At 65.0% G+C, this 57,671-nt stretch carries 47 protein-coding genes, 1 tRNA gene and 1 pseudogene (1 of these 49 running past the window's edge); 23 read left to right on the top strand and 26 right to left on the bottom strand.

Going from position 1 to position 57,671, the window contains the following annotated elements; all coding sequences use genetic code 11:
* The 11 genes from AC07VL_RS20450 to AC07VL_RS20400 all read left to right on the top strand — a co-directional run.
* Positions 1-4,627, top strand: the 3' portion of a protein-coding gene (locus tag AC07VL_RS20450; protein ID WP_494807459.1) for a phage tail length tape measure family protein. The gene continues 14 nt to the left of window position 1, outside the view; 4,627 of the gene's 4,641 nt are visible here — the last part of the coding sequence; its start codon lies beyond the left edge, outside the window; its stop codon occupies positions 4,625-4,627.
* The gene (locus AC07VL_RS20445) at positions 4,624-6,093 is read left to right on the top strand and encodes a hypothetical protein (RefSeq protein ID WP_494807458.1); all 1,470 of its coding nucleotides are present in this window, start codon (positions 4,624-4,626) and stop codon (positions 6,091-6,093) included. The genes AC07VL_RS20450 and AC07VL_RS20445 overlap by 4 nt, the downstream gene beginning before the upstream one ends.
* Positions 6,090-8,723 carry a phage tail tip fiber protein gene (locus AC07VL_RS20440; protein ID WP_494807457.1) on the top strand — a complete coding sequence of 878 codons (2,634 nt, stop codon included), beginning with the start codon at positions 6,090-6,092 and terminating at the stop codon, positions 8,721-8,723. The genes AC07VL_RS20445 and AC07VL_RS20440 overlap by 4 nt, the downstream gene beginning before the upstream one ends.
* A gap of 1 nt (position 8,724) precedes the next feature.
* A complete protein-coding gene (locus AC07VL_RS20435) occupies positions 8,725-9,579 on the top strand; it encodes a hypothetical protein (protein WP_494807456.1) in 855 nt (284 codons plus the stop codon).
* 2 nt (positions 9,580-9,581) lie between these two features.
* The gene (locus AC07VL_RS20430) at positions 9,582-10,877 is read left to right on the top strand and encodes a hypothetical protein (RefSeq protein WP_494807455.1); all 1,296 of its coding nucleotides are present in this window, start codon (positions 9,582-9,584) and stop codon (positions 10,875-10,877) included.
* A gap of 66 nt (positions 10,878-10,943) precedes the next feature.
* Positions 10,944-11,372, top strand: coding sequence for a hypothetical protein (locus tag AC07VL_RS20425; RefSeq protein WP_290605576.1), 429 nt, complete (start codon positions 10,944-10,946; stop codon positions 11,370-11,372).
* Between the two features lie 14 nt (positions 11,373-11,386).
* Positions 11,387-11,884, top strand: coding sequence for a glycoside hydrolase family 19 protein (locus AC07VL_RS20420; RefSeq protein WP_494807454.1), 498 nt, complete (start codon positions 11,387-11,389; stop codon positions 11,882-11,884).
* Entirely contained in the window at positions 11,881-12,231 is a 351-nt protein-coding gene (locus AC07VL_RS20415) for a hypothetical protein (protein ID WP_494807453.1), read from the top strand. Before AC07VL_RS20420 ends, AC07VL_RS20415 begins: the two co-directional genes overlap by 4 nt.
* The gene (locus AC07VL_RS20410; protein WP_494807452.1) at positions 12,228-12,533 is read left to right on the top strand and encodes a hypothetical protein; all 306 of its coding nucleotides are present in this window, start codon (positions 12,228-12,230) and stop codon (positions 12,531-12,533) included. Before AC07VL_RS20415 ends, AC07VL_RS20410 begins: the two co-directional genes overlap by 4 nt.
* A 631-nt stretch (positions 12,534-13,164) precedes the next feature.
* Complete coding sequence (locus tag AC07VL_RS20405) at positions 13,165-14,664, top strand: nucleobase:cation symporter-2 family protein (RefSeq protein WP_494807451.1); 1,500 nt, start codon at positions 13,165-13,167, stop codon at positions 14,662-14,664.
* A gap of 68 nt (positions 14,665-14,732) precedes the next feature.
* Positions 14,733-14,819, top strand: a tRNA-Leu gene (locus AC07VL_RS20400).
* Between the two features lie 306 nt (positions 14,820-15,125).
* On the opposite strand, the gene AC07VL_RS20395 is transcribed toward AC07VL_RS20400, so the two are convergent.
* From AC07VL_RS20395 to AC07VL_RS20370, 6 genes are all read right to left on the bottom strand, one after another.
* Positions 15,126-16,276, bottom strand: a protein-coding gene (locus AC07VL_RS20395; protein WP_494807450.1) for an IS3 family transposase whose coding sequence is annotated in 2 segments (ribosomal slippage) — positions 15,126-16,036 and positions 16,036-16,276 — 1,152 coding nt in all. Because the reading frame shifts where the segments join, the coding sequence is not laid out codon by codon here.
* Between the two features lie 222 nt (positions 16,277-16,498).
* A complete protein-coding gene (locus tag AC07VL_RS20390; protein WP_494807449.1) occupies positions 16,499-18,211 on the bottom strand; it encodes a methyl-accepting chemotaxis protein in 1,713 nt (570 codons plus the stop codon).
* A gap of 326 nt (positions 18,212-18,537) precedes the next feature.
* Entirely contained in the window at positions 18,538-18,927 is a 390-nt protein-coding gene (locus AC07VL_RS20385; protein WP_494807448.1) for a nuclear transport factor 2 family protein, read from the bottom strand.
* Complete coding sequence (locus tag AC07VL_RS20380) at positions 18,927-19,139, bottom strand: hypothetical protein (RefSeq protein WP_494807447.1); 213 nt, start codon at positions 19,137-19,139, stop codon at positions 18,927-18,929. Before AC07VL_RS20380 ends, AC07VL_RS20385 begins: the two co-directional genes overlap by 1 nt.
* 51 nt (positions 19,140-19,190) lie before the next feature.
* Positions 19,191-19,694 (bottom strand): DUF2939 domain-containing protein, encoded by a 504-nt coding sequence (locus AC07VL_RS20375; RefSeq protein WP_494807446.1) that lies wholly within the window; start codon positions 19,692-19,694, stop codon positions 19,191-19,193.
* 115 nt (positions 19,695-19,809) lie between these two features.
* Entirely contained in the window at positions 19,810-20,256 is a 447-nt protein-coding gene (locus AC07VL_RS20370) for a DUF2939 domain-containing protein (protein WP_494807445.1), read from the bottom strand.
* A 119-nt stretch (positions 20,257-20,375) separates the two neighbouring features.
* On the opposite strand from AC07VL_RS20370, the gene AC07VL_RS20365 reads away from it, so the two are divergent.
* Together AC07VL_RS20365 and AC07VL_RS20360 are read left to right on the top strand one after the other, a co-directional pair.
* Positions 20,376-21,212, top strand: a complete 837-nt coding sequence (locus tag AC07VL_RS20365) for a hypothetical protein (protein WP_494807444.1) — start codon at positions 20,376-20,378, stop codon at positions 21,210-21,212.
* A gap of 14 nt (positions 21,213-21,226) precedes the next feature.
* A complete protein-coding gene (locus tag AC07VL_RS20360; RefSeq protein ID WP_494807443.1) occupies positions 21,227-23,437 on the top strand; it encodes a penicillin acylase family protein in 2,211 nt (736 codons plus the stop codon).
* 12 nt (positions 23,438-23,449) lie between these two features.
* On the opposite strand, the gene AC07VL_RS20355 is transcribed toward AC07VL_RS20360, so the two are convergent.
* Positions 23,450-24,631, bottom strand: a complete 1,182-nt coding sequence (locus AC07VL_RS20355; protein ID WP_494807442.1) for a trans-sulfuration enzyme family protein — start codon at positions 24,629-24,631, stop codon at positions 23,450-23,452.
* The gene (locus tag AC07VL_RS20350; protein ID WP_494807441.1) at positions 24,628-26,019 is read right to left on the bottom strand and encodes a pyridoxal-phosphate dependent enzyme; all 1,392 of its coding nucleotides are present in this window, start codon (positions 26,017-26,019) and stop codon (positions 24,628-24,630) included. The genes AC07VL_RS20355 and AC07VL_RS20350 overlap by 4 nt, the downstream gene beginning before the upstream one ends.
* 291 nt (positions 26,020-26,310) lie before the next feature.
* Between AC07VL_RS20350 and AC07VL_RS20345 the strand changes: the two genes are divergently transcribed.
* Complete coding sequence (locus AC07VL_RS20345) at positions 26,311-26,859, top strand: thymidine kinase (RefSeq protein WP_034755172.1); 549 nt, start codon at positions 26,311-26,313, stop codon at positions 26,857-26,859.
* A 1-nt stretch (position 26,860) separates the two neighbouring features.
* Here AC07VL_RS20345 and AC07VL_RS20340 read toward each other — a convergent pair whose 3' ends face one another.
* Together AC07VL_RS20340 and AC07VL_RS20335 are read right to left on the bottom strand one after the other, a co-directional pair.
* Entirely contained in the window at positions 26,861-27,133 is a 273-nt protein-coding gene (locus AC07VL_RS20340; RefSeq protein ID WP_494807440.1) for a putative signal transducing protein, read from the bottom strand.
* 47 nt (positions 27,134-27,180) lie between these two features.
* Positions 27,181-27,327: pseudogene (locus tag AC07VL_RS20335) on the bottom strand (methyl-accepting chemotaxis protein); the annotation flags it as partial.
* Positions 27,328-27,961: 634 nt separating this feature from the next.
* Here AC07VL_RS20335 and AC07VL_RS20330 point away from each other — a divergent pair.
* Positions 27,962-30,235: a carboxy terminal-processing peptidase gene (locus AC07VL_RS20330; RefSeq protein WP_494807439.1), complete on the top strand. Its 2,274-nt coding sequence runs from the start codon at positions 27,962-27,964 to the stop codon at positions 30,233-30,235.
* 270 nt (positions 30,236-30,505) lie between these two features.
* Here the strand turns inward: AC07VL_RS20330 and AC07VL_RS20325 are convergent, their stop codons facing one another.
* Complete coding sequence (locus AC07VL_RS20325; RefSeq protein WP_494807438.1) at positions 30,506-31,432, bottom strand: LysR family transcriptional regulator; 927 nt, start codon at positions 31,430-31,432, stop codon at positions 30,506-30,508.
* A gap of 122 nt (positions 31,433-31,554) precedes the next feature.
* On the opposite strand from AC07VL_RS20325, the gene AC07VL_RS20320 reads away from it, so the two are divergent.
* Positions 31,555-32,781: an MFS transporter gene (locus tag AC07VL_RS20320; RefSeq protein ID WP_494807437.1), complete on the top strand. Its 1,227-nt coding sequence runs from the start codon at positions 31,555-31,557 to the stop codon at positions 32,779-32,781.
* 163 nt (positions 32,782-32,944) lie between these two features.
* On the opposite strand, the gene AC07VL_RS20315 is transcribed toward AC07VL_RS20320, so the two are convergent.
* Positions 32,945-33,628, bottom strand: coding sequence for a pentapeptide repeat-containing protein (locus tag AC07VL_RS20315; RefSeq protein WP_494807436.1), 684 nt, complete (start codon positions 33,626-33,628; stop codon positions 32,945-32,947).
* A gap of 309 nt (positions 33,629-33,937) precedes the next feature.
* Between AC07VL_RS20315 and alaC the strand changes: the two genes are divergently transcribed.
* The 7 genes from alaC (at position 33,938) to AC07VL_RS20280 (ending at position 41,249) form a co-directional block, all read left to right on the top strand.
* Positions 33,938-35,155, top strand: coding sequence for an alanine transaminase (alaC, locus tag AC07VL_RS20310; RefSeq protein WP_494807435.1), 1,218 nt, complete (start codon positions 33,938-33,940; stop codon positions 35,153-35,155).
* A gap of 284 nt (positions 35,156-35,439) precedes the next feature.
* A complete protein-coding gene (locus tag AC07VL_RS20305) occupies positions 35,440-35,934 on the top strand; it encodes a hypothetical protein (protein ID WP_494807557.1) in 495 nt (164 codons plus the stop codon).
* Between the two features lie 245 nt (positions 35,935-36,179).
* Positions 36,180-37,769 (top strand): aspartate:alanine exchanger family transporter, encoded by a 1,590-nt coding sequence (locus tag AC07VL_RS20300; RefSeq protein WP_494807434.1) that lies wholly within the window; start codon positions 36,180-36,182, stop codon positions 37,767-37,769.
* Between the two features lie 185 nt (positions 37,770-37,954).
* Positions 37,955-39,145 (top strand): acyl-CoA dehydrogenase family protein, encoded by a 1,191-nt coding sequence (locus AC07VL_RS20295; protein ID WP_494807433.1) that lies wholly within the window; start codon positions 37,955-37,957, stop codon positions 39,143-39,145.
* Between the two features lie 16 nt (positions 39,146-39,161).
* The gene (locus tag AC07VL_RS20290) at positions 39,162-40,307 is read left to right on the top strand and encodes an acyl-CoA dehydrogenase family protein (protein WP_494807432.1); all 1,146 of its coding nucleotides are present in this window, start codon (positions 39,162-39,164) and stop codon (positions 40,305-40,307) included.
* The gene (locus AC07VL_RS20285) at positions 40,304-40,801 is read left to right on the top strand and encodes a MaoC family dehydratase (protein ID WP_494807431.1); all 498 of its coding nucleotides are present in this window, start codon (positions 40,304-40,306) and stop codon (positions 40,799-40,801) included. The genes AC07VL_RS20290 and AC07VL_RS20285 overlap by 4 nt, the downstream gene beginning before the upstream one ends.
* Positions 40,794-41,249 carry a MaoC family dehydratase gene (locus AC07VL_RS20280; protein WP_494807430.1) on the top strand — a complete coding sequence of 152 codons (456 nt, stop codon included), beginning with the start codon at positions 40,794-40,796 and terminating at the stop codon, positions 41,247-41,249. Before AC07VL_RS20285 ends, AC07VL_RS20280 begins: the two co-directional genes overlap by 8 nt.
* A gap of 10 nt (positions 41,250-41,259) precedes the next feature.
* Here AC07VL_RS20280 and AC07VL_RS20275 read toward each other — a convergent pair whose 3' ends face one another.
* The 14 genes from AC07VL_RS20275 to AC07VL_RS20210 all read right to left on the bottom strand — a co-directional run.
* Entirely contained in the window at positions 41,260-42,183 is a 924-nt protein-coding gene (locus tag AC07VL_RS20275; protein ID WP_494807429.1) for a diguanylate cyclase domain-containing protein, read from the bottom strand.
* Positions 42,180-46,688 (bottom strand): PAS domain-containing protein, encoded by a 4,509-nt coding sequence (locus tag AC07VL_RS20270; protein WP_494807428.1) that lies wholly within the window; start codon positions 46,686-46,688, stop codon positions 42,180-42,182. Before AC07VL_RS20270 ends, AC07VL_RS20275 begins: the two co-directional genes overlap by 4 nt.
* 266 nt (positions 46,689-46,954) lie before the next feature.
* Entirely contained in the window at positions 46,955-47,320 is a 366-nt protein-coding gene (locus AC07VL_RS20265; protein WP_494807427.1) for a YgiW/YdeI family stress tolerance OB fold protein, read from the bottom strand.
* A gap of 27 nt (positions 47,321-47,347) precedes the next feature.
* Entirely contained in the window at positions 47,348-47,920 is a 573-nt protein-coding gene (locus AC07VL_RS20260; protein ID WP_092799977.1) for a prepilin-type N-terminal cleavage/methylation domain-containing protein, read from the bottom strand.
* Positions 47,921-47,971: 51 nt separating this feature from the next.
* Positions 47,972-48,763 (bottom strand): hypothetical protein, encoded by a 792-nt coding sequence (locus tag AC07VL_RS20255; RefSeq protein ID WP_494807426.1) that lies wholly within the window; start codon positions 48,761-48,763, stop codon positions 47,972-47,974.
* Complete coding sequence (locus AC07VL_RS20250; protein ID WP_494807425.1) at positions 48,763-49,536, bottom strand: ABC transporter permease subunit; 774 nt, start codon at positions 49,534-49,536, stop codon at positions 48,763-48,765. Before AC07VL_RS20250 ends, AC07VL_RS20255 begins: the two co-directional genes overlap by 1 nt.
* Positions 49,536-50,252, bottom strand: coding sequence for a prepilin-type N-terminal cleavage/methylation domain-containing protein (locus AC07VL_RS20245; RefSeq protein ID WP_494807424.1), 717 nt, complete (start codon positions 50,250-50,252; stop codon positions 49,536-49,538). The genes AC07VL_RS20250 and AC07VL_RS20245 overlap by 1 nt, the downstream gene beginning before the upstream one ends.
* Positions 50,249-50,977 (bottom strand): hypothetical protein, encoded by a 729-nt coding sequence (locus AC07VL_RS20240; RefSeq protein ID WP_494807423.1) that lies wholly within the window; start codon positions 50,975-50,977, stop codon positions 50,249-50,251. The genes AC07VL_RS20245 and AC07VL_RS20240 overlap by 4 nt, the downstream gene beginning before the upstream one ends.
* Entirely contained in the window at positions 50,974-51,390 is a 417-nt protein-coding gene (locus AC07VL_RS20235) for a hypothetical protein (RefSeq protein ID WP_494807422.1), read from the bottom strand. Before AC07VL_RS20235 ends, AC07VL_RS20240 begins: the two co-directional genes overlap by 4 nt.
* A complete protein-coding gene (locus AC07VL_RS20230; protein WP_494807421.1) occupies positions 51,387-52,058 on the bottom strand; it encodes a hypothetical protein in 672 nt (223 codons plus the stop codon). The genes AC07VL_RS20235 and AC07VL_RS20230 overlap by 4 nt, the downstream gene beginning before the upstream one ends.
* An 8-nt stretch (positions 52,059-52,066) precedes the next feature.
* On the bottom strand, positions 52,067-53,632 hold the full coding sequence (locus AC07VL_RS20225; protein WP_494807420.1) for a hypothetical protein: 1,566 nt from the start codon (positions 53,630-53,632) through the stop codon (positions 52,067-52,069).
* Between the two features lie 7 nt (positions 53,633-53,639).
* A complete protein-coding gene (locus AC07VL_RS20220) occupies positions 53,640-54,845 on the bottom strand; it encodes a type II secretion system F family protein (protein WP_494807419.1) in 1,206 nt (401 codons plus the stop codon).
* Positions 54,845-56,548: a GspE/PulE family protein gene (locus tag AC07VL_RS20215; RefSeq protein ID WP_494807418.1), complete on the bottom strand. Its 1,704-nt coding sequence runs from the start codon at positions 56,546-56,548 to the stop codon at positions 54,845-54,847. Before AC07VL_RS20215 ends, AC07VL_RS20220 begins: the two co-directional genes overlap by 1 nt.
* A 7-nt stretch (positions 56,549-56,555) precedes the next feature.
* Positions 56,556-57,671: tetratricopeptide repeat protein (locus AC07VL_RS20210; RefSeq protein ID WP_494807417.1), on the bottom strand; the 1,116-nt coding region annotated here is incomplete at its 5' end.

Below are 57,671 nucleotides of genomic sequence, written 5' to 3'. Positions count from 1 at the left end.
GGAAATACTAATTGTTGTGAATACGGCGGAGGTAAGGGCGGGTACGCAAGCCGTAAACGACCTTGCCGACGCCAGTGGCGAGGCTGGGCAGCAGGTCCAGGATGTTAACGCCAGGATGCGCGACTCCGAGCAAGTCATGCGCGCGCAGGCCGAAGCTGTACGCGCGGCGGCAGACGCGTCCAGAGTACTTGGTGACGAAAGCAGCGACGCTTCGGATGCCTTGTTCAAGGGTATGACCGCCGTTGAAGGCTTTGCCAGGGCATCGCTGAAGATCGGCGAAGGCGGCATGAACGCCGACGTCGGGAAAATCAAGGATGGCCTGGGAGAGCTGGCGAATGTATCCGGCCTGACGGAATTGGCTGTCACGCGCCTGGGCGCGGGGCCGGTGCTGGCGCTGCAAATGCTCGGGGAGGCTGCCGCATCTGCAGCGAAAGCCTATGTGAAGGGACAAAAGGAGTCGGATAATTTTGCTAGGGCGATGCAACTGACAGGCAACGCTGCCGGCATCAGCGAAGGGCAGTTCAATGCCATGGTCAAGTCGGTTACCGATCTTGACAATGCCGGCATGGGCGAGGCGCGCGCAGCTTTGCAAACGTTGCTGGAAACGGGAGAGTTTACGGGCGAAGCCATGTTGTCGGTAGGTGCAGCTGCCGTGACCACTGCACAGATTACTGGTAAGCCAGCAGGGGAAGTTGCCGCGGACTTTGCCAAGATGGCAGGCGGTGTTGTCAACTGGGTCGATACCCATGCCGAGGTGTATCGAACGCTGGATGCCAGCCAGTACCAGCATATCAAGACGCTGGTGGAGGAGGGCAAGACCCAGGAAGCGATGATTGCGACGGCGAAGAGTTACAACGAGGAGCTGAAAAAACGCGGCGAAAACCTGAGCATCGTTGGTGCGGCGATGCGGGCTATGAAGACCCTCTGGTCGAATGGCGAAGATAGTGTCAATGGCATCGGACGCAGGACCACAACGGAAGACGAGATCAGGCAACTCGACCTGGAGGTCAATTCAGCCAAAGTTACTGGTCATGCCAGCATGGGTACGCATGAAGGCATGGGCATGAGCGGCAAGGAACTGCAGCGCTATCTTGAGCAGAAAGCAAAGGAGCGGCAGGTGCTGGTGACTAGGCTAGCCCAAGAGAAAGAGGTTGCTGATGCGCAGCGCGGAGTTCAAGAAAAAAATTATGCTCAAAAACAAGCAAAAAAGGGCATTGACGCAATCACTGAGATTTATGCCCAAAAAATTAGCCAGGAATCCGCAGTACTTGAAAAATACAACAAACACGTTGCCACACTGAATGGAACGCCACTGGCGGTTCCCAAGGCAGAGCAGGAAAAGACGCGCGCTTCCATTCATGCTGCATACAAGGTTGCGCCGCCTCCGCCCGCATTTGGTTCCGATGACAGCGATGCGCGGCGTGCGGGGCAGTTGCAAGCCATTCAAGATGAATTGCGCTTGAAAACGGAGGCTTATGAGCAGAGCGCCAAACTTGATGAGTTGTACCGCAAGGGTGGCGTTTTAAGCGAAGAGCAATATTTTGAAAGTCGCAGAAACACCATTCGCGAGCGCGGCAAGGCAGAGGCGGATGCCTACCAGAAGCAGATCGATGTGTTGAGCGCCTTCAAGGCGAAAACGCCGTTGGCTGTTCAGGAAAACAGGAACAAGATCGCTGAAGCCAGCGCCGCCAAAGCGAGGGTGGAGCCGAAGATGCAGGCCGAGCTGGCACAGGTGAAAGAAATCGCACGCCAGCAGGCAGCAGACACGCGGAAAAAGCAGGAAGACGACGCGAAGGCAAAAACGGCCAAGGACCGCGCCGATGCCAAGGCAGCCGACGAGCAGCAATGGAAAGAGGCTGCCGATGGCGCCAAAGCCTTGGGCGATGCGCTGGAAAAGGCCTTCGGTAAGGTGGGCGGCACGATAGGCAAGGTTACCGCAGCGCTGGTTGATCACAAGAAGGCCCAGCAGGATATTCAACGGACCCTGGCTAATGCGAAGGAGGATGCCAAGGAGGACGAACCAGCGAAAATCGCCGCGAAATCGAAAGCGCAGCTTGATTCCACGCAAGCCCAGATGAAAGGTTACAGCGACATGGCCGGTGCCGCGGCCGGCTTCTTTGACGAGCAAAGTGCTGGCTACAAGGCGTTGACCACGGTTTCCCAGGTATTTCATGCGGCCGAAGTGGCCATGACCCTGGCCGAACTGGTGCCCAAGGGTATCAGCGCAGTACTGAGCCAAGGCTCGGGGGACCCTTATACGGCGTTTGGCCGCATGGCGGCCATGGCGGCGATCGTGGCTGGCCTGGGTGTGGCGATTGGCGGCGGAGGCGGGGGCAATGTCGATGTCGCCAAGGAGCGCCAGAAAGCAAACGGCACCGGCACGGTGCTGGGCGACTCATCCGCTAAAAGTGATTCGATCGCGCGCAGCCTGGCCATCATGGAAAAAAATTCCGGGCTGGGCCTGGCGCATACCATTTCGATGGATAACTCGCTGCGCAGGCTGGCTGCGGGCATCGGCAACCTGGCCAACCTGCTGGCACGCGAATCGGTAGCGACGGGAGCGGGTGGTGCTGCGGCAGGCGTGCAGACCGGAACCAAAGTACTGGGAGGCACGCTGGGCGTTGTTGCCGGTATGTCGGCTGGAGGCGTGGGTGGCGCCATGCTGGGGACCTATCTTGGCATGGGCATGGCGGCAATTGGCGGTCCCCTGGGATTGGTACTGGGAAGTGTGGTAGGCACGGTGCTGGGCAGTGTTGTTTCCAAACTTTTCAATACCTCCAAGACGGTAGTCGATCAGGGGATTACCGGCAAGGCCATGAGTCTGGGGCAGATCGAGGATATCGGTTTTACTGCCCAATCGTATGCCGATGTCAATACCAAGAAGAAAGCACTAGGCTTTACCTATAGTAATAAGAACAAGACCGAGACAGCAGCAATGTCTGATGACGTCAATAAACAGTTCACGATGATTATCGTCAGCATGGGCAATGCCATTCGTGGCGCCGCCAACGTCATGGGCGTGGCTGGGGGCGATTTCAATGCGCGGATGGACAGCTTCAAGGTCGATCTGGGCAAGATCAGTTTGAAAGGACTGTCGGCTGAGGAACAGCAGAAAGCGCTGGAAACGGCATTTTCGGCGCTGGGCGACAAGATGGCTGATGCTGGCGTCACCGGCTTGCGCGATTTCGCCAAGATAGGCGAAGGCGCGTTTGAGACACTGAACCGTATCGCCAATGATTTCCAGCAGGTCAGTGATGTCCTGTTTGTATTGGGAAAATCTTTCGGCGTCACGGGAATGGCAGCGGTAAAGCTGAGTGAAGACTTGATCGATACTGCCGGTGGCCTGGAAAAGCTGACCAGCGGTACCTCGTATTTTTACGAGAATTTCCTGTCTGAATCCGAAAAGATGGCACCGATCACCAAGTCGGTGAATGACGCCATGGGCAAGCTGAGTTTGGGTGGTGTGACGACGATGGATGGCTTCAAGGCTGCCGTACTGTCCGCTGCTGACGGTGTGGCCATCGGAAAAGAAGGGTCGGCTGAGTTGTATGTGGCCCTGTTGTCCTTGGCCGAGCCGTTCAAGAAGGCTGCTGACTATGCCGCTGACCTGGCCGCAGCCACGGGCGAACTGGCCGAAGTGAGCAAGACGGCAAGCGACATCGCCAGTGAACGGCGGGACTTACAACAGCAGCTGAATCAGCTGACGCAAAGCGAAGCGCAGCTGCTCGCAGCGCAGCGCGCCAGCATCGCCGAAGGCAATCGAGGCCTGTTCGACCAGATCCAGGCGCTCAAGGCGGTGACCACGGCCAAGGATGCGCTGTCCAAGGCGTATGAAACGGAATCGGCGGCGGCCAAGTCGGCGCTGGACAAGTCGAAATCGTGGGTGGCGACCTTGAACGGTCTCAATTCCAGCTTGGCCCTGGGCGCCCAGTCGACGCTCACGCCGGAGCAGAAATATGCCGAGGCACGGGCGCAGTTCGAGAAAACCCTGGCGGCCGCAAATGCGGGTGACGCGACGGCGCAATCGGGCTTGTCTGCCGCCGAACAGGCCTTCCTGACGGCGTCGCAGGTGGTCAATGCGTCCGACGCCCGCTATGCGGCCGATTATGCCCGCGTGGTCGAAGCGAACAAGGAAGCGTTGAAATGGGCAGCGGCGCAGGTCGACGTGCAGCAGGCCAGCCTCGATGCGCTCAATGCCCAGGTCTCGGGCCTGATCACCATCAACGACAGCGTGCTGACGGTGGCGCAGGCTATTGCCGGTCTGCGCGCGGCGATGGGCGGCGCGGCGGATCTGGGCGTGCAACTCGGTAATCCTCCCGTGGCCGCAGCACTGGCCGCGATGACTTCCCCTGTTGCAGCGGCAGTCTTCGACCCCGTGCGTTACTCCTCGGCGGCGAATGTCGGCTCCGACGTCCTGGTCGCTGAAATCCGCGGCCTGCGCGAGGACAACCAGGCCATGCGCGTGGAGCTGGAAGGCTTGCGTGCCGACCAGCGCGCGCAAACGGGCGCCACCATCCAAGCCACCTTTGAATCGAACGCCAACGCTGCCAGGACGGTGGTCGATGGCGTGGATAAATCGTCCAGGGCATCTGCCTGGGCCAGTGCAGTGAAAGGAGAATACGCATGACCGATGCGCAATTTCAGAAATGGCTGCAAAGCTCTTCGGCCATCCGCATGGTGCTGATCGAGGCGCAAGTGAATGTGGCCGGCAGCGAGGTGACGCGTTATATCGCTTCGCGGCCCTACGTGACCGGCCCGCAGGAGGTGCCGGCGAATACCGCGTACCAGCCGCTGGCCAAGGGCGGCCTGGCCTTCACGGAACAGGTCAGCCTGTCCGGCGAGGCGGGGCTGTCGGGCGGCGATATCGAACTCGATAACGCCGACGGCGCGCTCGATGGCTGGCTGGGCGACGTCTGGATGAACCGGCCGATCAAGGCCTGGGCCGGCGATCCTTCCTGGCCGCGAGCCGATTTCCAGCTGGTCTTCGACGGCATCATCGCCGACGTGGCCAGTGCGGGGCGCGAGTCGGTCAACCTGGTGCTGCGCGACAAGCTGCAGCGCCTGAATACGCCGATTTCCGAAGCCAAGCTGGGTGGCAGCACGCCGAACAAGGACGCCATCCTGCCGGTTCCCTTCGGCGAATGCCACAACGTGGCACCCTTGCTGACCGATCCCGCCACCCTGGAATACGGTTTTCTCGGCGCGGTGGAATCGACGTTCGAGGTGCGCACGAACGGCAAGCCGATCGCCGTGGCCTTGAATAACCAGGCGGGCCGCTTCAACCTGACGACCGATCCGTTTTCCACCACGATCACGGCCAGCGTGCAGGGCGACAAGGGCGGCGGCTATGCGCCGCGCATCGCGCCGCTGGTGCAGCGCATCGCCACTGCTTACGGCAAGGCCGCCGACCGTTTTACGCTGGCTGACCTGGATCTGGTCAATCTGGCGGCCTTCGACGCGGCGCACCCGCAGCCGGTGGGCCTGTACGTAGCGGACCGCACGAATCAGGCGCAGGCCATCCAGCAACTGGCGGCCAGCGTGGGCGCCCAGGCGATCATGTCGCGCACGGGGCGATTGCGCCTGGTGCAGATCGCGCTGCCGGCCGCTGGCGTGCCGGTGGCGATCGGCCCGGAGCAGATGCGCGAACGCTCGCTGCGTCCCGCGCAGCGCCTGCCGGTGACGGCTGCCGTGAAGATCGGTTTCGACAGGAACTGGACGTTGCAGGCTGGCCTGACGACCAGCATCCCGCCCGCGCACGCGGACTTGTACGCCACCGAGTGGCTGACGGAGACGGTGGTCGACGAGGCGGCGCGCGCGCGCTACCGCCTGTCCGATGATCCGGTGCAGATCGACACGTGCCTGAAAATGCGGGCCGACGCCCGCGCGGAAGCGCAGCGTCGCCTGGAATTGAACAAGGTGCCGCGCACCATTTACGAATTTGATGGAGAACCCGAGATGATGATGCTGGAACTGGGGCAGCCCGTAACGTTGCGCGCTGATCGCTTCGGCTTGCAGGACGGCGTGCCGGGTGTGGTGGTGATGCTGTCGCGCTTCTGGCTGACGGGCAGAGCGACGGTGGGGGTGCTGGCATGAGCGCGATTTTTGGGGAGCGCGACACGCTCATCATGAACACGGTACCGCGCTATGCGGCGCCCATCGACCGCGCCTTGCTGCTCACGCCCAGCGCCACGCTGTTCGAGGTGTCGGTGGCCGGCGCGCCGACGCCGGCCGCGATCACGTTCTCGGCCCTGATGCTGGGCGCCGTGGGCGAGATCACGTTTTCCAGCGATCCGGCCGTGCCGCTGACGGTAGCCAACGGCGACGCCGTGCTGAAGTTTGCCGACATGGCCGCCAGCATCGTGACGGTGACGGCCACCACGGTCATCGATGGGCTGACCTATGTTGCCCGCCAGACGGTGGCCAAGCAGCAGGCGCTGGACCTGCGCCCGCCGCCGGCACCGACCGGCCTGGTCGCCACCGGGCATCCGGCCACGATTACGCTGGCATGGGACGCGGCGCCGGCCAACTACAGTAATCTGTCGCACACGGAAGTGTGGCGCGCACCGGTCAATAATTTTGCCCAGGCGGCGCTGGTTGGCCGCGCCGATGGCCGCGAATACGTCGATCCGGTGGGGCCGGGCGTTACCCGGTATTACTGGATACGCTACGTCTCGCGCGCGGCCATCCCCGGGCCGTACAACGCCGGCAGCGGCACCATCGGCGCGTCCGATGCGGAAGTCGAGCACTTGCTGGGCGTGCTGACGGGCGAGATCACCGAATCGCAGCTGCATGCCGACCTGGGCGCCAAGATCGACCTGATCGACGTACTGGACGAGGCCTACGGCGACACGGCCAGCGCGGCGGTGTCGGCCGCCGCTGCCACGGAAGCGGCTGCTGCCGCTTTGCTGTCCAAGCAGCAGGCGGCTGCAGCTGCTGGCCAGGGCGGGCAGTACGCCAGCCAGGCCAGCCAGTCGGCCACGGCCGCCAACGCGGATGCGGGCCGTGCCAGCACCTCGGCGGGCCAGGCATCGCAGGCGGCTACCGGCGCCACCGGCTCGGCGTCGGCCGCCCAGGCATCCCAAGCAGCTGCCGCGCAGTCGGCGCAAGGCGCCGGCGCCAGCGCCGCTGCCGCCGCTGACAGCAAGCAGAACGCCGCCAGCTACGCGAACGCCGCCGAGACGGCATCGGCCGCATCGAGCGCTGCGAAGGTCAGCGCCGAGGCAGCGCGCGACGGCGCCGCCAACGCGGCACAGGCGGCGTCAGGTTCGGCCGGCACGGCCAGCGCCAAGGCCAACGAGGCAGGCCAGTCGGCCATCGCCGCAAATAATTCAGCCACGACGGCGACGACCCGGGCGGCGGATGCGGGCGCATACGCCGCGCAGGCGGCCAACTCGCAGACCAATGCCGACGGCAGCGCGCAGGCAGCGGCATCGTTCCTGCAGCAGGCGCAGGCAACCCTGCGCGACCCGGTGACGGGCCTGGTCGACAAGTACGCCGCTGTCAAGGTGCTGGCCGATGCCACCGCCGAGTCGTTGGGCGAGGCGCGGGCGAAATATGGCGTGCAGGTGGATGTGAATGGCGTTTCCGGCGGCTTTGAGCTGATCGGTGGCGGCGGCCGCGTCGACTTCGGCGTGCGCGCCAGCACCTTCTTCATCGCGGCGCCGGCCGGCAGCGGCATTCCGACTGCCGTGCCGTTCATCGTGCGCACCACGGAGACGGTGATAGGCGGCGTCACCATCCCCATCGGCGTGTATATCGCCGATGCGTTCATCCAGAACGCCTCGATTACGAATGCCAAAATTGGTGGGGATATCTGGTCATCGAACTATGCGGCGGGCCTGGCCGGCTGGCGTTTGAGCCGCGCCGGCAATATGGAGGTGAATAACCTCACAGCGCGCGGTGCGGTGATGGGGGGCAGTTTCACGGGGTGGGGGTGGCCGGAAAACAATGGCACGGGATTTTATCTTGGCCCTGAAGGTGCGTTGTGGGGGAGTTACGGCAACGGGCGATACATGCAAATTTCCAGCAATGGAGATATGTACGCGCCAGGGCTGAAAATTATTGGCGGCAAGGCGACGTTCGCTGGCAACGTGGTGTCGGGCGAGGGCACTGGGTTTCGCGTCGAAATGGGGCCGGATGATCCCGTGTATGCCATGTGGGCCGGCGCCGGCGCCAAAAATGACGTCAACGCGATTTTCTATCTCAAGCGCACTGGCGCAGGCTATTTCGGCGGGGCGTTGACCGCCGGGGCGCTGAGAACTGCGGTGACCAGCCCGGAGATAAACCCGAACGCGCAATTAATCAACGGCCCCTTCGGCTCGAATGGCGGTTTGATCACGGTGATCTGCAGCTTCGATTGGCGGCGAAGCCTGGGATCGACCCGCGCCAAGTACACGGCGGGAGCCGGAAGTACCCAAGCAGTGGTACGCCTGTACAGGGGGCTTGCAGGTGCGGCGGCGGATACGTTGCTGGCCACCTCCACTTTTACAGGGCCACCGGCTGCCATCGAAAATACGCTCAATTTTGATGAGCCGTCCACATGCAACCTCAGTGTAACGGGGGCGTTTACTTTTACTGATGATACGCATAGCGCTGCCGATCATACCTACCGCGTGACGGTGGCCATGGTGGAGCAGGCGGTGACGATAGGCACTCGTCCTGGCGCTGATCGCCCGCCTGTGAATGCGGTGTATCAACGCTTATCTAATACTACGGTGGAATAACATGCCAAATCTCCGCATCATTCACGACAACGCCGCCGACCGCGCCGTGCTGGCCGCATTGAGTCAGGCCGGCACGCTGGGCCCAGCCAACCTGCAGCGCGACAGTAAATCGGCCGTGCTGCGCGCCACCGGCACGGTGCAGACCATCACGGCCACCTGGCCGACGCAAGAGGCCATCGCTTGCGTGGCGCTGATCTTTACCAATCTGACCAGCAGCGCGCGCATGCGCGTGCGGGCCTTTGCCCAGCCGGGCGACGCGGTGCCGGTACTGGATTCCGCTTGGACCATGCCTTGCCCCGAGGCGCCGCTGGAATCCTATCCGTTCGGTGAACTGCCGCTGGGCTGGAACGCCTACCGTTGGGGCGGCGTGAACAGCTGGGCACGCGGCGGTGGCGCCGATGCGGTGACATGGTTCGCTCCAGTCTTCGTGCGCCGGATGGTGATCGACGTGTTGTGCCCCGATACGCCGGATGGCTACATCGAGCTGTCGCGCCTGGTAACGGGCAATTACTGGTCGCCCGAATGCAACGCAGATTACGGAGCCCAGCTGCAGCTGCAGGACACCAGCGAGGATTACCGTACGGCTGCGGGCGACATGAAAACCGTCATAGGCACGTCCAGTGACAAGCTGAGCATCCAGCTGGCGCACCTTACGCCGGAAGACCGCGCCAGGTTCATGCGCATTCTGCGCGAGAACGGCAAGGAGCGCGCAGTGCTGTTTAGCTTATATCCGGAAAACCCTGACCCGCTCCTCGAGCAGGACCACATGCTGTATGGCAAGGCAAGCAACCTCGATGCGGTGTCCACACCGTATTACGAGACCTATTCCGCACCACTACAAATCGAAGGGATTTAAAAATGGCATCAAAATTTTACGCAGGCATGAAAAACGTGGTCGAAGTGCTGAACCAGATGTGGGATGCATTTGCCGCTGGTCCCTACAATGCTGTTCCATTGACCGGCGGGACCATGACGGGGCCGCTGACGACGACCTCAACCGTCACCGCACTTCGCGTGGGAACGGCTGGCATCATTGAGCAACTTGCATTGCTCACCAATGCTGGTGGAGCCGGTATTGCAGGTACCGCAATCCGGTTCGGTTATCCTGGTGGTAGCGGCGGGTACGGCAGCCGGATTGTCGGCGCCGGAGATCCTACGCTGAACGCTGCCGGATACACTGCGTTTGAGGTGGGCGCAGGCGGTGCTAGCTTCCGGGAGATTGCGCGGTTTACAGAAAGCGGTAAACTGCTTATCGGAACGAATGTACCAATCGGTTCGGTTCAACCGCAAGAACTGTTACAGGTAGCAGGACAGATGCGGGTTACAACGCCCGTGAGTGCTGGTGGTTATGTGATGTCGGCAGGTCGTGCAGACCTTAACCCGGCGATCGCAATCTACGCAGGCGATGGCTCGCCATTCACGCAAGCCAACTCGGTTCTGTTCATCTCGAAAGATTCGGGCACGTCTCGTGGCATGTCTACAGCCGGCACCGTTAATACAGCCGGTAATGATTATGCGGAGTACTTCCTTAAGGCTGAGTACTGCAGCACTGTTGCCAAGGGCCAAATGGTAGGCATTACAGCTGACAATACCCTCACAGATAAATGGGCAGATGCAGTTCTTTTTGGCATTAAGTCAACGGAGCCTTCTTTCGTCGGTGGCGACTCCTGGGCCAGCTGCGTCGGGCCACGGCCGACACCACGGGCAGGGATGGCGCCGATGCCGCCGCTACGCCGCGCCGATGTAATTGAGCAGCAGGCGCTGCCCGGCACTAATCCACCCGAATATCGCGAGGTGGTGACGCCCGGTGATACCGATGCCGAGTGGGCGGCCAAGCAGGCTGCCTATGCTGCGGCCCTGGCCGCGCATGATGCCGTCGTGCAGCAGGATAGCGAGGCCATGGCCACGTTCGAGGCAGCGCTGGAGGTCGAGCGCCAGAAGGTCGACCGTATTGCCATCGCCGGCCGCGTGCCGGTGAACGTGCTGGGCGCCCAGCCGGGCGACTACATCGTGCCGGTACAGGACGGGGACGGCATCAAGGGTATCGCCGTGCGTGAAGATGACCTCACCATAAAGCAGTACCTGCATGCCGTCGGCCGCGTCATTTCGATCGAGCCGGACGGTCGTGCCTATGTGATGGTCAAGGCCGTGTAGCAGACCAGCAATTCACCTCCAACCCGCTTCGGCGGGTTTTTTTATTTCTCCAATAGAAAGGCAATCATGGCCCTCGAAACCACCGCCGCCGGCGGCGCATTGATCAAACTGTTTGGCGTGCCCGTGCTGGCCGGCGCCGCCGCCACGTCGCTGGGCTTCATGTTCATGTGGCCCCAGTCCACCAAGGAGGCATTCATCCGCTTTTGTTCCAGCATTATCATTTCCACCTTTCTCGGTCCGCTGCTGGTGGCCGCCGTGCTGTCATGGTGGCCCAGCCTGTTCGACAGCGCGAAAACCGTGGCAGGCCTGTATGGCGGCGACCCGGCCACGGGCTTTCTTTTCATTGCCGCGCCCTTGATGGTGGCGGCCGGCTTGCCCGCCTGGTGGGTACTGGGCGCCTGCGTGCGCTGGTTCGACAAGCGGCGCGGCAAGGATATCGGCGAACTGGCGGCCGATGCGGCGGCCGTCGTCAAGGACGTGCGGGGCGTGCTGTGACAGGCGCGCAATTGATGCAGATCATGCCCTTGGCTGGCCGCCGCGCTACGCTGTTCCTTGAACCCCTGAAGGCGGCCATGGCGGAATTCGGCATCGATACGCCGCTGCGCCAGGCAGCATTTCTGGCCCAGGTGGGCCATGAATCGGGCCAGCTGCGTTACGTGCGCGAACTGGCCAGCGGCGCCGCGTATGAAGGGCGCGGCGACCTCGGCAATGTCGTCGCCGGCGACGGCATGCGTTTCAAGGGACGCGGCTTGCTGCAGGTGACGGGGCGCGCCAATTATGCGGCCTGCGGCGTGGCCTTGCACCTGGATCTGCTGTCCCGGCCTGACTTGCTGGAGCAGCCAGGCAACGCTTGCCGTTCGGCAGGCTGGTTCTGGCAGTCGCGCGGCCTGAACCGGCTGGCCGATGCGGGCGACCAGGAAAGGCTGACGCGCCGTATCAATGGCGGCGTGCATGGCTTGGCCGAGCGCCTGGCGCTGTATCAGACGGCGCGCAGGGTGCTGGCATGAAGCCGCCGTCGATGGTGCTGGCCCTGCTGTTGCTGCTGGGCGTAGCCGTGTTGTGCGCCCAGCGCTGGGGACACGAAGCGGGACGCGCCGCTTGCGCGGGGAAAGTGCAGGCGCTGCAAGGTGCGTTGCAGCGCCAGAACGTGGCAGTCTATGCCTTGCGCAAGGAGGGGGCAAAGCGGTCTGCGCGCGCACGGCAGGCGCTGTCCAGCGCGCAGGCCAGCCAGGCTGATGCCCAGGCGGCAGCGGCGCGCATCCTGGCCCTGCAGCCGGACGGCGACGTTTGCCGCGCGGCAGAAGCATTGATTGCCAGTGACGCTGCCAGCGATACGGCAGGCGGGATACCGTGAAGGTGACGATGACGGCGGCGTTGAAGAGCGCAGCGGCGCTGTTGCTGGCGGGTTTGCTGCTCTGTTTGTTCGGTGGCTGCGCGGCGGGCGGGCCAGCAGGGATGGTGGCGCAGGACGCTGCGCCGGACAGGCTGCCTATAGTCGTGCCCTGTCTCGTCGCGCGTCCCGTGGCGCCATTCTTGCCGATCGTGCCGCGGCAGGGCATCTTTGCGCAAACGCAAGCCCTGCTCGCCCGCGAACACCTGCGTGCGGCCTACGTGCGGCAGCTGGAAGCGCTGATAGACGGCTGCGCCGGCGGCTAAGTCATCACCAGAACGCCGTTCTGAGAATATTCTGGATTGAGGGCCAACAGAACGGGATGCGATGCATGGCACCCAAAGGCGTGGCCTTGCGGGCACCGTTGGCCGTGAATCGGAAACGAGTGCGCCATGGGGCGCGCAGCGGCGCGCCAGTTCTGGCCGCTGGGATAGTCAAGCATGTATTGGGGTACTTGGCGGGGTACTTGGCCGTGAAGCCCCGGGGCCCGCTTGGCGCGGCGCTGGCCCGTGCTTGTGGCCTGCACTTGCGGCCTGGGTCTGTCGGCGGCACCTGGGGCGTCGTCGATGTCGTCGTCCTCGTTCTCGTGCTCGTCGTGCCGGATCCCGATGCCGGCCGATGCCGCCTGCTGGTGCGGCTGCACGGAGGCGTGCCAGAAAACAGTGCAACAGTGCGCGTCCGGTGCCCCTTTTTATTGCCGAGATGATATTTCGGCACAATTCCTGTATACAATCGGTGCTGGCACGAAGCGTGCATGGCTTGCTGAAGTCGTCCCCATCCAAGGAGCTTCGCATGCATCACCGGCCATCAGCATGTTCATGTCGTCCCGTTTCTCTCTTGCTTTTCCCTTTCATCCGCGTCCATCCTGGCCACGGAAACCCAGGAAATGGAGCGTAAATGGCCTCTCCCCGTCTGAAGTCCATCCACCGCAACGCGCCCGGTACCGCGCCTGCCGCATCTTCCCCCGTCGATGAAGTGCTGCCGGCCGGCAAACTGTTTACCCTGGGCTTGCAGCATGTGCTCGTCATGTATGCGGGCGCCATCGCCGTGCCCCTGATCGTCGGCCGCGCGCTCAAGCTGCCGCCCGAGCAGGTGGCGGCGCTGATCAGCGCCGACCTGTTCTGCTGCGGCCTCGTGACCCTGATCCAGTCCCTGGGGATCGGCAAATATTTCGGCATCCGCCTGCCCGTCATGATGGGCGTGACCTTCGCCGCCGTCAGCCCCATGCTGGCCATGGCGAACAATCCGGCCCTGGGCATCAGCGGCATCTTTGGCGCCGTGATCGGCGCCGGCGTCGTTTCCATGCTGATCGCGCCCTTCATCAGCCGGCTGCTGGCCCTGTTTCCACCCGTGGTCACGGGCAGCATCATTGCCGTGATCGGCGTGTCGCTGATGCGCGTGGGCGTCAACTGGGCCATGGGCGGGCCGCCGGCCATGGCGCAGATCGCCGACCCCGCTTTCGCCAACATGGTTGCTGCGGCCACGGCGGCCGGCTTGCCCGCACCAGCCGGCCCCGTGCCGATGATAGCCAACCCCGGCTATGGCGCGCTGGACAACATGGGCATCGCCTTTTTCGTGCTGGCGGTTATCTTGCTGGTAGCGAAATATGGCCGCGGTTTCCTGTCGAATATCGCCGTATTGATCGGCATCATTGCCGGCACGGCCCTGTCCTTTGCGCTGGGCAAGGCTGATTTCGCCAAGGTGGCCAGCGCCAAGGCTTTTGCCATCGTCACGCCATTCCAGTTCGGCATGCCTACTTTCGACGTGATGGCCATCGTCACCATGAGCCTGGTGATGATCGTCGTTATGATCGAGTCGCTGGGCATGTTCCTGGCGCTGGGCGAGATGACGGACAAGCGCATCACCCAGGCCGACATCAGCCGCGGCTTGCGCGTCGACGGCCTGGGCACTTTGATCGGCGGCATCTTCAATACTTTCCCCTACACCTCGTTTTCGCAAAACGTGGGCCTCGTGGGGGTGACGGGCGTGCGCAGCCGCTGGGTGTGCGTCGCGGCCGGCATCATCCTGCTGGTCATGGGCGTGATCCCGAAGATTGCCCAGGCGGCCGAAGCCGTGCCGGCCTTCGTGCTGGGCGGCGCAGGGCTGGTGATGTTCGGCATGGTGGCCGCCACCGGCATCCGCATCCTCGCCGGCGTCGACTACAAGAGCAACCGCAACAATCTGTTCATCGTGGCCCTGTCGATCGGGTTCGGCATGCTGCCGCTGGTGGCGGAACAGTACGCCCAGCACATGCCCAAGGCCCTGTCCCCCTTGCTGCACAGCGGCATCCTGCTGGCCGCCATCGTCGCCGTGCTGCTCAATTTGTTCTTCAATGGTTTGGCGTCGCCGGACGAGGCCAGGGAGAAGGCGAAGGAGAACAGCCACGGGAGCGAATGACGGCGACAGGCCAATTGCCGAGCAAGATGGTGCAATCGGCATCACCTGTGCTAGAATCTTGCCGCGCTGCCCGGATGGTGAAACTGGTAGACACTGGAGACTTAAAATCTCCCGCCTGTAAGGGCGTGCCGGTTCGATTCCGGCTCCGGGCACCAAGAACTCAGCCGTAAAAATCCAAGAACGTCCAAAAACCCGCCTTCGTCATGGGAGCGCGGGTTTTTTGTTGTCCATGCGCGTCCATCGGCGTACCTTAAAAGCGATGAACTGTGTTGGTACTTTTTGCTGGATGTGGGATTTTCTCTAAAAAAATGCCATCAGGGAGTGCGCCATGCCACTGTCCGGTCTGCGTATCCGTCATGCCCTCTGCCAGGCCGCGCCCGGTGGCGGCGAGTCTCCCGACCTGTAGGTCAGGCTGGCTTGCGCGGGCGCAAAAAAGCGTGGCCTGAATCGCCACGAGTCTGCTAGACACTCAAGAGCCGTTGGAAATACCGCTTTTCGTATTCGACCGGCGACAAGCCATTGCTGAAACTGTGGCGGCGCTTTGGATTGTAAAATATCTCGATGTAGTCAAAGATCTCCTGCTTCGCTTCCTCCCGGGTGCCATAGGTCTTGCGCCGAATTCGTTCCCGTTTCAACAATTGGAAGAAGCTCTCGGCAACAGCATTATCATGACAATTTCCACGCCTGCTCATGCTCTGTTGAAGATTGTGCTCGTCCAGGAAGTCGCGCCAGTCGTAGCTACTGAATTGACTGCCCTGGTCGGAATGCACCATCACCGTATTGCTGGGCTGGCGACGCCAAACGGCCATCAGCAGCGCATTCATTGCCAACTCGCGATCAATGCGTGAACTCATCGACCACCCCACCACCTGGCGCGAGAACAGGTCAAGTACAACGGCTAAATACAGCCAGCCCTCGTACGTCCGGATGTAGGTAATGTCCGTGACCCAGACGCGATTTGGCTCTTGCACATCAAACTGCCGCTGCAGATGATTCGGCGCCACTAGCGACGGCGCGCCGCCACGTTTGTACTTGCGCCTGGCGTAACCCGTCTGAGAACGTATCCCAGCCGCGCGCATCAGGCGATGAACGCGATTGATGCCGCATTGCTCACCCAGCTCGCGCAGATCGTCGCAGACCTTGCGGTAGCCGTACACGCTGCCGCTTTCCAGCCAAGATTCCTTGATGGGCACCAGCAGGCGCTTGTCTTCCTTGGCACGTTTGCTTTCAGGGTTCAGACGCCAAGCATAAAAACCGCTCGGATGAACCTCGAGCACTTTGCAAAGCCGTCGCACCGGGAATTGGTCCTGTAACTCAACAATTAAGGTGTACCTTACACGGACGTCTTGGCAAAGTACACCGCGGCCTTTTTCAAAATGTCGCGCTCCTCCGTGACGCGCTTGAGCTCGGCTTTCAAGCGCCGCATTTCGTCGGCCTGGACATCAACTGCCTTGCGCTCTTCCTCTGGGACGCCATAGCGTTTCACCCAGGCGTACAGGCTATGGATGCTCACGCCAAGCCGCTCTGCGACTTCGCTAACCGGGTGCCCGCGCTGCGCCACTTGCTTGACCGCAGCAATCTTGAATTCCTCTGTGTACCGCTTTCCGCTCATACCTTCTCCTTGTGCCCGTAATTATGGCTCAGGAGTGTCTATGATTGTCGTGGCAATTCAGCCTGTTGTGCGCTGGTGCCGCGAGGGGCAGACAGGAAAGGCAACGGGTACGGCGCTTTTTTCGCGAGGCGGATGTGGTCGCAGCGCGACAGGGGGATGCTGGCGGCGGCTATCCCCCGTGCGCGTGATGCAGGGCATGCGTGGCCGCATGCCCGAAGCGGGTCAGAACTCTTCCCAATCGCCTGCCGTCACGGCCTCGACCTGCGCCGTGCGGCGTTTCGCCGGTGCGGCGGCCGGGGGCCTGGCGCTGCTGGCCGGTACCAGGCGCAACGGCTTGGCGCTGGCGCGCGCTGGCGCCGGTGCCGCCGCATGGCTGTCGTGCGTCTTGAAGATGCTGACCGTCTGCACCAGGTGGTTGGCCTGGTCGCGCAGGGACTCCGCGGCGGCCGCCGCTTCTTCCACCAGCGACGCGTTTTGTTGCGTGACGCTATCCATTTGCGTCACGGCCTGGTTGATCTGCTCGATGCCGGCCGATTGTTCCTGGCTGGCCATGGTGATTTCAGCGATGATGTTGCTGACGCGGGCAACGCTGGCTACCACTTCGGACATCGTCGTTCCTGCCTGTGCCGCCAGCCGGGAGCCGGCGTCGACGCGGCTCACCGAATCGTCGATCAGCGTCTTGATTTCCTTGGCCGCGCTGGCGCTGCGTTGGGCCAGGCCGCGCACTTCGGTTGCCACGACGGCGAAGCCGCGGCCCTGTTCACCCGCGCGGGCCGCTTCCACGGCCGCATTCAGGGCCAGGATGTTGGTCTGGAAAGCGATGCCGTCGATGACGCTGATGATGTCGACGATCTTGCGCGACGATTCGCTGATCAGGTCCATGGTGCCCATCACTTGTCCCACCACGGCGCCACCCTTGCTGGCGACCTCCGATGCCGTGCTGGCCAGGGCGTTGGCTTCGCGGGCATTTTCCGCATTCTTGCGCACGGTGCTGGTGAGCTCTTCCATCGAGGAAGCCGTTTCTTCCAGTGAACTGGCTTGCTGTTCCGTGCGCATGGAGAGGTCGTTATTGCCCGTGGAAATTTCCGCGGCGGCAAGGGAGACGGTGTCCGAATCCTGCCGCACCGACGAGACCACCGAGGTCAGCGACACCTGCATGCGCTGCAGGGCCGACAGCACGCTGGCCGTATCGTCCGCTGCGACGTTGAGTTTGCCCGTCAGGTCGCCACCGGCAAGCAGGCTGACAGAGTCGCACAGCTGGCGCGGTTCGGCGCCCAGCGCCTTGAGCAAGTGGCGCGTGATGAGCCAGCCGGCGAGGGCCGCCAGCACGATGGACAGCAGGCTGGCGCCGATGAGGATATTTCGGTTGAGTATGTACTGTTCCTTATCTTCCTGCAGGATAAGGGTGGAGCGTTGGTCCGTCAGGGCAAAATATTCATCGCTGGCGGCGACGAGGGCTGCCAGCAGGGGACGGCATTCATCGTTCATCTTGACGATGGCTTGTTCATTCTTCTTTTGCAAGGCCAGGTCCACGATGGCCAGCGCCACGGGAGAATAGCGTTTTTCGATGCTGTCGATCTTGTTGATGACGGCGCGTACCTCGTCCGAGACGCCAGGCGCTTGCGCCAGCTGCAGCAGGTGCTGCATGTTCTTGACGACGTCGGCCTGCGCCTGCAGGACGTGCCGGCGTTCGACTTCCATGTCTTCCGGCTTGCTCACGAGTACCAGATTCCTGGCCGCCACGGCACGCATGTCGATGGCGTCCCGCACGCGGTGCGCCGTATTGGCGCGGGCCGTGATGCCGTTGACATACTGCTCGAAGTTGGTGTTGAAGTTGGAGAAACTCCGCATGGACAGGATCGAAATGCCGATGAGGAGAAAGACCAGCAGGCCGAAAGCCAGAGTGAGCTGGGTGCGAACGGTGAATTTATCCATGATGCCTCTCCCAAGATGCGTGATGAAGATTAGAAAGGGGGCTTGCGTGGGCCGGGTGGCAGGACGTTGCCTGGCAGCGTGTGATGCCCTACGCAGTGCTTCTCTATCCAGAACACGGATTCGTGGTGTGAGGATCGTGCAAATAAAACCGATTTCAATAATAAATTTCTTTATTTGTTTTATTTGTTAAAATCATTGTTACATAAAAAATTCAGTAAATCAACCAGATTTTGCGTGCCAGAAAACAACTTTTCGACATCGGCGGCCAGTTCCGCTGTCGCGCGTTAGCCCGTTGGGGGGAAGGCCTGGCAGCGCCGGTCGCCAACTCAGCCGGGCATCGGCGTGCCCTGGTGAAAAACCATTTGCCAGCGGCCATCGCGCCATTTCCACAGGGAGCTGCGCAGGCTGGCGCTGGCGGGCAGGGCGCCGCTGGCGTGCCGCAGCGAGCGGTAGGTTACGAGTGCCGCATCGCCGGCCAGTTGCCGGACCCGGAAATCGCTGATGCTGCGGGCGCAGAGCGGCTGCGACGGCAAGTCGGCCAGGGTGGCCGCGCGCGTCCAGACATGGCCGGAACTGCCGAATTCGACGAATTCGTCGGCCAGCAGGGCCGCCAGCCTGCTGCCGTCGGCGCGCACCGCCCGGCTTTGCAGCGCCGCTTCCAGGGCCTGCAGCTGGGCCGCCAGGTCCGTGGCGCCTGGCCCGGCTGGTTCCGCCATCAGATGGGAAATGCGCCCGCGCCCGAGACGTTCAGGCTGGCGACCTTGTCGCTGGAAAAGTATTTGATTTGCCCCAGGCCGATGGCGTAGCAGCCGTCGGCCAGTGCCGTGATGGGGCCCGTCAGCTTTTCGCCGCTGACCAGGGTGACGACCCAGGGCGTGGTGGCAGGTTTGGCCGCGTGGGCCAGGGCGTGTTGTACCAGGTCAGACATGCTGCCTCCGTAGGAATGGGGATGGGCAGATGATAGCAGTGCGCCGGTATTTCAGGCGTCGGCCAGAAGATTTTTCGGCAATGCCACCGAGGTCAGCTTCCAGCCCCACACGCCGTCGCGCGTCAGGGTCAGTTCGCCGATGTGGCTCTTGCTGTGGGCGCGCTGGATGACGACGCTGTCCCAGGAGGTGTAGCGCAGGGTGTAGTCGGGCTTGGTGTTGCGCTGGCGCCCGCTGATGTCGCTGACCTTGGCGAGCGGACGTTCGTAGCGGTCATTGAGCTTGATCAAGGCGACGATGCCTTCGGGCATGAGCATGGTGTCGAGCAGGGGCGCGATGACGTCGGGACTGATGTCGTCCGCCACTTCCGGCGCCGAGAACAGGGCCTGCAGTTGGCTGCCCAGGCTGCCCCGCAGCCGGGCCGCGTCGATATGCGCGGCCAGCGCTTCCGTATCCTCATTCAGGGTCGCCGTGCGGATCTGGTTCATGGTGAGGTAAGGGCTGCCATAGAAGATGCCGGCCAGGGCGACCAGTGCCACTACAGCGAGAAGCAACATTCTTTTCATCGTGCAAACCTGGCGACCCGGTGCGCCTGAAGTGTTGGCATTCTACATAATATTTCCGTAAATCAATATAGCGGTTTAGGTAAGTGTTGTTTTAGATCAAGTTTCTTCAAAGTAATTCCGGCGGTAAGGTGATGTCCGCCAGTTTCCAGTCCCAGATGCCCTGGCGGCGCAGCAGGAACTGGCTGGCGGCGGGGCCGGCGCCCTTGCGCCGCAGCGCCACCTCATTCCAGGAGCGGTAGGCCATGCCGAAGTCGTGGCGCTGGCCATCGGCGCCTTGCTTGCCGTGCAGGATCAGCACCGTGATGCCGGGCGGCGAGACGATGGTGTCGAGCATTTCCTTGAGTTCCTCCGCATCGGCCGTTTCGCCTGCTGCCTGCAGCTGGCGCGCCACGCTGGCGCGGATGGAGGGCAGGTCGGCGTGCTGCGCCAGCGCTTCCAGGCGCACGGATTTCGCCGCGATGCTGATGCGGTACATGGCGATGTAGGGGCTGACCCAGGTGAAGCCGATGGCGGCAACGGCAAAAATCGCAGCGGTGGCGTACTTTCTTTTCATGGTCTGTGTTCTGGAATGAGCTGTGCCGCCGTGATTTTACCCGGCCATGGACGGCAGATGGTGTAGCATTCGTGCCGGCGCGGACCATCGCGCCGCCAGCTGCATTATTGAGGACAACCATGAATATCACTATCAATCAGGTGCTGCAGTCGTATATCGACCCGCTCACCGCCAGCGAATACGCGGCACTCGAGCGCAGCCTGCTGGCCGAAGGCTGCCGCGACGCGCTGGTGCTGTGGAACGACGTGCTGATCGACGGGCATAACCGCTATGCCATCTGCCGCCAGCACGGCATCGAATTCAAGACCATCCAGAACACCAGCTTTACCTCGCTCGACGACGTCATGCTGTGGATGATCGACAATCACCTGGCGCGCCGCAGCGTGTCGGACTTCCAGCGCGGGGTGCTGGCCCTGCGCAAGAAGGAAATCGTCGCCGCCCGCAGCCCGGCGCCCGTCAGCGCCCAGGATGCGCCCGAAGGCGAAAACGCGCCCAAGCCGCCCATGAGCACGCGCGAAGAGGTGGCCAAGGCGGCGCGCCTGAGCAGCAACCAGATCAGCCAGATCGAGAAGATCCAGAAGGCGGCCTCGCCGGAACTGGTGGAAGCCGTCCGTTCGGGCACGATCTCCATCAATGCGGCGGCCACCGTGGCGTCGCTGCCGCCGGAAGAACAGGTGGCGGCCGTCGCCGGCGGCAAGAAGCTGTTGCGCCAGGCGGCCAAGGAAATCCGCGAACAGCGCGCCGCCACGCGCACGCCGCGCGAGCCGAAAGTGCACGTGTCGCAGGATACGCCGGAGACGGGCAAGGAGCCGTGGGCGGAAAACGCGGCGCAAACGCCGTCCGAAGCGGAGCGCCTGCGCGGCGAGGTCGCCAGCCTGAAACAGAAGGTGGCGCAGCTGCAGGCGGAAAATACCGAATTGAACCAGCGCATCGCCGCCTTGATTGACGCATCCTGACCGGGAGTTTGTGCATGTTACGTCGCAGTGTCCTGTTTGCTTCCTTCGCTGTCGCCAGTCTTCCCGCGCTGGCCGCGCCTGCCGCTTCCAGCGCCGTTCCGGCCGCCGACATGGCCCGCTGGCAGGCGCAGGCCGCCCATGTCAGCATCGCGCGCGACACCTGGGGCATCCCCCACGTGACGGGCAAGAGCGATGCCGATGCCGTGTTTGGCCTGATGTATGCGCAGGCCGAGGACGATTTCCCCCGCGTGGAATTGAACTATATCAATGCCATGGGGCGCTTGGCGGAGGTGGAGGGGGAGCGCGAACTGTACCGCGACCTGCGCATGAAGCTCTTCATCGACCCGGCCGAGCTGCAAGCGCAGTACCGCGCCAGCCCGCCGTGGCTGCGCAAGCTGATGGACGCCTTTGCCGATGGCCTCAATTTTTACCTGGCCACGCACCCGCATGTGCAACCCAGGCTGATCACGCATTTCGAGCCGTGGATGGCCCTCAGTTTCAGCGAAGGCAGCATCGGCGGCGATATCGAATCCGTCAACCTGGCGCAGCTCGAAGCGTTCTACGGCCAGCAGGCCAGTCCTGCCGCCGTGGCGCTGGCCAGCCTGGAGACCGGCCTGGAGCCGGAACCGAGCGGCTCGAACGGCTTCGCCATCGCGCCCGCCATCACCAAAAATGGCCATGCGCTGCTGATGATCAACCCGCATACGTCGTTCTACTTCCGCCCGGAAGTGCAGGTCACCAGCGGCGAAGGCTTGAACGCGTACGGCGCCGTCACCTGGGGCCAGTTCTTCGTCTACCAGGGCTTCAATGAGCGCGTCGGCTGGATGCATACCTCGGGCGGCGGCGACGTCATCGACGAATACCTGGAAAGCATCGTCGACAAGGACGGCGCCTGGTTCTACCGCTACGATGGCGCGCTGCGGCCCCTGAAAGCCGTGCCGATTACCCTGCCGTACAAGCGGGCCGACGGCACCATGGGATCGAAGACCATCACGGTCTACTACAGCCACCACGGCCCCATCGTGCGCGCGCAGGATGGACGCTGGGTGGCCGTGCGCCTGATGAACGAGCCCTTGAGGGCCTTGACGCAATCGTACACGCGCACCAAGGCGCGCGATTACGCGGCGTTTTATCAAACGATGGAATTGCGCACGAATTCCTCGAACAACACCGTGTACGCGGATGCGGATGGCAATATCGCCTATTTCCACGGCAATTTCATTCCCGTGCGCGACCCGCGCTTCAACTGGAAGCAGCCCGTCGACGGCAGCGATCCGGCCACGGAATGGAAAGGGCTGCACACGGTGGCGCAGACCATCACCCTGTTCAATCCGAAGAATGGCTGGATCCAGAATACGAACAACTGGCCGTATTCGGCGGCCGGCGCCAACAGCCCGCGCCAGCAGGACTATCCCGCCTACATGTCCGTGTATGGCGAAAACGCGCGCGGCCTGCATGCGGTCAAGGTTTTTCAGAACAAGACCGGTTTTACGCTCGACAGCCTGATCGCCGCATCGTATGACAGCGAACTGACGGCGTTCGAGGCGCTGCTGCCGCCCCTGTTCGCGGCATACGATGCGCTGCCGGCCGGCGGCGCGCAGCAGCTGGCGCTGGCCGACAAGATCGCCTTGCTGCGGGCCTGGGACTGGCGCTATTCGCTCACTTCCACCGCTACCTCGCTGGCCGTGTTCTGGGGCCAGGAACTGGCGGAATTGACGGGCAAGCAGGCGCGCGAGCAGGGCGTGCCGGTAGTCGATTTTCTGGCGACGGACAAGGTCACTGCGGCGCAGCGCCTGGCGGCCCTGGCGACGGCGGCGGATAAACTGCAGCGCGATTTCGGCAGCTGGCAAACCCCGTGGGGCGAGATCAACCGCTTCCAGCGCCTGACGGGCGACATCGTGCAGCCGTTCGACGATGCGCAAGCCAGCCTGCCCGTGCCGTACGCGTCGGGCAACTGGGGCGCGCTGGCCGCGTATGGCCAGAGCAGCAAGAGTACGACGAAGCGCATCTATGGCGAGCGGGGTAACAGCTTTGTGGCGGCCGTGGAATTCGGCCCCCGCATCAAGGCGAAAAGCATCCTCGCGGGCGGCCAGAGCGGCGACCCGAAGTCGCCGCACTTCCAGGACCAGGCGGCCATGTATGCGCGCGGCGAGTTCAAGGAAGTGCTGTTTTATCCCGAACAGGTGGAACGGCACCTGGAGCGCCGCTACCACCCGGGAAAATAGTCGCCGGGCCGATCAGATCGCGTCGAGGGCCGTGCGCAAGTCGTGGCGCAGGTCTTCGATGTCTTCGATGCCCACCGACAGGCGGATCAAGCCGTCGCCGATGCCTAGTTTTGCCCGCTGTTCGGCGGGGATGCTGGCATGCGTCATCAGGGCCGGGTGCTCGATCAGGCTTTCCACGCCGCCCAGGCTTTCGGCCAGGGCGAACACCTCGCAACGTTCGAGGAAGCGCCGCGCGCCCGCCAGGTCCGTGTCGAGGTCGATGGAGATGATGCCGCCGTAACCATCCATCTGGCGCTGCGCCAGCGCGTGCTGCGGGTGCGAGGCCAGCCCCGGATAAAACACCTGTTTGACCTCTTCCTGCTGCTCCAGCCACTGCGCCAGCGCCAGGGCGCTTTCGCAATGGCGCTGCATGCGGATGGCCAGGGTTTTCACGCCGCGCAGGGCCAGGAAACTGTCGAACGGCCCGGCGATCGCGCCCACGGAGTTCTGCAGAAAGCCCAGCTGCTCGCGCCATGCCGCCTGGCGTGCTTCCGCGCCGACGATGGCGATGCCGCCGATGATGTCCGAGTGGCCGTTCAAGTACTTGGTGGTCGAATGGACGACGATGTCGAAACCGTGTTCCAGGGGGCGCTGCACCAGCGGACTGGCAAACGTGTTGTCGGCCACGGCGATGATGCCCCGTTCGCGGCAGATGTCGGCAATGGCCCGCAGGTCGGCCAGTTTCAGCATGGGATTGGTCGGCGTTTCCACCCACACCATCTTCGTTTCCGGGCGCAGCGCGGCCAGCAGGTTCTCGGGATTGGTCAGGTCCACATACGTGAATGCGTGGCCGGCCGAACGGCGGCGCACGCGCTCGAACAGCCGGTAGGTGCCGCCGTACATGTCGTCGCCGGCGACGATGTGGCTGCCCGCGTCCAGCAATTCCAGCACGGAGGAGATGGCGGCCAGGCCCGAGGCGAAGGCGAACGCTGCGCTGCCGCCTTCCAGGTCGGCCACGCAGCGCTCCAGCGCCCAGCGCGTGGGGTTGTGCGAGCGGCCGTAATCGAGTCCCTTGTGCACGCCGGGACTGTCCTGCACGAAGGTGGAGGTGGCGTAAATGGGCGGCATGATGGCGCCCGTCGACGGATCGGGCGACTGGCCGGCGTGGATGACGCGCGTGGCCAGATGGCTCTTGCGGGGGATGTCTTGGCTCAAGATAAAGTCCTGCGTAAGTGGTTGAGGAGGTCGAAGCGGGTGATCAGGCCATAGAAGGCGCTATCGTCGGCGACGACGGCTGTCAGGCCCCGGTCCAGGGTGGCGCGCAGGGCGGGCAGGCCGCTGGTGGGCGCCAGGGTTTCGATCTGCGTCGTCATGGTGGCGCCCACCAGGCCGGCGAAATGCGCGGCGTCGCTCGACACATGCAGCAGCAGGTCCGATTCGTCAAGGATGCCCACCAGCTTGCCCGCCTCGATGACGGGCAGCTGCGCCAGGTCGCTGGCGCGCATGCGGTTGAAGGCGGTGAGCAGGGTGTCGCCCGGCGCCACGCTGACGACGTCGCCCTCGTCGTAGCGGCGCCCGATCAGGTCGCGCAGGTCGCCCGACGGCGGGCGCTGCAACAGACCCTGGTCGCGCATCCAGCCATCGTTGTAGACTTTAGATAAGTAGCGCGTGCCCGTGTCGCAGACGAAGGTGACGACGCGCTTCGGACTGGCTTGTTCGCGGCAGTACTTGAGGGCGGCGGCCAGCAGGGTGCCCGTGGACGAGCCGCCTAAAATACCTTCGGCGCGCAGCAGGGCGCGCGCGGAATCAAAGCTTTCCTGGTCGCTGATGGTGTAGGCCTGCGTGACGCTGTCCATGTCGGCGATGGATGGAATGAAGTCTTCGCCGATGCCTTCCACGGCCCAGGAGCCGCTCGTGTCGGACACCTTGCCGGACTCGATGTATTCCGTGAGGATGGAGCCTTGCGGGTCGGCCAGCACGAATTCCAGCTTCGGCTGCGTCTTGCGGAAGTAGCGCGTCAGGCCCGTCAGGGTGCCGGACGAACCGACGCCGACGACGATGGCGTCCACGTCATGGCCGCTCTGTTCCCAGATTTCCGGTCCTGTCGTCGTTTCGTGGGCCAGCGGATTGGCCGGATTGTTGAACTGGTCGGCGAAGAAGGCGCCCGGCAGTTCGCGCGCCAGGCGCGCCGCGTAATCCTGGTAGTACTCGGGATGGCCTTTGCCCACGTCCGAGCGCGTGGTGTGCACTTCGGCGCCCAGGGCTTTCAGATGCAGCACTTTTTCCGTCGACATCTTGTCGGGCACGACGAGAATCACGCGGTAGCCCTTGATGCGTCCGACGAGGGCCAGGCCGATGCCGGTGTTGCCGGCGGTGGCCTCGACGATGGTGCCGCCCGGCTGCAGGCGGCCGTCGGCTTCGGCCGCTTCGATGATGGACAGGCCGATGCGGTCCTTGATGGAACCGCCCGGATTCTGCGATTCCAGTTTCAGGAACAGCTGGCACAGGCCCGTGTCGAGCCTGGTCACTTCGACCAAGGGGGTATTGCCGATCAGCTTGTATAGCGCCGGCGGCTGGGGTGGGGATGGCATTCGATCATTCATGGTGGCTCCTGTTGGCGGAACAGCCGCTCCGGATCGTGTCCCGAGCCGCTTTCCGTGCCGCGCAGTGTAGGCCGGTGGACAGGGGCCGCGAACGAATGTTTTAATGCTTGCATATGCGCTCCGCGCATATGGACGGCGGCCTGCATCGTCCCAGTATGCGCCGTTTTTTCGCGCCATGCAGCGCTGTCGGCGCAGACATTAAGCTGCCGCAAGGCAGGCAAGGCGATTTATAATCACGCCTCGAAAAGATACTGAATAGTATTGCAATTTACTCAGACAGGGCAGGCGGCAGTGGCAAAACTTTATTTCCGGTATTCCGCGATGAACGCGGGCAAGTCGACGGCCTTGTTGCAAGTCGCGCACAACTACGAAGAGCAGGGCCAGCAGGTACGCCTGTACACGGCCGCCATCGACAGCCGCTACGGCGTGGGACGCGTCACCTCGCGCCTGGGACCGCAGCGCCAGGTCGATATCTTCCATGCCGATACGAATTTCCTCGACGATATTCCGCAGGTGGCGTGCCTGCTCGTTGACGAAGCGCAATTTCTCAGCACGGCCCAGGTGCAACAATTGCACCAGCTGGCGCAGGTAAAGGGCGTGCCCGTCATCTGCTATGGCTTGCGCACGGATTTCAAGGGCGAACCGTTCCCCGGCTCGGCCTACCTGCTGGCGCTGGCCGACGACATCGAGGAACTGAAAAATATCTGTACCTGCGGCAAGAAGGCCACGATGAATATCCGCGTGGACGAGCAGGGCCGCCGCATCAAGGAAGGCGAGCAGATCAGCATAGGCGGCAACGAGAGTTACCGCCAGGCGTGCGGGCGCTGTTTCTATTCCTGAATTACTCCACCGCCGGCGCGCCCACGTCGGCATCGTCGGACAGGGCCAGGTCGCCCCGCTCGAAGGCGGCGAGGATGTCATTGGCGCGCGCCACGTCGTGCTCGCGCACCAGCACGCGGGCGCCGCCGATGGCCGCGGCCAGCAGCATGTCGGCCTGCATGTGCTGGTCGTCCGTCAGCAGCACGTCGATGCCGGCGGCGGCCAGGCAACCGCGGATCACGTGGGCGTCCGTGGGAATCATCAGGCGGGCAATCAGAACGTAGTCGTTGTGCATCGTGGCTCCTGGCGGCATGGATGCGCCATCTTAGCACCCGCCGCTCTTTACAGCTTGAACACGTCCACCACCTGCGTCAGTTCCTGTGCCTGCTCCTGCAGCGCGCCGGCCGCCTCCGCTTCCTCCACCAGGGCCGCGTTCTGCTGGGTCACCTGGTCCATCTGGGCGATGGCCTGGTTGACCTGCTCGATGCCAGGATCAGGCTGACCAGGGCAAACGTGAAGACGGTGATCTTGCCGCCGACACTGCAGTGGCGGAGGGAGAGCGAAAAAGTGGGCATATGGTTTCAGTGCGTGTGGCTAAGGAGTCATCAGCAGGGCCATTCCTGGTCATGACATGACACGCGGGGAGGGGAGCTGTCGGGGAAGTGCCGCGCCAGGGCGGCTTGCCGGGCTGGCGGCCGTGCACGGGCCAGCGTGATTTCAGGGCGCGATGATAGCATGTTACTTGCGTTTTATTACTAAGTATTTCCGACAAGAATCATTATTTCGCGTAAAAACATCATCTGGATCAAGCGATGTGAAAACCGTATATTGACTTTCTGGCGTGGTATCTGGCGTTTTGCCGCGGTGCCCGTCGCGCCGGCGGCCAGCCGGGCGCGCGGGCGTGGCACTTGCTCACGGATGTTTCACTTTGTAATGAATGAAACGCCATCCTTAATCCGCGTTTAAGCTTCCAGGAAGAAACTGATATTCCATGGGAGACTGCCTGGCCGTATCCTGTAGAATAATATGCAGACCAGTCGTGTATTCCCCTTACTGTCTTGCTGGCAGGCGCACCCGCAGTCGCGCCGCCTGGAATTGATTTAACTAATTTTCGGAGAAGCCGATGAAGAAGCAAATGATGCTGGTCACCCTGGTGCTTGCCCTGTCAGCCCAAGCTGGCGCAGCCCAGACGGACAAGAGCGCCGCTCCTCCGCCCCCCATGAAGCCGCTGGCCCAGCAAACGCAGGCCGCGCTGTGGGCCTCGCGCGTCTTGACGCGCGTCCATTACAAGGCCATGCCACTCGACGATGCCATGTCGGAAAAGATCTTCGACCGCTATTTCAAGTCGCTCGACGCGGAAAAACTGTTCTTCGTGCAGGCCGACATCGACCGCTTCGCCCCGCTGCGCACCAAGCTCGACGATGCCATCACCAATGAAGACCTGACGGCGCCGTTCGCCATCTACAATCTGTACCAGCAGCGTTTCGACGAGCGCATGACGTATGCGCGCGAATTGCTGAAAACCAAGTTCGACTTCACGGCCGACGAAAGCTACCAGATCGACCGCGAAAAGGCCGCCTGGCCGAAGAATGACGAGGAAGTGCGCGACCTGTGGCGCAAGCGCGTCAAGAATGACTGGCTGCGCCTGAAGCTGGCGGGCAAGGAAGACAAGGCCATCCGGGAAACCCTGGACAAGCGCTACGAGAGCTACACGGCGCGTTCGCGCAAGCTCAACAGCGAAGACGTGTTCCAGATCTTCATGAATGCCTACGCCATGTCGATCGAGCCGCATACCAATTACCTGGGCCCGCGCGCCTCGGAAAACTTCGACATCGCCATGCGCCTGTCGCTCGAAGGCATTGGCGCCGTGCTGCAGACGCGCGACGAATACACGGTGGTGCGCGAAGTCGTGCCGGGCAGCCCGGCGGGCCTGTCGGGCAAGCTGAAGGTGGGCGACCGCATCGTTGGCGTGGGGCAGGGCGAAAGCGGCCCCATCACCGAAGTGCTGGGCATGCGCATCGACGACGTGGTGCAGCTGATCCGCGGCGCCAAGGATTCCGTGGTGCGCCTCGACATCCTGCCGGCCGATGCCGGCCCGGACGCCAAGCACGTGGTCCTGCCGCTGGTGCGCAAGAAAATCAGCATGGAAGAGCAGGCGGCGAAGAAATCCGTCATCGAAGTGCGCGACAACGGCGTCAAGCGCCGCATCGGCGTCATTTCCCTGCCCACCTTCTACCAGGACTTCGAAGCGCGCCGCCGCGGCGACAAGGATTTCAAGAGCGCCACGCGCGACGTGAGCCGTTTGCTGGGCGAGTTGAAAAAGGACAAGGTTGACAACGTCCTCATCGACTTGCGCAACAACGGCGGCGGTTCGCTGAACGAGGCCGTCGAACTGACGGGCCTGTTCATCGACAAGGGTCCCGTCGTGATGCAGCGCAATGCCGAAGGCAAGGTCGACATCGAAAGCGATACCAACGCCGGCCTGGCGTGGGATGGCCCGATGGGCGTGCTGATCAACCGGGGCTCCGCGTCCGCTTCCGAAATCTTCGCCGCCGCCATCCAGGACTACGGCCGCGGCGTCATCATCGGCGAAGGCAGCTTCGGCAAGGGCACGGTGCAGACCTTGTTCAGCCTGGACCGTTTCGGCGGCAGCGAGAAAGCCCGCTTCGGCGAGCTGAAGATGACGATCGCCCAGTTCTTCCGCATCAATGGCGGCACCACGCAGTTGCGCGGCGTCACGCCCGACATCAAGCTGCCGGCCATGTCGGACACGGACAACTTCGGCGAATCGAGCTACGACAATGCCCTGCCATGGGTGGCCATCAAGCCGGCGCCGTACTTGCCGACGGGCGACCTGAAGGAGATCGTGCCCCTGCTGGACAAGAAGCATGAGGCGCGCGTGGCCAAGGACAAGGATTTCCAGTACCTGCAGGATGACATCGCCCTCGTCGTCAAGCAGCGCAAGGAAAACCAGATCTCGCTGAACGAAACCGTGCGCCGCAAGGAGCGCGATGCCCAGGAAGCGCGCGCCAAGGCCCGTGAAAAACGCCTGATCGCGCAGATTTCCAATCCGTCCGACGACCTGGTGGTGATTCCCGATCCGAAGGACGTGCTGAAGGGCGCGAAAGCGGCCAGCAAGACGGCCAAGCAGATCGCCGCCGTGAAGGGCGCGCTGCGCACCGACGACGGCTTGCAGGGCGACGAGCGGGCCTTGAGCGCCGAACTCGATGCCGAGACGGCCGCGAAGAGCGCCAAGGACGTGCTGCTGAACGAATCGGCGCGCATCCTGGCCGACGAAGTGGCGCTGATCAAGGCCGACACGCGCCTGGCGGCCAAGGTGCTGCCGTATGGCGCCGCTGCCGACGCCAAAGCCACGCCGGTGGCTGCGGCGAAGTAGGCAGGCAGGGGAGGGCGGCGCGGCGGCCAGCGCTCGCTCCGCCGCAGCGCCTTGCGCCTAGCCCGGGACGGGGCCGGACCAGCGGGTCCGGCCCCGTTTTTTTTGGCGCGCTGGCCGCAGTTATTGGCTCAGTGTATTTCTGTTATTTCAACAATCAATTGGCATGATATGCCGCGATGCAGCATAATTCACTCGTCTCCTCTATTCTCCTCCAAGAAAATAGATTCAGCCCGCTCTCGCAGCGGGCTTTTTTTTTGCCCCGGATTTGCTTCAGTTTTGGCGCGGCGGCAATTGCACGTCGGGCTGGGTGGCCAGCAGGGCCGTGATCCAGCCCGTAAACGCCTGCAGCTTGGGCGTGGCCAGGCGGCCTTGCGGCGTCAGCAGGGACATGGGCATGGGCGTCGGCGGATGATCCGCCAGCACGGCCACCAGCGCGCCGCTGTCGAGGTATTCGCGCACCTGGTACACGGCCGCCTGGGCCAGTCCCAGTCCTTGCAACGCGCAAGCGACGCTGGCATCCGCGTCGTTGACGGCGATGGGGCCGGTCATTGGCACGCGCACCACCTCGCCGTCCTGCTGGAAATCCCAGTCGAAGGCGCGGCCCGTGCGGCCCGAGTAATGCATGATGCCCCGGTGTGCGGCCAACTCGGCCAGGGTCTGCGGCGTGCCGTGCCGCGCCAGGTAGGCGGGCGCGGCGCAGGTGACGAAGCGCATCAGGCCGATCTGCCTGCCGATGAAGGCGGAATCCTGCAAGTCACCCACGCGCAGGGCGCAGTCGATGCCTTCCTGTGTCAGGTCCACCAGGCGGTCCGTCAGGCTCAGCTGCAATTGCACCTCGGGATAGGCGGCGTGGAAGTGCGCGACATGGGGAATGACGAGGCGGCGGCCCACCGTATTGGGCAGGTTGATGCGCAGCAAGCCGCGCGGTTTCTTCGCTTCCGGGCCGCGAAACGCCAGTTCCGCCGTGTCCACGGCCCGCAGGATGTCGATGCAGTGGCGAAAGTAATCGGCTCCTTCCGGCGTCAGCGACAAGCGGCGCGTGGTTCGCTGCAGCAATTGCGTGCCCAGGTAGGCTTCCAGCTTTTGCAGGGTGGCCGTCAGCGCCGCGCGCGGCAGATTCAAGGTTTCGGCCGCCTTGGAAAAACTGTTGGCCTCGACGATGCGCACGAAGGTCTGCATGGCCTTGATCTTGTCCATGGGGGCAGGCTTTCTGTGGAATTGTTCATCTAATGTGAAAAGTGTAGGGGGATTATGCCCTAATTATCTTGGGCCCGGCTTTGCCTAGAATAGACCCATCCCTAACGAACCGAGGAAATAACATGAACAAGGCCTCTTCCCGCGCAGCAGTGTCTGCTCCCCCCGACATTGCACCCGGCATGGTGTTGCTGCTGGCCATCGCTTCCGGCCTCATCGTCGCCAACCTGTACTACGCGCAAACCCTCGTCGGCCCCATCAGCGCTTCCACGGGCTTGTCGGCCAAGGCGGCCGGGCTGATCGTCACCCTGACGCAAGTGGGCTATACCCTGGGCCTGCTGTTTATCGTGCCGCTGGGCGACTTGCTGGAAAACCGCCGCCTGATCGTCACGGCCCTGCTGGTGACGGCCACGGCGCTCGTGGTGGCGGCCCTCTCCACGGGCGCCATCGTCTTCCTCGCCGCCGCGCTGGCCATCGGCCTCGGTTCCGTGGCGGCGCAGGTGATCGTGCCGTTTGCCGCTCACCTGTCGCAGGAAGCGACGCGGGGGCAAACCGTGGGCAAGGTCGTCAGCGGCTTGTTGCTGGGCATCATGCTGGCCCGTCCCGTGGCGTCGCTGGTGGCGGCCCATGCGAGCTGGCACGTGGTGTTCGGCGGTGCCGCCATGCTGATGCTGGCGCTGGCTGCCGTGCTGCGCCGCGCCTTGCCCGTGCGCCAGCCCGTGGCTAGCATGAAATATCCTGCCCTGATGGCCTCGCTGTGGCATTTGCTGCTGGGCACGCCTGTGCTGCGCCGCCGCGCCGCCTACCACGCGGGCCTGTTCGGCGCCTTCAGCCTGTTCTGGACCGTCACGCCGCTGGTGCTGGCCAGCCCCGCGTTCGGCCTGTCGCAAACGGGCATCGCCATCTTTGCCCTGGTGGGCATGGCCGGCGCCGTCGCTTCGCCCATCGCGGGCCGCCTGGCCGATGCGGGCCATACCTTGCCGGCCACGGCCGCCGCGCTGGCGCTGGGCATCGTCGCCTTCGCCTTGCCGATGCTCGCGCCCGAGTCGAAACACGTGGCGCTGGGCTTGCTGGTGGCGGCTTCCATCGTGCTCGACATGGGCGTGGCGGCCAACCTGGTGCTGGGCCAGCGCGCCATCTTCAGCCTGGGCGCGGAAGTGCGGGGCCGCCTGAACGGCCTGTATTTTGCCCTGTTCTTCGCGGGCGGCGCGGCCGGCTCGGCCGTCGGTGCCTGGGTGTATGCCAGCTATGGCTGGCAGGCAACCTTGCTGACTGGCATGGCGTTCCCGGGACTGGCCTTGCTGGTATGGCTGGGGGAATTTTTGCCGCTGGCGGCGCGCCGCACGGCGTGAAACCGTGATGGCGCCTCATTATCACTGGTGGATATTTCTATCATCATGAATATAAAGTGGCGTGATATGCCGCGCTGCCGCATCATGCACCTGTCTCCTCTATCTCCTCCAAGGAAATAGATTCAGCCCGCTCCCGTAGCGGGCTTTTTTTTGCCTGTTCCCATCAAATCACCACGAGATCGAGCGCGCGCATGAAATTGGCCGCCTGCGCATGCGTGATGACGGCGCCCTTCAGCAGCGCCGCTTCGCTTAATTTAAAACCGTCGATGTCGGCGCCGCGCAGGTCCGCGCCCTGGAACTTCGCCAGCTTGATGGTGGCATTGCGCAGGCTGCCCCCTTCGAAGACGGCCTCGCGGAAATCGCAGCCGGCCAGGTAAGCGTCGGAAAAGTCCAGCTGTTTCAATGTCGCCTTGCGGAACGAGAAGCCGCGCAGGTCGGCACCCACCAGCAGGCTGTCTTCGAAGCTGAGGCCCAGGTGGGCCACTTCCTCGAACGAAGCGCCCGTCAGCTTGCAGCCGCGGTAGGTGACCGAGGCCAGCTTGGCGCGCCGCCATTTCGTGTTGTTCAGGTCGCAGCCTTCAAAGCTGGCGTCGACGGCGTCGACGGATTCGAAGTCGGCGCTGCCGGCGCGGCAGCGGCGCCAGGTGCTGCGCGCCAGCTTGCTGGCAAATAAATTCGTGTCGGCAAAGGTGCAGCGCTCAAACGTGCAGCCCTGCAAGTCGAGGCGCGACAAGTCTTCGCCGTCGAACGCGCAATCGATGAAGTGGCGCACCGGCAAGGCCAGCTGCTGCTCCATGCCGGCGCGGTCCAGGGTCATGCCATTTACTGCGGTGTCGTGTGTTGCCATCCGTTATATTCCTCATCAAGGCAGGGGAGGGATGGCGCGGCGGGAAGGATGCACGAACCAGACCACTTCCCCGGCCGGTGTCATAGCCAAAGGTCAGCGCCGTGGGTCCGCGTGGGCGGGAGCATGCCGGACGGTGCCGGGCACTTACCGGGTTACCAACCGGTGCGCTCATTTTCGATCTGGGCGTATTGTAGCGTGTCCGAATCGCGCTTGCCAGTTTGCGCAAGCCCGGGTTAGTATCGTTGCAGGCGCAGCCACTGCGCCAACGTCGCTCGGACGGATCCGGGCGCTTACGTAAAGATATCTACCATGACCGACAGCCAAGCTCCGCGCAGCTTTTCGCGCATCAATCGTCTTCCCCCCTACGTTTTCAATATCACCGCCGAACTCAAGATGGCCGCGCGCCGCCGTGGCGAGGATATCATCGACATGTCGATGGGCAATCCCGACGGCGCCACCCCGGCCCACATCGTCGACAAGCTGATCGACACGGTGAAACGTCCCGACACGCACGGCTATTCCGCCTCGAAAGGCATCCCCCGGCTGCGCCGCGCCATTTCCCACTGGTACAAGAAGCGCTACGACGTCGACATCGACCCGGACAGCGAAGCCATCGTCACCATCGGCTCGAAGGAGGGCCTGGCGCATTTGATGCTGGCGACCCTGGACCGGGGCGACACGGTGCTGGTGCCCAATCCCAGCTACCCCATCCATATCTGGGGCGCCGTCATCGCCGGTGCCGATATCCGCTCCGTGCGCATGGGGCCGGGCGTGGATTTCTTTGCCGAACTGGAACGGGCCATCCGCGAAAGCTATCCGAAACCGAAGATGATGGTGCTGGGCTTCCCGTCGAATCCGACGGCGCAATGCGTGGAGCTGGAATTCTTCGAGCGGGTGGTGGCACTGGCCAAGCAGCACAATATTTTGGTGGTGCATGACCTGGCCTACGCCGACATCACTTTCGATGGCTGGAAGGCGCCGTCCATCATGCAGGTGCCCGGCGCGCGCGACGTGGCGGTGGAATTCTTCACCATGTCGAAAAGCTACAACATGGCGGGCTGGCGCATCGGCTTCATGGTGGGCAATGCGGAACTGGTGGCGGCCCTGGCGCGCATCAAGAGCTACCACGATTATGGCAGTTTCACGCCCGTGCAAGTGGCGGCCATTGCCGCGCTGGAAGGCGACCAAAGCTGCGTGGCGGAGATCTGTGCCCAGTACCAGCGCCGCCGCGACGTGCTGGTGAAAGGCTTGCATGAAGCAGGCTGGATGGTGGAGAAACCGAAGGCGTCCATGTACATCTGGGCGCATATCCCCGAGGCTTACCGCCACCTGGGTTCGCTGGAGTTTGCCAAGCTGCTGCTGGAAAAAGCGAGGGTCAGCGTGTCGCCCGGCATCGGTTTCGGCGAATACGGCGATGAATACGTGCGCTTTGCCCTGATCGAAAACGAGGCCCGCGTGCGGCAAGCGTTACGCGGGATCAAGAACATGTTGCGTGCCGGCGACGGGAAAACGGAGGTGGTAGCATAAAGGTTGCCGTAGGGCATTACTCCTCGCCCTTAATATCACTGCCGCGTATTTCTGACATCACGAATATAAAGTGGTTTTATATGCTGCAACGCGGCATCATGCACTTGTCTCCTCTATCTCCTCCAAGGAAATAGATTCAGCCCGCTCCCGTAGCGGGCTTTTTTTTGCCTGTCGCTGCCAGCGGCGCCGGGATGCGCGCGGATTCAATGTGATCCGGCCCGCTTCGACACGCTTATCGCTTAACATGGCGACATGTACGCTACCTTCACCCGGGAATTACTTTGATGATTCCTCTTGGTCGCGCCGCCGCCCTGCTGGCGCTGCTGGCGCTCGGTGCCTGTGCGGAGCAACGGCACCCGCTCGACCGCTACCTGGCCCAATTGCGCCCGGACACGCCGGTAGCGCTGCCCGGGACGGCCTGGCCGGCCGGCACGCTGCTGTGCCCGCTGGCGCCGTATCAGAGTGAACTGCACGGCGCGGCGCCGTTGGCGGACCGGGTCAACGCCTTCCTGAAGCAACAGCGGTACCAGGGCGATGAGGGGCACTGGTCGCTCGTCGTCGTCAAGCCGGTGCCTGCGGGTGACGCTGGCATCGAGCAGTTGGTGTTCAAGCGCGGAAACTATGACGTGATCAACGATCCGCAACTGATCCGGCGAGATGCGCAGGCGATGCCGGCGGGGTTTGCGCCGCAGGCCTGCGTGAGCGTGGAGCAGGCCCGCGTGCTGGCCACGCGCGCGCCAGGGTCCCGGCGAACGCTGATCGTTTTTGGATCGGCATGACCGAGATATTGATAAAGCATATTTCTATCATCACAACATACAATTAGATTTATATGCTGCGACGCGGCATCATTGCACCTGTCTCCTCTACTTCCTCACAGGAATTAGATTCAGCCCGCTCCCGCAGCGGGCTTTTTTTTGCCCTTTTTTAAGCGGCTGGCCCTGCGCACGCTTGCTTGTCATTGCGCCATCGTGTTGCTTTTGTGCATGCTAAACTGGGTTGTCCCCCGAATAAGGTTGCGCCCATGCTAGATCTCTTCCGCCACACGCTGGAGTCCACGCCCATCATGGCCCTGTTTCTTGTCATCGGCGCCGGCTATGCACTGGGGCGTATCAGCGTGTTCGGTTTTTCGCTGGGCGTGGGCGGCGTGCTGTTCGCGGGGCTGGCGCTGGGCGCATTCGCTCCCGGTTCCGTGCCGCCGCCGCTGGTCGGCTCCATCGGTCTGCTGCTGTTTCTGTATGGCATAGGCGTGCAGTACGGCGTGCAGTTCTTCGCCGGCTTGCGCGGCGCGGGGCAAAAGCACAACCTGATCGCCTTCCTTGCCGTCATGGGCGGCCTGGCCGTCTCCGTCTGGGGCGGGCAGTGGATCGATATCTCGCTGCGCATGGCCAGCGGCGTGTTTGCCGGCGCCATGACCAGCACGGCCGCCCTGCAGGCGGCGCTGGAAGCATCGCACGGCAATGGCGATGCGGCCGTCGGCTATGCCGTGGCGTACCCGTTCGGCGTCGTCGGTCCCATGCTGGGGCTGTACCTGGCGGGGCGCATCCTGAAACCCGTGCTGACGCCGCCACCCGCGCCCATCATCGTGTCGGAAATTACCATCGACGCGGCCAAGCTGGCGGGCGCGGCCCTGTCGGAACTGGCCGACGGTCCGCTGGCGGGCGTGCAGGTGATCGGCGTGCGCCAGGGCCACCAGAACCGCTTGCCCGACCCCGGACTGGTGATCGGCGTGGGCGACGCGCTGATGGTGTCGGGCACGGTCGAGGGCGTGGAAGCGGCGCGCACGGCGCTGGGCCACCTGGACCCGGGCCGGCTGATGAAGGACCGCAGCGATTTCGACGGCAATGAAGTGTTCGTGTCGGATGCGGAAATCGTCGGCGTGCCCTTGGGCGAGCTGAATCTGTCGAAAGACTTTCCCCTGCAGATCGCCTTCATCCGCCGCGGCGACGCCATGATCCTGCCGCACCCGTATCTGACGCTGGAATTCGGCGACCGCGTGATGGCCATTGCCCCGGCGAAATACGCTGCCGACGTGCGCAAGCTGTTCGGCAACTCCATCACGGCCACGGCCGAGTTCAGCTATGTCTCGCTGGGCATGGGCATGGTGCTCGGTGTGTTGTTGGGCCTGGTGCCTATCCCCTTGCCGTGGATAGGCTCGTTCAGCCTGGGCCTGGCCGGCGGCCCGCTGGTGATGGCGCTGATCCTGGGGCGCCTGGGCAGGGTGGGCAAGGTCAGCTGGCGCCTGCCCCTGTCGGCCAACCTGGTGATGCGCAACTATGGCTTGACGATCTTCCTCGCCGCCGTCGGCATGGCGTCCGGCTTGCCCTTCGTGCAGCAGGTGGGCGCCGACGGCTTGCCCATGCTGGCGCTGGGGGCCGTGACGGTGCTGGTGGTGGTGGCCATCGTCGTGATCCTGGGCAAGGTCTTCCTGCGCCTGCCGTTTCCCGAGCTGCTGGGCATTGCGGCCGGCGCCACGGGCAACCCGGCCGTGCTGGTGTTCGCCAACCGCCTGGCCAGGTCGGACCGGCCCAACCTGGGCTACGCCATGATCTTCCCCAGCATGACCATCGTCAAGATCGTCGCCGTGCAGGTGCTGCTGCATCTGTATGGCTGATCTTGCTCAAGCACCGCTGCTTTTTGCCTGCATCTCCCTGCCGCGCCAGCGCGCCGCCCCCTGAAAAGAGGGCTGGCGCTGCTGCCATTCTGTTGTACAATCCTTGAGAACGGTCGTGCTTTTTTGTGCGCTGAGCTTCCTTGCGTGCAGGCATCACGGCAACTCATAAGAACAAGGAGACAGACATGGACCTGCATTACACGGCCGGGGAGACGGCGTTCCGCGACACGGTGCGCGCCTTCCTCGACACCCATCTGCCGGCGGACCTGCAGCGCAAGGTGCGCCAGCATCTGCGCCTGAACCGCGACGATTACGTGCGCTGGCACAAGATTGTCGCAAAGCAAGGCTGGGCCGCGCCGGCCTGGCCCGTCGAATACGGCGGCACGGGCTGGACGGCCGTGCAGCGCCACATCTGGGAAGACGAGTGCGCGCGCGCCGCCACGCCGCCCATCCTGCCCTTCGGCGTCAACATGGTGGCGCCCGTCATCATGGCCTTCGCCAACGCCGAACAAAAAGCATACTATCTGCCGCGCATCTTGAACTGCGACGACTGGTGGTGCCAGGGCTATTCCGAGCCAGGTGCCGGTTCCGACCTCGCCTCGCTGAAAACCACGGCCGAGCGCGACGGCGACCACTACATCGTCAACGGCCAGAAAACCTGGACCACCTTGGGCCAGCACGCGGACATGATCTTTTGCCTGGTGCGCACGGACAGCACGGTGCGCAAGCAGGAAGGCATCAGTTTCTTGCTGATCGATATGAAAACGCCGGGCATCACCGTGCGCCCCATCATCATGCTCGATGAAGAGCATGAAGTGAACGAAGTCTTCTTCGACAATGTGCGCGTGCCCGTCAGCAACCTGGTGGGCCAGGAAAACAAGGGCTGGACCTATGCCAAGTATCTGCTGGGGCACGAGCGCACGGGCATCGCCGCCGTGGGCCGCTCGAAGCGCGAGCTGACGTTCCTCAAGCAGCTGGCCATGCAGCAAAGCAAGCGCGGTGCGCCGCTATTGCACGATCCCGCCTTTGCCGCCAAGGTGGCGCATGTGGAAATCGAATTGATGGCGCTGGAAATGACGGTCTTGCGCGTCATCAGCGAAGAGGGCAAGGGGCCGGGACCGCAGGCGTCGATGCTGAAGGTGCGCGGCTCGGAACTGCAGCAGCAGCTGACGGAACTGATGGTCGAAGCCATCGGCCCGCAAGCCTTGCCCTTCGATCCGGCTTTCCTTGACGGCAGCGCGCCGCACGGCGCGGGCGGCGACGACCTGGCCGCGCCGCTGGCCGCGTATTACTTCAATTACCGCAAGACATCGATCTATGGCGGCTCGAATGAAATCCAGAAAAACATCATCACGCAGATGATCCTGGGCCTGTAAGCCAGAAGGAGACGACATGGACTTCCAATTCAATCAGGAACAGCAGCAATTTGCCGACGCGCTCAGGCGCTGGGTCGACAAGGATTACCCGTTTGAAACGCGGCAAACCATCATCCATTCCGCCACGGGCACGTCCGATGCCGCCTGGGCCACCTTGGCCGAGCTGGGCATGACGGCCTTGCCGCTGCCGGCCGCCGCGGGCGGCTTCGACGGCACGGCCGTGGACATGCTGCTGGTGATGCAGGAACTGGGCCGTGGCCTGGTGGTCGAACCGTATTTCGCCACCGTGCTGGGGGCGCGCTTTTTGACCCTGGCGGGCGGCCACGACGCCGTGCTGGAACAGGTCGCCAGCGGCAGCCTGAAGCTGGCTTGCGCGCTGGGCGAGCGCCAGGCTCGCCATGACATGCACGACATCGCCACCACGGCCATCGCCAGCGGCGACGGCTTCGTGCTCGATGGCGAGAAAACCGTCGTCATCCACGGCGCGCAGGCAGGCGCCCTGATCGTCTCGGCGCGCAGCAGCGGCAGCCAGGATGAGACGGACGGCATCTCGCTCTTCCTCGTGCCCGTCGATGCACCGGGCGTTGCCGTGCGCGACTACCGCACCATCGATGGCCAGCGCGCCGCCACCGTGACCCTCGTGCAAGTGGTGCTGGGGCATGACGCGCTGGTCGGACAAAAGGGGCAGGGCTGGCCCGTGCTGGACGCGGCGCTCGACTATGGCGCCGCCCTGCTGTGCGCGGAAGCCGTGGGCGCCATGGACGCCATCTTTGCCGCCACGCTCGACTACTTAAAAACGCGCCAGCAGTTCGGCGCACCCATCGGCAAGTTCCAGGCCTTGCAGCACCGCATGGCCGACATGTTCATCCACCTGGAGCAAGCCCGCTCGATGGCCATGCTGGCCGCCGCCAAGGCCGACAGCGAGGACGCGGCGGAGCGCCGCCGTACCGTGTCCGCCGCCAAGGCGCGGGTGGGACTGGCCGCCACTTTTGTCGGCCAGCAAGCCGTGCAATTGCATGGCGGCATGGGCGTGACGGACGAATTGCCTGCCGCCCACCATTTCAAGCGTTTGAGCATGATCGCCCTGACCCTGGGCGACGTGGAACACCATATCGAGCGCTTTATCGCCCAGCCGGGCTTCTTGCCGACGGAGACCGCATGACCGCATTGACGCAAATCAAACCCAAGCACTGGTATTTCGAAGATTTTACGCAGGGCCTGGAAATCGACCTCGGCCAGCGCCACGTGACGGAACAGGAAATCATCGATTTCGCCACGGATTTCGACCCGCAGCCCTTCCACGTCGACCATGACGCCGCCGAAAAAACCATCTTCAAGGGCGTCATCGCCAGCGGCTGGCATACCTGCGGCATGATGATGCGCCTGGTGGTGGACAACCTGCTCAGGCATTCGTCCAGCATGGGTTCGCCCGGCCTGGACAGCATCCGCTGGATCCAGCCCGTGCGCGCGGGCGACACCCTGCACCTGACCTACCAGGTCAAGGAAGTGCGGCCGTCGAGCAGCAAGCCGGACCGCGGCATCGTCATTTCCGTATGGAGCGTGCGCAACCAGCATGGCGAGGTGGTGACGACCGTCGAGGGCATGGGCATGTTCGGCCGCCGCCCCGTGGCACGAGAGGAGCAGGCCCGTGCGTGATATCGCCGGCATCGCCGGCTTCCAGGCCCTGTCGGGACAGCACGTGGCCGTTTCCGACTGGCTCACCATCACCCAGCAGCGCATCGACACCTTTGCCGACGCCACGGACGACCACCAGTGGATCCACGTGGACGCGGAGCGCTGCGCGCGCGAGTCGCCCTACGGCTGCACCGTGGCGCACGGTTTCCTGACCCTGTCCTTGCTGCCCGCCATGTTGCAGGGCGCCTTGCACATGGCCGGCATCCGCATGGCCATCAATTATGGCCTCAATAAAGTGCGTTTTCCCGCGCCCGTGCCCGTGGGCAGCCGTTTGCGCGCGCGGCTCGACATCCTCTCCGTCGACGACCTGCCGGAAGGGGCGCAAGTGAACTGGGCCGTCACCATGGAGCGGGAAGGCGATGCGAAACCCGTGTGCGTGGCGGAGTTCCTGATGCGCTGCTATCCGTAAACAAGCACGCTCATTCCTCCCCCGACGCGCAATACCTGTCCCGTCCCGTATGCTTGGCACGGTACAGCAGGGCGTCGGCGGCGCGGATCAGGGCGCTGGAATCCATGCCTTCCGTGGGCATGACGCTGGCCATGCCCAGGCTGACGGTGACTTGGGGGCCGACGCTGGAACTGGCGTGCGGGATGTGCAGGGCGCGCACTTCATCGAGGATGCGCTGGGCCACCACTTCGGCGCCGGCGCGCGTCTCCTGCGGCAGCAGCACGATGAATTCCTCGCCGCCATAGCGCGCCAGCAGGTCCGGCGGGCGCACGGCGCAGCGGCGCATGGCGGCGCTCACCTGCTGCAGGCACAGGTCGCCCGCCTGGTGGCCATAGGTATCGTTGTAATCCTTGAAATGGTCGATGTCGGCCATGATGATGGCCATGGGCACGCCATCGCGGGCGCAGCGGCGCCACTCGCTTTCCATCGTGTCGTTGAAGCTGCGCCGGTTGGCCACGCCCGTCAGCGAGTCCGTCAGCGACAGTTCGCGCATGGCGTCGGCCTGCCGCTTGATGGTCAGCTGGCTGCGCACGCGGGCGCGCACGACGGCGGCATTGAAGGGCTTGGTGATGAAGTCGACGGCGCCCGCTTCCAGCGCCCGCGTCTCGTCCTCGGGCTGGTTCAGGGCCGTGACGAAGATGACGGGGATGGCGCTGAGGATGGCCGATGCGCGCAGCGCCTTGCAGACGGCGTAGCCATCCATGCCGGGCATGACGGCATCGAGCAGGATCAGGTCCGGCAGTTGATTTTGCGCAATTTCCAGCGCCTTGACACCGCTCAGGGCGAACAGCACCTCGTGCTCTTCGCGCAGCAGCTGGTGCAGGATCTGGATGTTTTCCATGGCGTCATCGACGATGAGGATGCGCCCATTCATGGCAAGGTTGGTCCAGCTCACTTGTTTTCCTCTCGTTTCAGCTGATCGAGCACGAGTCTTTCCGCTTCGGAAAAATTCAGCGTCTCGATCGCGTTTGCCATCGCCAGGGCGGCTTCCCGGTCTGACTGTTGGATGGCGGGGTGCAGGGCGTGGAATCGGGCCAGCGCCTTCAGGTTATTGTGACGGATCAGGACGAGCAGGTCGGCCAGGCCCGCCTGCAGGTCGATGGCGTGCGCGGCGGATGCCTGCGATGGCGCATCGCTGCGCCGCAGGGGCGAGGGCAGGGTGCGCGCCGCCTCGATGACTTCGGCCATGGCCTGTTCCAGCTGGTCCAGCAAGGCGGCCGTGGCGTGCGACGGCCCCGTTTTCAGCGTCTTTTCCGTCCCGGCGGCCAGGCTGGCGATGCGGGCGGCGCCCAGGTTGGCCGCCACGCCGCACACGCGGTGCAGCAGCTGCGCCGCCTGCTGCCGCCGCCCTTCGGCCAGCAGGCGCCGCGTTTCCTCGACGGCGTCGCCTTGCGAATTCTCAAAGCGCTTGAGCAGGGCCAGGAAGGCGCCATAGTCGCCGCCGAAGCGGTGCAGGGCCGCTTCCAGGTCGATGCCGGGCACCGTGGCCGGCACTTCCAGCGTATCCGCGGCCGGCTCGCCGGACGGCGCGCCGCCGGCCCCGTCGCGCGGCTGCGGCACCAGCCGCGTCAGGGTCTGGATCATGTCGTCGACGTCGATGGGCTTGGCCACGTGCGCATTCATGCCGCTGGCGATGGCGCGCAGGCGGTCGTCGTCCATGGCATTGGCCGTCATGGCGACGATGGGCAAGTCCGGCAGGCCCAGCGCGCGGATGGCCAGGGTGGCGTCATAGCCGTTCATGACGGGCATCTGCAGGTCCATCAGCACCACGTCCCAGGCGTGCGGCGTGCGCGCCAGCAAGTCGACGGCCAGCCGGCCGTTGGCGGCCACGGCCACGCGCGCGCCCGAGTGCAGCAGGATGTACTGCGCCACTTCCTGGTTGATTTCATTGTCTTCCACGAGCAGCACGCGCATGCCTGCCAGCAAGCCAGACAGGGGCGTGGAGACGGGCAGTGCGGGCGGCGCGTTGCGCCCGTTGCGTCCGTCGCGCACGGCCGACACGGCAGCGAGCAGGCGCGCCGGCGTGGCCGGCTTGGCGACGATGCCGGCCAGCATCAGGCTGTCGGCCAGGCGTTCCAGGTTTTCGCTGTCCTGGTCGGCCACCAGCATGATCACGGGCGGCAGGGGCGCATGCTCGCCGGCGCGCGCCTGCGTCAGCATGGAAATGCCATCCATGCCCGGCATGGCCGCGTCGAGCAGCACGATGTCCGCCGCCGGCATGCCGTCGGCGCCGTCGGCGTGGCTGCGCAGCAGGGCCAGGCCGGCCGCGCCGCTGCCGGCGCTGCGGCTGTGCCAGCCCTGCGCCGCGCACCAGTCTTCCAGCATGGCGCGCACGCTGGCGTTGTCGTCGATGATCAGCAGCGACAGGGCCTTCGGCGCCGCCCTGGCCGGCGCGGCGGCCGGCGCCACGCCCGCTTCCGCGACGCGCTCGAAGCGGCAGCGGAAGCGGAAATCGGAACCCTCGCCCAGCGTGCTCGTCACGCTGATGTTGCCGCCCATCAATTCGACCATGCGCCGGCAGATGGCCAGGCCCAGGCCCGTGCCGCCGTACTTGCGGCTGGTGCTGCTGTCGCCCTGGGAAAACGCGTCGAAGATGTGCTGCTGTTCCGCCGCGCCGATGCCGATGCCCGTGTCGCGCACGGAAAACGCCAGCGTCACGCCGCTTGCATCGGCCGCGTCCATGCGGATGGCCAGCACCACCTCGCCTTCGGTGGTGAACTTGACGGCATTGCCCACCAGGTTGATGAGCACCTGCTCCAGGCGCAGGGCGTCGCCCACGAGTTCGGCCGGCACGCCCGGGTCGAGCACGAAGACGGGCTCCACGCCGCGCGCCCAGGCATTGCTGGCCAGCAAGACGCCTATGCTGCCCAGCATGCGCTCGAGCGAGAAGCGGCGCTGTTCCAGCACCATCTGGCCCGCCTCGATCTTGGAAAAATCGAGCACGTCGTTGACGATGTTGAGCAGCGACTGCGTGGCCATCTGGATCTTGCCGACATAGCTGCGCTCGCGCCGCTCCAGCGGCGACTCTTCCAGCAGGCGCGCCAGGCCGATGATGGCATTCATCGGCGTGCGGATTTCATGGCTCATGTTGGCGACGAATTCGCTCTTCGCGATGCTGGCCGCCTCGGCCTTGTCGCGCGCGCGCACCATCTGCTCGTTCAGCTCGTGCAGTCGCAGTTCCGTGCGCTTGAGTTCGGACACGTCCGAGGCCAGCACGAAGAAGCCCCGCACGCCGCCGTCGTCGTCGAAGTCGGGGATGTAGTTGGTCCACGTGTGGCGCACCTGGCCGGCGGGATCGAGCAAGTCGCGCTCGAAGCTTTGCGGCCGGCCCGCCAGCACGCCTTCCACGTGGGGCAGGTAGACGTCGAACAGTTCCTGGCCCAGCAGTTCGCTCATGTGGATGCCGGCCAGCTCGGCGCTGCTGCGGCCGAACCACTCGTTATAGAATTTGTTGGCGAAACGGCAACGCAGGTCGTGGCCCCAGTACGACACCATGCCGGGCAGGTTGTCGGTGACGGTGCGGATGAAGCGCTCGCTCTGCTCCAGGCGCCAGGTGGTGGCGTGCAGCACTTCCGTGGCGCGCCGCCGTTCCGTGACGTCGATCGACACGCCCAGCACGTGGCTGGCCCGCCCCGCGTCGTCGCGCAGGACCACCTTGCGCGTGGTGAAATGGCGCGTGGTGCCGTCGGCCGTGTTGATCGGCTCCTGCTCGATCTCCACCATCTGCCCCGTGGCCAGCAGCCTGCGGTCGGCGCTGGTGAAGGCGGCCGCCTGCTGCGGCGGGAAGAAATCGCTGTCCGTCTTGCCCAGCAGCTGCTCGCGCGAGCGGCCCAGGGTCAGTTCCGCGTGGCGGTTGACCATTTCAAAGCTCAGCTTGTCGGCGCGCTTGACGAAGACCATGGCGGGGATGTTTTCGATGATGGTGCCGAACAGGTGCTTGGAGCGGCGAAATTCCGCTTCCGCGCGCTTGCGCTCGCTAATGTCCAGCCACAGGCCCGATACGCCCAGCAGCTGCTGTTCCTGGCCGAAGATCGGGTGGCAGGAGACGATCCAGTGGCTGGCCTGCTCGCGCTGCCGGCCGCTGGTGCCCTTGAGTTCGATGTCGACGATGGGCAGGCCCGTTTCGAGCACCTGGCGCAGGCAGCGCTCCACCTCCACGCGCACGGCGTCGTCGAACAGCATGGCGCCCACGGGACGCCCGATATGCTGCTCCACGCTGGCCGCGTTGATGGCGGCCAGGTACTGGTTGATCATGACGATGTGCAGCTCGCGGTCGACGAACAGCATGCCGATGGGCGCCGTCGCGTACACGGTTTCCAACAGGCGCGTGGATTTTTCCAGGGCCAGCGTGCGTTCGGCCACCAGGCTTTCGAGCTGCGTGCGGTGGCGCCGCAGGTCGCGCTCCAGCCCGTCCAGGGCACGCGCCATGTCGGCCGATTCGCGGTCCGTGTGTTTGCCCGATATCAAGGGCTTGCCCTGCGCCAGGGCCTGGATCTGCTGCGTCAGCTGCTGCAGGGTCTGCGCCAGGCGCCCGCCCACGCGCCAGGCCAGCACGTAGGCGGCGCCCAGCAGCAGGGCCAGGATGACGGAGCCCGTCACCACGGAGCGCAGCAGGGCGCCGGCCACGGTGCTGGTGCGCATGGTGACGGCCACCGTCCACGCATCGTCGCGGGCGCGGTGAAAGCCCGTGTAGACGTCGAGGCCTTCCAGCGTGGCATGGCGCAGCACGCCTTCGCGCGCCTGGCGCATCTGCTCCAGCAGGGGCGCCGCGCTGCGCTGTCCCACGTAGCGCTGCGGCGCCAGGGTGCGCGCCACGTTGATGCCGTCCGCATTGATGATGGCCGCGCCCAGGTAGGCGGGCATGTTCAGCTCGCGCATCAGCACGGGCAGGTAGTCGGCCGGGTACAGGGCCGTGAGTACCCAGGCGCCGCCCGCGGCGTCGCGCTGGCGCGGCAGCGGCAGGTTCAGGGCCAGCTGCGGCGGCTCGCCCGGCGCGCCGAACAGGCTGGTCAGGCGCGGCTTGCCCTGCGCGCGCGCGCGCTGCATGCTGGCCGCCCATTTTTGCGGCAGCGGCGGCGGCACCTGGGCGGCGGGCAGGGAGGTATTGATCAGCTGGCGGCCCATCGCATCGGAGACGATGAAGGCGCTGACGGCGACACCCGGCTGCAGCAGGTCGCCGGCCAGCGCGCGCAGGGCGGCGACGTCGCCGTCGCGCAGGGCGGGCGAGGCGGCGAGGACGCGCGCGGCCAGCTGTGCGCCGTTCAGGTCGCGCTCGACGGCCGCGGCCACGGCGCGCGCCGCCTGCGCCGTCTCGCTGACGACGTGATCGCGCTCGCGCGTGTAGCTTTGCGCCACCAGCAGGATGAAGACGAGTGCCGTCGGAATGACCCAGGCGAGCACCAGCCATGAAATTCTTGAGCGTATCGAAGGCAAATCTTGCACCCGGAAGGCTCCCAGAATGGATGAGTCGACAGGCAGGCTCACGCTGGCGCTGGCTGACGTTGAATGAAAAGATGCTAGACGAATTTGATTCTTTTGACAAGCCTAGTTTCTGGCATGAAAAAAAGGTTGCGCATGGCACACACAGGGGCGCCGCGCTGCGCGGATGGCAGGCGGGCTCTACTATCAACCCGCCGTGGCGGCGGGCGGCGGACGGGCGGGGCTGCTTACGGCACCACGGTCAGCACGTCGACATCGATCTCCGGGCTTTCCATGAAATCCTTTTCCACTTCGCCGCGGATTTCCACCTGCGTCCTGGCGTCGATCTTGCGGTTCATGAAGACCTTGTCGTCGATGTCCACGCGGATTTCCGCCGTGCCATCGGAAAAGGTGTATTTCTCCTTGCCCACCTTGCGCAGCAGATAGCCGCGCAGCACGACGGCCTGGTCGTCGACGGGATTTTTCAGGACGGCGGCGACCGTCTTGGGCGCGTCGGGACCGACGGACGGCCCCACGTACTGGGCTTGTGCGCTGCCGGCCAGCACGGCGCAGGCGGCGGCCACGGAGATGATGAATTTACGGTGCAGTGTCATGGCATTCCTTCCATAGTGACAGCCTTGTCAGAAAAACACGGCGGTGCGGGGAATGATAGCACCGGTATTGCCATATGGCATGTTCGCGCGGACGCTGCCCGTGCTGGCCACGCCATCGTCGAGTTTGCTGTCGATCTGCTCCGCGTAGCCTTCAGGCAGGTTGTCGAAGCGGATGCCGTTGCCGGCCCGTCCGCCCACTTCATCGTTGTACAGGTAGACGGCGCCGCCCTGGGCGCTGGTCATGAATTGCGAGGTGCCGTTGAAGGAGCCCGTAATGAAGCCGCCCAGCGCCAGGTGCTGCGGCGCCAGCGTGAATTCGCGCGGCTGGCCGTCGCCGATCTGGCCGTCGCCATTGCCGTTGCCGGCCGAATTGGGCACGTGCACGGTGCCCTGGATATCGTCGCCGGGCAGGGCGCGGAACTTGTCCTGGTAGGCGTTGACGGCGGCCGTCAGGGAATTGGACTGCTGGATGATGTTCTTCACCTTGGCGCTGTCGATCAGGCCCTGTCCCTTCAGCACGCCGCCCAGCAGCAGGCCGATGATGACCAGGACGATGGCGATTTCAACGAGCGTAAAGCCTTGCTGGCGGCGTGGGGGCATGGGAATTCCTTCTCAAAAGCGTGGGCCTGCGGGGGCGGGTCAGGGGCAAGTTTACTGCAAATGGCCTTGGGCGGGAATGGCGATTCCGGGCGTGCAGGGGGCGCTGTTTCCGTGCGCGCATTTTGCTTTCTTTGCGGCAATTTGGTCGGCCAGTTCGTCGAGTCGGCGCGCGAGGAAGGCCAGCTCGTGCGGGTCGCTCACCTGGCCACTCTGGATCAGGCCGCCGATCACCAGGCGGGCGCTGTCGAGCTGGTCCATGTCTTCCAGGATGAACGCTTCCATTTCGCGCACCCAGGACGGCACCTGCGGCCCCGTCGCCAGCCGGCGCAGCGCGCGCGCATACGACAGGGCCAGGGGCAGGTCGTGCAGCTGGTGCTTGGCCACCAGCGCCGCCTGCGCCATGGCGGGCCAGCGGCGCGCCGGGTCGGCCGCGAAGCTGGCGGCGACAAAATCGAGCATGCGCCGCACGCGCACGGGGTCGGCCACGCCCGCGTACACCTCGCTGGCGGCCACCAGCGCGTAGCGGCTGCGCGGGTCGAGCGTCTGCGCCGTTTCCAGCCAGCCGGCCAGGCGCTCATAGTCGAGCTCCCGCCACGGCAGGCTGACGCCGGGCTGGTCCTCGAACGCCTGCAGGTACAGCAGCATCGCCTTGGACATGGCCAGCGGTTCGCCCAGGCTGGCCAGGCGCGCCACGGGCGCCGCAGGCGCGGCGGGCAGCGGACGCGCCTGCGGGGGCGATTGCTGCTGCGCCAGGCGCCAGCCCAGCTGCAGCAGCAGGCTGGCCGCCAGCAGCCAGCACGCGGGGCGCGGCACGCTGGACCAGGGGCGCAGGGAGGCGGCCATCAGATGTTGCGCCGGTAAAAGTCGCACAGGGCGCCAGCGGCCAGCAGGGCGACGTAGATGCAAGTTTGCGCCGCCACGCGGCCCAGGGCGTGCCAGTCGCCGGTGGCGTACAGCAGCCACTCCGTGCGGGTGAAGTCGTCGAGGCGGGGCAGCAGCAGGGCCAGCACGTCGATGGCGCCGGCCATGGCCTGCTGCGGCCACGCATGGCCAGCCTGCGCACCGTGCGCCAGCAATTGCAGGCTGCCCACCATGCGCGCCAGCACGTAGAAGCCGCCGGCGGCGGCCATGGCCGGCAGCGGCTGCTGCAGGCTGGCCGCGCACAGCAGGCTGAAGGCGGCGACGATCCACAATTCCCCCAGCAGGGAAGCGCCCCACAGGGCGCTTTGCCCGGGCGGGGCGAACAGCGCCATCAGCAGGCCGAACAGCACGGCCGGCACGGCCGCCAGCGCGCCATGGCCCAGCAGCTTGCCCAGCAGGTAGGCGGCGCGCGGCATGGGCAGTGCCAGCAGCAGTTCCAGGCCCTTGTCCGCCCCTTCGCGCGCCATGCTGGTGACGACGAAGGTGGACAGCAAAAAGACGCTGGCCAGGCGCAGGGTGGCGGCCAGCAGCGCCGCCTGCACGGCGCCGCTTTCCGTCAGTGCCAGCTGCTGCAGGAAGCCGGCCAGGCCGGCCGCGCCGCAGGCGGCCAGCACGAACAGCCACGGCAGCCGGCTGCGCAGCGCTTCGAGCAGCGTGTAGCGGGCGATGGTGAGGGCGGGACGGAGCATCGGCATCAGCGGGGCAGCCTTTGCGCCGCCACCATGCGGTTGAAGAGGATGTTGGGCGACAGCCAGACGACGATATCGTCGAACTCGCCGCCGGGCTGCTGCGCGCCGCTGGCGGGGCGGCTGATGAAGATGGCCGCGCCCGATGCATTGCTGCGCTCGTCGATATTGTTGCCGATGGGCACAGCCTGGCGCTGGCCCTGCACGCTGGTGGCGCCGTAGCCGTTCTTGCCGTGCGACATGATCATGGCGGGGATGTCGTTCAGCGCCGTCGCCTGCAGCAGCGCGCCGCCATTGCGCGTGACGATGCTGATGTCGCGCGGCGTGCCCAGGCCGAACGGCTGTTCGCTGTCGCTGAAGGCGGGCGTGACGCTGTAGCGGAACAGGTTGTTCCAGCTGTCGGCCTGGCGCAGCCCCAGGGTGGCCCAGGGCAGGAAGCCGACGCGCTTGTCGCCGTTGCAGCGGGCGCCGCGCCGGTCTTCCAGGCCATTCATGGGCGAGATGGCGGGGCAGGGCAGGTAGCCGTAGCGCAGCGCGTAGCCCGTCAGCGCTTCCTTGGCCTCGTCCAGCGCCTGCTGCGTCTCTGCCACCTTGCGCTGCTCCAGCTGCACCGTCAGCGGCGTGACGAGGCCGCCTATCATCAGGCCGACGATGACCAGCACGATGGCGATTTCGATGAGGGAAAAGCCGCGCTGCCGGCGGCAAGCGAGGGGGCGGCGGCTCATGGCAGGTTGCGCGCGGCGCGCATGCGTTGGTACAGGGCAGGCAAGGTGATCCAGGTCAGCATGTCGTCGAAGGCGCCGCCGGGCGCGCCATCGTGGGCGGCGGGGCGGCTGATGAAGCGGCGGCTGGCGCGGTCGTTGTCCGCCTCATCGGCATTGCCGCGCGCCGTATTGCGTTGCGGCACGCCGCTGGCGGCCGTGCCATAGCCCTCCCTGCCTTGCGAGAACAGCACCACGGGCAGGCACTGGGCGCTGACGTCGCACTGCTCCTGGCCCGCCACGTAGGCGAATTCGCCGCGCCCGTCGCGCTTGAGCACGACGCGGTTGGCGACGGCGGAAAACGAGTTGACGGGGGCGCGCGCCATTTCCGGCGTGACGCTGTAGCGCAGCAGCTTGCCCCAGGCGTCGGCGCCCGCCACGCCCAGCGCCACCCACGGCAGGAAGCCGCTGCAATCGGCATCGCTGGCGCAGTCGGCGGGGCGTTCGCGGCCGTCAAGGGCGGAGGCGGCCGGGCGGGGCAGGCGGCCATTGGTCGCCGCAAAGCCCAGCAGGGCGTCGCGCGCCTGCGCCAGGGTGGCCAGGGTGCGCTGCTGGCGCGCGGCCTCGCCCGTGTTGCGGCCGAAGGCGCCGATCAGCAGGCTGGCCGCGCCCAGGCCCAGCACGGCCACCAGCAGGAGCAGGGCCGCGCCGCGCTGGCGCCGGCGGGCATGCGCTTGAGGGACACTCATGGCTGCCCCTGCGGCGCTTCGGTGACGCTGCCGCTGGCCGGGTCGTAGCGCTGGCCCGGCTTGAGCAGGATCAATTGTCCACTGGACAGGCGCAGGCTCAGGGTGCCGCCCTGGCCCTGGCCGAGCTGGTTGTACGGTTCCTGCTGGGGCGTGCCGTTCAGCCAGACGGTGGAGCGCCCGCTGCTGCGCTGCACGAGGCCATTCAATTCCACCGGCGGGGCGGGCGGAGGCGGCGGCGGGGGCGGCGCAGGCGGGGCCAGGGCGGGACTGGACGGCGGCGGCCCGTAGCGCTGCGCATCGAGCTGGGCGCGCTGCTCCGGCGTGGAGAACAGCCGCCCCAGTTGCGGCACCTGGGCCAACGCGGCGGGGACGGCGCCGGCCAGCAGCGCGCCCAGGAGGAAGGCGCGCTTCATGGCTGCCCCTGCGCGGGCACGGCCACGCTGCCCAGGGTCAGCCACAACAGCGTGCAATCGGCGCTGAGGGAGGGGGGGGCGCCTGCCGGCGCGCCGGCCGCGCCATTGCGCTTGAGCGTGCAATCCTGCACGGCGAAATAGCCGGCCTGGCGCAAGTCGTCGAGCAGGTTCAGCAAATCTAGCTCATGCAGCAAGTCCAGGCGCAGCTGCATGCGGCTGCCGCGCAGCCGGTACTGCCCCATGACCATGGGCGTGGGCACGGGCAGCACCTGCTGCGCGCCGATGTCATAGCCGATGGGCAACAGTTTGCGCTGTTCCTGGCTGCGGCGGATGGCGTCGATCCAGGCCAGGCGGTTTTCCTCGCCGATCAGGCCGCGCTGGCGCAGGGCGAGAAATTGCGGTTCGTAGGCGCGAATTTCCTGCTTTTCCCCTTCCACGTGGTTGAACAGGCTGGCCGCCGCCGCGCGCGCATGGCGCATGAAGTCGAGCTGCTGCGCCTCGCGCTGGCGGTAGGCGGCGCTCAGGCTCAGCAGCACCACGCTGGCCAGCAGGGTCAGGGCAAAGCACAGCAGGGCGCGGCGTATCAGCGGCAATTCGCCCAGCCAGGCAGGCAGGGCGCGCGCGGGCGCGGCGGCTTTCTTCATGCCGGGCAGGGGCGGCTGTTTCACGGGGCCGCTCATGGCTGCCACACGAGCAGGAGGGTGAAGCGGGCCTGGCTGTCCGGCGCCGGCGCGGCGCTCTTGCCGGACAGGGCCACGCTGGAACGCAGGTCCAGCGGCGTTTCCTCGATGGCCACCTGCATGCCTGGCTGGCGCGCCAGGGTCTGCGCGAAGGCCGTGATGGCGCCCAGCGCGGCGCGGTAGTCATTGTTCGGCATGGCCACGTCCGCTTCCAGGCGCAGCGCCTGCGGCGGCGCGACGGGAATGCCGGCCAGGCTGCTGGCCGGCGGCGCACTGGCGCCCGCCTGCGCCGCCGCCGGCTGGCCGTCGGCCGTGCGCGCGGGTGCCGGCCCCGCATTCCAGTGCAGCTGGCCCAGCTGGACTTGCGGCGCCTGGTCCAGCGCGGCGCTCAGCATGGCCAGCAGGGGACCGGGCGCGGGCGCCTGCGTGGCGATCATGTGCCCCAGGGTCACGGCCACTTTCATGTTCTGCGTCTTGGCCGGCGCCGGCGGCAGGCCGGCCATGACGCTGCGGTAGCGTTCCTCGTAGGAAGCCGTTTCCTGCCGCAGCCGCGCGGTGGCGGCGCCATCGTTGATGCCACCCAGCAAGTTAATCACGCACCACAGGGCCGCGGAGGCGCCGATCAGGGCGCTGGCGCCGTACAGCGCCTTGCGCGCGCGCTGGAAGTGGTAGTAGCGGGCCAGCGGGCCGGGCGGGTAATGGCTGGGCGGCGGATGCTTGCCGAGCAAGGTCAGCAGCAATTCGTCGGCCAGCGCCGGCGTCTGCCGCAGGCCCACGCGCTCGCCGGCGGCCTGCAGGTCGATGAAGTGGTAAGCCACTTCCAGGTCGTTGTCGCACAGCAATTCCAGTTTGGCGATCTGCGCGGCGGAGGCGAGGATCACGGTATTGAGCACTTCGCCGCGCGCCAGCATGCGCGTGCTGGTGAGAAATTGCCGCGTCTTTTCCGTTTCCAGCGCGATATTCACGGCCACGCCGTCGAGCGCGATGGCCACCGTCTGGCGCGAAAAGCGCAGCTGGCCCTTCTCGTAGTAGCTTTGCCGCAAGCCGCCCGACTGCTGCGTCACGAGCAGCAGGTGTTCGTGCGCGAGGGCCAGCTTTTTCACCAGCGCAATGCTCATCAGGCTGGTCGAATAGATGCCGGCCACGGGCACGCGCAAGTGCTCCAGCGCTTCCGTCCACGGCTGCAGCAGCGAAGGGTTGGTCAGCGCGAAGAACAGCACCTGGTCATCGTGGCGGCCCGTGCTTTCGCGGCCCAGCAGGGCGCTGCCCCGGTAGGGCGTGTCGCGGTGCAGCTGCTGGCGGCGCCGCTCCAGCAGGGCGCGGCCCGCCTTGCCGCGCACGTGGGGCACGAGCTGGTGCTGGAAGTCTTCTTCGATGAGGTCCGTCAGCAGGTAGGCGGGCACGTCCAGCCGCTGCGCCTGCGGGTCTTCCAGCCACGCGGCGAAGCCGTCCAGCCCCGCCGCGCTGGCGGGAAAGACGTGGCCCGGGCCCAGCGCGCCGTGGTGCCAGTCGTAGGCGCACAGGGCGTCGCTGGTGAGATAGAGCAATTGTTTGCGGAACACGGTGGCCTCAGGTCTTCATGGTACTGATGGTGTCGTAGATGGGACCGAGCACCGAGAGCATGATCCAGCCCAGCAGCAGGCCCAGGATCACCGTCATGGCCGGCTCTATCATGGCCTGCACTTTTTCGATCAATTCCTTCACTTCGCGGTTGTAAAAGTAGCTGACATTGCGCAAGGCCGTGTCCAGCGAGCCCGTCGCTTCGCCCACCTTCAGCATGCGGATCACCAGCGGCGGGAAGATGCCCGTGTGCTGGAAGGCGGCCGTGACGCCGTGGCCCTCGCTGATCAGCTGGGCGGCGCGGCGCAGGCCGGCGGCCACCACCTGGTTGCCGGCGATGCCCTCGGACAGGCGGATGCACTCGAGGATGCTGATGCCGGAAGCATACATGAGGGCAAAGAAGGTGGCGAAGCGGGCCAGGATGATCTTGTGCAGGACGGGGCCGAGCAGCCACAGGCGCAGCTTCAATCCGTCCCAGGCGTAGCGGGCGCGGCTGCTGCGGCGTACCCACGCGCGCAGGCCGAAAAACAGCAGCACGGGCAGGGCCAGCAGCAGATACCAGTAGGCAATGAAGATATTCGACACGAAGATCAGCACGCGCGTGTGCAGCGGCAGTTCGCCGCCCATGTTGCGGATGAAGGCCGTCAGCTGGGGCACGAGGTAGATCATCAGGAAAAACGTGACGGCGGCCACGACGATGGCCACGACGATGGGGTACATGACGATCTTGCGCGTCTGCGAGGCCAGCTCGTCCTGCCATTTCAGGCTTTCCGACAGGTTCTTGAAGACTTCGGCGATCTTGCCGCTCTGTTCCCCCGCCAGTATCAGGCTGGTAAACGTGGCGTCGAAGATGTCGCCATGCTGGGCCAGCGCGCCCGACAGGGGCAGGCCACCCTCGATGCTTTCGATCAGGTCCGTGACGACTTCGCGCAGGCGCGGGTGGTCCGTGCTTTCGCGCAAGTCGTTCAAGCCTTCCAGGATGGGCACGCCCGCGCCCGTCAATTGCTCCATGTGGAAGCAGAAATTGATCAGGTCGCGGCGGTGGATGACGCGCTTGCCCAGCAGCACCAGGTATTGCCCCGTGATGCGGCAGTCGATCAGGTCCAGCTGCATGCGGTGCAGGCGCGCCTCCAGGTCCGGCACATTGGCCGCCTCCATGCTGCCGGGAATCATCGCCCCGGCGGCATCCATGGCGCGGTAGACATATTGCGCCATCAGGCCAGCCTGTCCGTCAGGTCGACCACGCGCGCCACTTCTTCCAGCGTCGTCACGCCTTCCTTCACGCGGCGCATGCCGTCGTCGACGAGGGGCTTGAAGCCGGCCGCGCGCGCGGCGGCCCTGAGCTCGCGCAAACTGGCGCGGCGCGCCGTCAGTTCGTCCAGCTCGGCCGTCATCTTGAGGATTTCCATGATGGCCAGGCGGCCCTTGTAGCCCTGGTGCGCGCAGCGCTCGCAGCCGACGGCGCGGCACAGGCTGACGGGAGCGTCTTGCGTCGCCAGGCCCAGCAGGCGGCGCTCGACGTCGTCGGCGATCACCGTTTCCTTGCAATGCGGACACAGCCGGCGCACGAGGCGCTGCGCCACGATGCCGATGATGTTGCCGGCCATGATGTCGGGCAGGATGCCGATGTCGAGCAGGCGCGAGACGGAACCGATGGCCGAGCTCGTATGCAGGGTGGAATACACCTGGTGGCCCGTCATGGCGGCGGCAAAGGCCATTTCCGCCGTTTCGCGGTCGCGGATCTCGCCGACTAAAATGATGTCCGGGTCTTGCCGCATCATCGAGCGGATGCCGTCGGCAAAGCCCAGCTTGACGGACTCGTTGACGGAGGTCTGGCGTATCATGTTCATGGGATACTCGACCGGGTCTTCCAGGGTCATGATGTTGACGCTTTCCGTATTGATATGGTTGAGTATCGAATACAGGGTGGTGGTCTTGCCGCTGCCCGTCGGGCCCGTCACGAGGATGACGCCATCGGGGCGGGCGATCATCAGTTTCAGCAGATTCAGTTCCGTCTCGGCCAGGCCCAGCGCGTCCAGCGGCACGATGCCTTTCTGGCGGTCCAGCACGCGCAGCACGAAGTTTTCGCCATGCGTGGTGGGCTGCGCCGAGGCGCGGAAATCAATTTGCCGGCCGGAAAACTTGATGCTGATGCGGCCATCCTGGGGCGCGCGCGCCTCGGCGATATTCATGCCCGACATCACCTTCAGGCGCACGGCCATGGCCGGCCAGTACGATTTGTGCAGGCTGCGAATCTGCCGCAGGATGCCGTCGATGCGGTAGCGGATGCGCAGGAAGGACTGTTCCGGCTCGAAATGCAGGTCCGAGGCGCCATGCTGCACGGCGTCGGCCAGCAGCGCGTCGATCAGGCGCACCATGGGCTGGCTGTATTCGTCCGACGGCGAAGCCATGCTCTGGTAGCTGACCTCGCCCGTCTCGATCTCGTGCAGGATGCCGTCGATCGACAGTTCGAAGCCATAGTACTGGTCGATGGCGCGCGAAATGTCCGATTCATTGACCAGCACGGTGGAAATCGTGATGCCCTTGACCAGCATGGCGCTGATTTGATCGAGCGCAACGATATTGCTGGTGTCGGCCATGGCGAGGATCAGGTTGTCCGCCTGCCGCTCGTAGACGATGGGAAAGACGCGGTAGCGCTTGGCCACGTCCTTCGGGATGAGTTTCAGGGCGATGGCGTCGACCACCAGGCTCGACAGGTCTGCGCTGACCTGTTTCAGGTTTTCGCTGAGCGCCTCGCGCACCGTCGCTTCCGTGACGAAGCCCAAAGTGATGAGCAGTTTGCCCAGCGGCTCGCTGCTGCGCTTTTGCTCGATGAGGGCGATGCGCAGCTGGTCTTCGCTGATCACGCCTTTCTGGATCAGCAGCTTGCCAAGGGGAAGTTTTGCCTGTTCTGCCATGTCGTGCTTATTCCTGACGGGTAATGATGATGGCCGGGTCGCTGCCGGCCGGCGCCGCCGCCGGCATGCCCAGTTCGCGCAGGCGCGCCTGCACCACGGCGCGGTCAAAAGCGGCCGGCGCCGTCTGCGCCAGGGCCAGCGCGCGCTGGTAATAGGTGGCGGCCAGTTTCGGCTGGTTCAGCCGGTCCAGGCCCACGGCCAGGTTGAAGGCATAGTCGGGATTGCCGGGCACGGCGCTGTAGGCGCGGAAGAATTGCTGCTGCGCCTCGTTCCAGCGGCGCTGCTTGGCGTACACATTGCCCAGGGCGAACAATACGGGGCCGCTGTCGGGCGACCGGGCCAGGATGGCTTTCAATTTCGCTTCGCTCTGCACCACGTCGCCCTGGCGCAGGCCGATCAGGCCGGCCAGCGCTTCGCCATCGTCCGGGTTGATCTCGAGCAAGCGCACGTACAGCGCCGCCGCCTGCGCGCCCTGCTGCTCGCGCTGGGCCACGGCCGCCAGGCCCAGCAGGGCGTCGCGGTTGACGGGGTCCTGCTGCAGCACGGCTTCATACTGCTGGCGCGCCGTGCCCAGCTGGCCGCCGTTCAGGGCCTGGTAGGCTTGCTGCACGCCGGGCGCGATCTGCGGCGCGGGCGCGCTGCGCTGCACCTGGATCTGGCTATTGTCAGGCGCCATCACCGGCGGCAGGCTGGGCGGCGCCGGCGGCGGCAACTGCGCCAGCTGGGCAGCCACGGCCGCTTGCGCCGCCGCCTGTATCATCGCCTGCTGTTCCGCCGCGGCCGCCTGCTGGCGCGGTGCGGAGGGCGCCTCGGGCGGCAAGGCTGGCGGCAGCGGTTCGGCCGGTGGCGCCGCGCCCGGTGCCGCCAGGACGAGGACGGGACCGGCGCTGCCGGCCGTGCCGGGCGCGTCCGTCAGCGGCATGGGCACGCCGGGCAGGTTGGCGCCCGCGCCGGGGCTGGTGCTGGCGCGCCAATACCACCACGCCATCGAACCCGCCACCAGCAGCAGGATGGCCAGCAGCACGGCCAGGCGCACGGTGGCGGGATCGACGCTGATGGGGCCGGAAGGGCCTTTCGGCGGCGTGCTGCTGCGGCTGGCGCGGGGCCGGGCGGGCGGCGGCTC

The organism is Janthinobacterium sp. GW821-FHT03C08 (genome assembly GCF_059420905.1).
The sequence above is the reverse complement of the archived record's forward strand: the minus strand, read 5'-3'. Positions and strand labels throughout refer to the sequence as shown.

What these genes read in the sequence shown, in the direction of transcription:
- AC07VL_RS20215 (WP_494807418.1), bottom strand. Translation starts at nt 56,548, where the DNA reads ATGGCAGAACAGGCAAAACTTCCCCTTGGCAAGCTGCTGATCCAGAAA.
- AC07VL_RS20380 (WP_494807447.1), bottom strand. Translation starts at nt 19,139, where the DNA reads ATGTCTGACCTGGTACAACACGCCCTGGCCCACGCGGCCAAACCTGCC.
- AC07VL_RS20365 (WP_494807444.1), top strand. Translation starts at nt 20,376, where the DNA reads ATGAATATCACTATCAATCAGGTGCTGCAGTCGTATATCGACCCGCTC.
- AC07VL_RS20325 (WP_494807438.1), bottom strand. Translation starts at nt 31,432, where the DNA reads ATGGACAAGATCAAGGCCATGCAGACCTTCGTGCGCATCGTCGAGGCC.
- AC07VL_RS20290 (WP_494807432.1), top strand. Translation starts at nt 39,162, where the DNA reads ATGGACTTCCAATTCAATCAGGAACAGCAGCAATTTGCCGACGCGCTC.
- AC07VL_RS20370 (WP_494807445.1), bottom strand. Translation starts at nt 20,256, where the DNA reads ATGAAAAGAAAGTACGCCACCGCTGCGATTTTTGCCGTTGCCGCCATC.
- AC07VL_RS20420 (WP_494807454.1), top strand. Translation starts at nt 11,387, where the DNA reads ATGCAGATCATGCCCTTGGCTGGCCGCCGCGCTACGCTGTTCCTTGAA.
- AC07VL_RS20350 (WP_494807441.1), bottom strand. Translation starts at nt 26,019, where the DNA reads ATGAATGATCGAATGCCATCCCCACCCCAGCCGCCGGCGCTATACAAG.
- AC07VL_RS20300 (WP_494807434.1), top strand. Translation starts at nt 36,180, where the DNA reads ATGCTAGATCTCTTCCGCCACACGCTGGAGTCCACGCCCATCATGGCC.
- AC07VL_RS20430 (WP_494807455.1), top strand. Translation starts at nt 9,582, where the DNA reads ATGGCATCAAAATTTTACGCAGGCATGAAAAACGTGGTCGAAGTGCTG.
- AC07VL_RS20440 (WP_494807457.1), top strand. Translation starts at nt 6,090, where the DNA reads ATGAGCGCGATTTTTGGGGAGCGCGACACGCTCATCATGAACACGGTA.
- AC07VL_RS20285 (WP_494807431.1), top strand. Translation starts at nt 40,304, where the DNA reads ATGACCGCATTGACGCAAATCAAACCCAAGCACTGGTATTTCGAAGAT.
- AC07VL_RS20415 (WP_494807453.1), top strand. Translation starts at nt 11,881, where the DNA reads ATGAAGCCGCCGTCGATGGTGCTGGCCCTGCTGTTGCTGCTGGGCGTA.
- AC07VL_RS20425 (WP_290605576.1), top strand. Translation starts at nt 10,944, where the DNA reads ATGGCCCTCGAAACCACCGCCGCCGGCGGCGCATTGATCAAACTGTTT.
- AC07VL_RS20295 (WP_494807433.1), top strand. Translation starts at nt 37,955, where the DNA reads ATGGACCTGCATTACACGGCCGGGGAGACGGCGTTCCGCGACACGGTG.
- AC07VL_RS20250 (WP_494807425.1), bottom strand. Translation starts at nt 49,536, where the DNA reads ATGCCGATGCTCCGTCCCGCCCTCACCATCGCCCGCTACACGCTGCTC.
- AC07VL_RS20340 (WP_494807440.1), bottom strand. Translation starts at nt 27,133, where the DNA reads ATGCACAACGACTACGTTCTGATTGCCCGCCTGATGATTCCCACGGAC.
- AC07VL_RS20240 (WP_494807423.1), bottom strand. Translation starts at nt 50,977, where the DNA reads ATGAGTGTCCCTCAAGCGCATGCCCGCCGGCGCCAGCGCGGCGCGGCC.
- AC07VL_RS20305 (WP_494807557.1), top strand. Translation starts at nt 35,440, where the DNA reads ATGATTCCTCTTGGTCGCGCCGCCGCCCTGCTGGCGCTGCTGGCGCTC.
- AC07VL_RS20235 (WP_494807422.1), bottom strand. Translation starts at nt 51,390, where the DNA reads ATGAAGCGCGCCTTCCTCCTGGGCGCGCTGCTGGCCGGCGCCGTCCCC.
- AC07VL_RS20220 (WP_494807419.1), bottom strand. Translation starts at nt 54,845, where the DNA reads ATGGCGCAATATGTCTACCGCGCCATGGATGCCGCCGGGGCGATGATT.
- AC07VL_RS20360 (WP_494807443.1), top strand. Translation starts at nt 21,227, where the DNA reads ATGTTACGTCGCAGTGTCCTGTTTGCTTCCTTCGCTGTCGCCAGTCTT.
- AC07VL_RS20435 (WP_494807456.1), top strand. Translation starts at nt 8,725, where the DNA reads ATGCCAAATCTCCGCATCATTCACGACAACGCCGCCGACCGCGCCGTG.
- AC07VL_RS20320 (WP_494807437.1), top strand. Translation starts at nt 31,555, where the DNA reads ATGAACAAGGCCTCTTCCCGCGCAGCAGTGTCTGCTCCCCCCGACATT.
- AC07VL_RS20405 (WP_494807451.1), top strand. Translation starts at nt 13,165, where the DNA reads ATGGCCTCTCCCCGTCTGAAGTCCATCCACCGCAACGCGCCCGGTACC.
- AC07VL_RS20315 (WP_494807436.1), bottom strand. Translation starts at nt 33,628, where the DNA reads ATGGCAACACACGACACCGCAGTAAATGGCATGACCCTGGACCGCGCC.
- AC07VL_RS20245 (WP_494807424.1), bottom strand. Translation starts at nt 50,252, where the DNA reads ATGAGCCGCCGCCCCCTCGCTTGCCGCCGGCAGCGCGGCTTTTCCCTC.
- AC07VL_RS20265 (WP_494807427.1), bottom strand. Translation starts at nt 47,320, where the DNA reads ATGACACTGCACCGTAAATTCATCATCTCCGTGGCCGCCGCCTGCGCC.
- AC07VL_RS20375 (WP_494807446.1), bottom strand. Translation starts at nt 19,694, where the DNA reads ATGTTGCTTCTCGCTGTAGTGGCACTGGTCGCCCTGGCCGGCATCTTC.
- AC07VL_RS20330 (WP_494807439.1), top strand. Translation starts at nt 27,962, where the DNA reads ATGAAGAAGCAAATGATGCTGGTCACCCTGGTGCTTGCCCTGTCAGCC.
- AC07VL_RS20260 (WP_092799977.1), bottom strand. Translation starts at nt 47,920, where the DNA reads ATGCCCCCACGCCGCCAGCAAGGCTTTACGCTCGTTGAAATCGCCATC.
- AC07VL_RS20255 (WP_494807426.1), bottom strand. Translation starts at nt 48,763, where the DNA reads ATGGCCGCCTCCCTGCGCCCCTGGTCCAGCGTGCCGCGCCCCGCGTGC.
- AC07VL_RS20445 (WP_494807458.1), top strand. Translation starts at nt 4,624, where the DNA reads ATGACCGATGCGCAATTTCAGAAATGGCTGCAAAGCTCTTCGGCCATC.
- AC07VL_RS20385 (WP_494807448.1), bottom strand. Translation starts at nt 18,927, where the DNA reads ATGGCGGAACCAGCCGGGCCAGGCGCCACGGACCTGGCGGCCCAGCTG.
- alaC (WP_494807435.1), top strand. Translation starts at nt 33,938, where the DNA reads ATGACCGACAGCCAAGCTCCGCGCAGCTTTTCGCGCATCAATCGTCTT.
- AC07VL_RS20390 (WP_494807449.1), bottom strand. Translation starts at nt 18,211, where the DNA reads ATGGATAAATTCACCGTTCGCACCCAGCTCACTCTGGCTTTCGGCCTG.